44 protein-coding genes and 8 tRNA genes are annotated in these 57,044 nt (G+C 47.3%); 39 read left to right on the top strand and 13 right to left on the bottom strand.

Annotation, left to right across the window (positions count from 1 at the left end):
- Positions 1-644 precede the first annotated feature (644 nt).
- Both AEA42_RS19475 and AEA42_RS19470 read left to right on the top strand, forming a co-directional pair.
- Entirely contained in the window at positions 645-4,277 is a 3,633-nt protein-coding gene (locus tag AEA42_RS19475) for a PilC/PilY family type IV pilus protein (protein ID WP_231640421.1), read from the top strand.
- Between the two features lie 22 nt (positions 4,278-4,299).
- Positions 4,300-4,635, top strand: coding sequence for a TapY2 family type IVa secretion system protein (locus AEA42_RS19470; protein ID WP_055648589.1), 336 nt, complete (start codon positions 4,300-4,302; stop codon positions 4,633-4,635).
- 155 nt (positions 4,636-4,790) lie between these two features.
- Here AEA42_RS19470 and AEA42_RS19465 read toward each other — a convergent pair whose 3' ends face one another.
- Together AEA42_RS19465 and AEA42_RS19460 are read right to left on the bottom strand one after the other, a co-directional pair.
- Positions 4,791-5,456: a DsbA family protein gene (locus AEA42_RS19465; protein ID WP_055648588.1), complete on the bottom strand. Its 666-nt coding sequence runs from the start codon at positions 5,454-5,456 to the stop codon at positions 4,791-4,793.
- Between the two features lie 113 nt (positions 5,457-5,569).
- Positions 5,570-6,469, bottom strand: a complete 900-nt coding sequence (locus AEA42_RS19460; protein ID WP_055648587.1) for an MBL fold metallo-hydrolase — start codon at positions 6,467-6,469, stop codon at positions 5,570-5,572.
- A 190-nt stretch (positions 6,470-6,659) separates the two neighbouring features.
- Between AEA42_RS19460 and AEA42_RS19455 the strand changes: the two genes are divergently transcribed.
- Positions 6,660-7,598, top strand: coding sequence for a LysR family transcriptional regulator (locus tag AEA42_RS19455; protein WP_055648586.1), 939 nt, complete (start codon positions 6,660-6,662; stop codon positions 7,596-7,598).
- A 121-nt stretch (positions 7,599-7,719) separates the two neighbouring features.
- On the opposite strand, the gene ettA is transcribed toward AEA42_RS19455, so the two are convergent.
- Positions 7,720-9,387: an energy-dependent translational throttle protein EttA gene (gene ettA, locus AEA42_RS19450; protein ID WP_047534771.1), complete on the bottom strand. Its 1,668-nt coding sequence runs from the start codon at positions 9,385-9,387 to the stop codon at positions 7,720-7,722.
- Positions 9,388-9,577: 190 nt separating this feature from the next.
- Here ettA and glyA point away from each other — a divergent pair, with 190 nt between their 5' ends.
- The 9 genes from glyA to AEA42_RS19405 all read left to right on the top strand — a co-directional run bounded on the left by glyA (position 9,578) and on the right by AEA42_RS19405 (position 17,133).
- Complete coding sequence (gene glyA / locus AEA42_RS19445; protein ID WP_055648585.1) at positions 9,578-10,831, top strand: serine hydroxymethyltransferase; 1,254 nt, start codon at positions 9,578-9,580, stop codon at positions 10,829-10,831.
- A 196-nt stretch (positions 10,832-11,027) separates the two neighbouring features.
- Positions 11,028-11,477, top strand: coding sequence for a transcriptional regulator NrdR (gene nrdR / locus AEA42_RS19440; protein WP_011073317.1), 450 nt, complete (start codon positions 11,028-11,030; stop codon positions 11,475-11,477).
- A 111-nt stretch (positions 11,478-11,588) separates the two neighbouring features.
- Positions 11,589-12,734, top strand: coding sequence for a bifunctional diaminohydroxyphosphoribosylaminopyrimidine deaminase/5-amino-6-(5-phosphoribosylamino)uracil reductase RibD (gene ribD / locus AEA42_RS19435; RefSeq protein WP_055648584.1), 1,146 nt, complete (start codon positions 11,589-11,591; stop codon positions 12,732-12,734).
- Between the two features lie 7 nt (positions 12,735-12,741).
- The gene (locus tag AEA42_RS19430; protein WP_011716201.1) at positions 12,742-13,398 is read left to right on the top strand and encodes a riboflavin synthase; all 657 of its coding nucleotides are present in this window, start codon (positions 12,742-12,744) and stop codon (positions 13,396-13,398) included.
- 67 nt (positions 13,399-13,465) lie between these two features.
- Positions 13,466-14,569: a bifunctional 3,4-dihydroxy-2-butanone-4-phosphate synthase/GTP cyclohydrolase II gene (gene ribBA / locus AEA42_RS19425; RefSeq protein ID WP_047534781.1), complete on the top strand. Its 1,104-nt coding sequence runs from the start codon at positions 13,466-13,468 to the stop codon at positions 14,567-14,569.
- A 139-nt stretch (positions 14,570-14,708) separates the two neighbouring features.
- Entirely contained in the window at positions 14,709-15,185 is a 477-nt protein-coding gene (gene ribE / locus AEA42_RS19420) for a 6,7-dimethyl-8-ribityllumazine synthase (RefSeq protein WP_011073313.1), read from the top strand.
- Between the two features lie 14 nt (positions 15,186-15,199).
- Entirely contained in the window at positions 15,200-15,604 is a 405-nt protein-coding gene (nusB, locus tag AEA42_RS19415; protein ID WP_011073312.1) for a transcription antitermination factor NusB, read from the top strand.
- Between the two features lie 78 nt (positions 15,605-15,682).
- Positions 15,683-16,639, top strand: a complete 957-nt coding sequence (gene thiL, locus AEA42_RS19410; protein ID WP_055648583.1) for a thiamine-phosphate kinase — start codon at positions 15,683-15,685, stop codon at positions 16,637-16,639.
- Positions 16,639-17,133, top strand: a complete 495-nt coding sequence (locus tag AEA42_RS19405) for a phosphatidylglycerophosphatase A (protein WP_037426249.1) — start codon at positions 16,639-16,641, stop codon at positions 17,131-17,133. The genes thiL and AEA42_RS19405 overlap by 1 nt, the downstream gene beginning before the upstream one ends.
- 116 nt (positions 17,134-17,249) lie before the next feature.
- Here AEA42_RS19405 and recN read toward each other — a convergent pair whose 3' ends face one another.
- Both recN and AEA42_RS19395 read right to left on the bottom strand, forming a co-directional pair.
- On the bottom strand, positions 17,250-18,908 hold the full coding sequence (gene recN / locus AEA42_RS19400; protein ID WP_037421122.1) for a DNA repair protein RecN: 1,659 nt from the start codon (positions 18,906-18,908) through the stop codon (positions 17,250-17,252).
- A gap of 129 nt (positions 18,909-19,037) precedes the next feature.
- Entirely contained in the window at positions 19,038-20,000 is a 963-nt protein-coding gene (locus AEA42_RS19395) for an AEC family transporter (RefSeq protein ID WP_037426245.1), read from the bottom strand.
- 252 nt (positions 20,001-20,252) lie between these two features.
- On the opposite strand from AEA42_RS19395, the gene lldR reads away from it, so the two are divergent.
- Positions 20,253-21,152 carry a LysR family transcriptional regulator LldR gene (gene lldR / locus AEA42_RS19390; protein WP_055648582.1) on the top strand — a complete coding sequence of 300 codons (900 nt, stop codon included), beginning with the start codon at positions 20,253-20,255 and terminating at the stop codon, positions 21,150-21,152.
- A gap of 2 nt (positions 21,153-21,154) precedes the next feature.
- Here the strand turns inward: lldR and AEA42_RS19385 are convergent, their stop codons facing one another.
- From AEA42_RS19385 to barA, 3 genes are all read right to left on the bottom strand, one after another.
- Positions 21,155-21,388, bottom strand: coding sequence for a DUF3319 domain-containing protein (locus AEA42_RS19385; RefSeq protein WP_037421131.1), 234 nt, complete (start codon positions 21,386-21,388; stop codon positions 21,155-21,157).
- A gap of 142 nt (positions 21,389-21,530) precedes the next feature.
- Entirely contained in the window at positions 21,531-22,130 is a 600-nt protein-coding gene (locus AEA42_RS19380) for a YjaG family protein (RefSeq protein WP_055648581.1), read from the bottom strand.
- Positions 22,105-24,912, bottom strand: coding sequence for a two-component sensor histidine kinase BarA (gene barA / locus AEA42_RS19375; RefSeq protein WP_055648580.1), 2,808 nt, complete (start codon positions 24,910-24,912; stop codon positions 22,105-22,107). The genes AEA42_RS19380 and barA overlap by 26 nt, the downstream gene beginning before the upstream one ends.
- A 101-nt stretch (positions 24,913-25,013) precedes the next feature.
- Between barA and rlmD the strand changes: the two genes are divergently transcribed.
- Positions 25,014-26,363 (top strand): 23S rRNA (uracil(1939)-C(5))-methyltransferase RlmD, encoded by a 1,350-nt coding sequence (rlmD, locus tag AEA42_RS19370; protein WP_055648579.1) that lies wholly within the window; start codon positions 25,014-25,016, stop codon positions 26,361-26,363.
- A gap of 190 nt (positions 26,364-26,553) precedes the next feature.
- Positions 26,554-28,761, top strand: a complete 2,208-nt coding sequence (gene relA, locus AEA42_RS19365) for a GTP diphosphokinase (protein WP_037421144.1) — start codon at positions 26,554-26,556, stop codon at positions 28,759-28,761.
- A 407-nt stretch (positions 28,762-29,168) separates the two neighbouring features.
- On the opposite strand, the gene AEA42_RS19355 is transcribed toward relA, so the two are convergent.
- The gene (locus tag AEA42_RS19355; protein WP_011073503.1) at positions 29,169-29,435 is read right to left on the bottom strand and encodes a hypothetical protein; all 267 of its coding nucleotides are present in this window, start codon (positions 29,433-29,435) and stop codon (positions 29,169-29,171) included.
- A 972-nt stretch (positions 29,436-30,407) separates the two neighbouring features.
- On the opposite strand from AEA42_RS19355, the gene mazG reads away from it, so the two are divergent.
- The 11 genes from mazG to rpoS all read left to right on the top strand — a co-directional run bounded on the left by mazG (position 30,408) and on the right by rpoS (position 40,860).
- The gene (gene mazG, locus AEA42_RS19350; RefSeq protein WP_037426227.1) at positions 30,408-31,349 is read left to right on the top strand and encodes a nucleoside triphosphate pyrophosphohydrolase; all 942 of its coding nucleotides are present in this window, start codon (positions 30,408-30,410) and stop codon (positions 31,347-31,349) included.
- 116 nt (positions 31,350-31,465) lie between these two features.
- On the top strand, positions 31,466-33,106 hold the full coding sequence (locus AEA42_RS19345) for a CTP synthase (protein ID WP_055648578.1): 1,641 nt from the start codon (positions 31,466-31,468) through the stop codon (positions 33,104-33,106).
- Positions 33,107-33,319: 213 nt separating this feature from the next.
- On the top strand, positions 33,320-34,615 hold the full coding sequence (gene eno / locus AEA42_RS19340) for a phosphopyruvate hydratase (RefSeq protein WP_011621904.1): 1,296 nt from the start codon (positions 33,320-33,322) through the stop codon (positions 34,613-34,615).
- 100 nt (positions 34,616-34,715) lie between these two features.
- Positions 34,716-35,015 carry a cell division protein FtsB gene (ftsB, locus tag AEA42_RS19335; protein ID WP_086023979.1) on the top strand — a complete coding sequence of 100 codons (300 nt, stop codon included), beginning with the start codon at positions 34,716-34,718 and terminating at the stop codon, positions 35,013-35,015.
- Positions 35,016-35,025: 10 nt separating this feature from the next.
- Entirely contained in the window at positions 35,026-35,775 is a 750-nt protein-coding gene (gene ispD / locus AEA42_RS19330; protein WP_037426221.1) for a 2-C-methyl-D-erythritol 4-phosphate cytidylyltransferase, read from the top strand.
- A 51-nt stretch (positions 35,776-35,826) separates the two neighbouring features.
- Positions 35,827-36,306, top strand: a complete 480-nt coding sequence (ispF, locus tag AEA42_RS19325; protein ID WP_055648577.1) for a 2-C-methyl-D-erythritol 2,4-cyclodiphosphate synthase — start codon at positions 35,827-35,829, stop codon at positions 36,304-36,306.
- A 29-nt stretch (positions 36,307-36,335) separates the two neighbouring features.
- Positions 36,336-37,463, top strand: coding sequence for a tRNA pseudouridine(13) synthase TruD (locus tag AEA42_RS19320; protein WP_055648576.1), 1,128 nt, complete (start codon positions 36,336-36,338; stop codon positions 37,461-37,463).
- Complete coding sequence (surE, locus tag AEA42_RS19315) at positions 37,460-38,209, top strand: 5'/3'-nucleotidase SurE (protein WP_037426213.1); 750 nt, start codon at positions 37,460-37,462, stop codon at positions 38,207-38,209. The genes AEA42_RS19320 and surE overlap by 4 nt, the downstream gene beginning before the upstream one ends.
- Positions 38,206-38,841, top strand: a complete 636-nt coding sequence (locus AEA42_RS19310) for a protein-L-isoaspartate(D-aspartate) O-methyltransferase (RefSeq protein ID WP_055648575.1) — start codon at positions 38,206-38,208, stop codon at positions 38,839-38,841. Before surE ends, AEA42_RS19310 begins: the two co-directional genes overlap by 4 nt.
- 59 nt (positions 38,842-38,900) lie before the next feature.
- Entirely contained in the window at positions 38,901-39,797 is an 897-nt protein-coding gene (locus AEA42_RS19305; protein WP_055648574.1) for a peptidoglycan DD-metalloendopeptidase family protein, read from the top strand.
- An 82-nt stretch (positions 39,798-39,879) separates the two neighbouring features.
- The gene (gene rpoS, locus AEA42_RS19300) at positions 39,880-40,860 is read left to right on the top strand and encodes an RNA polymerase sigma factor RpoS (RefSeq protein WP_037421178.1); all 981 of its coding nucleotides are present in this window, start codon (positions 39,880-39,882) and stop codon (positions 40,858-40,860) included.
- 82 nt (positions 40,861-40,942) lie between these two features.
- Here the strand turns inward: rpoS and mutS are convergent, their stop codons facing one another.
- Complete coding sequence (gene mutS / locus AEA42_RS19295; RefSeq protein WP_055648573.1) at positions 40,943-43,513, bottom strand: DNA mismatch repair protein MutS; 2,571 nt, start codon at positions 43,511-43,513, stop codon at positions 40,943-40,945.
- Between the two features lie 382 nt (positions 43,514-43,895).
- Between mutS and recA the strand changes: the two genes are divergently transcribed.
- From recA to AEA42_RS19230, 13 genes are all read left to right on the top strand, one after another.
- Entirely contained in the window at positions 43,896-44,969 is a 1,074-nt protein-coding gene (recA, locus tag AEA42_RS19290) for a recombinase RecA (protein ID WP_037420979.1), read from the top strand.
- A gap of 74 nt (positions 44,970-45,043) precedes the next feature.
- Entirely contained in the window at positions 45,044-45,454 is a 411-nt protein-coding gene (locus AEA42_RS19285) for a regulatory protein RecX (RefSeq protein WP_055648572.1), read from the top strand.
- A gap of 554 nt (positions 45,455-46,008) precedes the next feature.
- Complete coding sequence (alaS, locus tag AEA42_RS19280; RefSeq protein ID WP_055648571.1) at positions 46,009-48,633, top strand: alanine--tRNA ligase; 2,625 nt, start codon at positions 46,009-46,011, stop codon at positions 48,631-48,633.
- Positions 48,634-48,642: 9 nt separating this feature from the next.
- Complete coding sequence (locus AEA42_RS19275) at positions 48,643-49,899, top strand: aspartate kinase (protein ID WP_037420970.1); 1,257 nt, start codon at positions 48,643-48,645, stop codon at positions 49,897-49,899.
- Positions 49,900-50,017: 118 nt separating this feature from the next.
- The gene (gene csrA / locus AEA42_RS19270; RefSeq protein WP_006082602.1) at positions 50,018-50,215 is read left to right on the top strand and encodes a carbon storage regulator CsrA; all 198 of its coding nucleotides are present in this window, start codon (positions 50,018-50,020) and stop codon (positions 50,213-50,215) included.
- Between the two features lie 203 nt (positions 50,216-50,418).
- Positions 50,419-50,510: transfer RNA gene (locus AEA42_RS19265), tRNA-Ser, on the top strand.
- Positions 50,511-50,530: 20 nt separating this feature from the next.
- A tRNA-Arg gene (locus AEA42_RS19260) sits at positions 50,531-50,607 on the top strand.
- Positions 50,608-50,637: 30 nt separating this feature from the next.
- Positions 50,638-50,714 (top strand) — tRNA-Arg (locus AEA42_RS19255).
- Between the two features lie 82 nt (positions 50,715-50,796).
- Positions 50,797-50,873: transfer RNA gene (locus AEA42_RS19250), tRNA-Arg, on the top strand.
- A gap of 43 nt (positions 50,874-50,916) precedes the next feature.
- Positions 50,917-50,993 (top strand) — tRNA-Arg (locus tag AEA42_RS19245).
- 43 nt (positions 50,994-51,036) lie between these two features.
- A tRNA-Arg gene (locus tag AEA42_RS19240) sits at positions 51,037-51,113 on the top strand.
- Between the two features lie 36 nt (positions 51,114-51,149).
- Positions 51,150-51,241 (top strand) — tRNA-Ser (locus AEA42_RS19235).
- 94 nt (positions 51,242-51,335) lie between these two features.
- A tRNA-Arg gene (locus AEA42_RS19230) sits at positions 51,336-51,412 on the top strand.
- Between the two features lie 395 nt (positions 51,413-51,807).
- On the opposite strand, the gene AEA42_RS19225 is transcribed toward AEA42_RS19230, so the two are convergent.
- The 3 genes from AEA42_RS19225 to AEA42_RS19215 form a co-directional block, all read right to left on the bottom strand.
- Positions 51,808-53,127, bottom strand: a complete 1,320-nt coding sequence (locus AEA42_RS19225; protein WP_055648570.1) for an IS4 family transposase — start codon at positions 53,125-53,127, stop codon at positions 51,808-51,810.
- Between the two features lie 118 nt (positions 53,128-53,245).
- A complete protein-coding gene (locus AEA42_RS19220; protein WP_055648569.1) occupies positions 53,246-56,122 on the bottom strand; it encodes a valine--tRNA ligase in 2,877 nt (958 codons plus the stop codon).
- 15 nt (positions 56,123-56,137) lie between these two features.
- Positions 56,138-56,602, bottom strand: a complete 465-nt coding sequence (locus AEA42_RS19215) for a DNA polymerase III subunit chi (RefSeq protein WP_037420941.1) — start codon at positions 56,600-56,602, stop codon at positions 56,138-56,140.
- Positions 56,603-57,044 lie beyond the last annotated feature (442 nt).

Raw genomic sequence — 57,044 nt, 5'->3', positions numbered from 1 at the left:
TCAATCAGTGCCTTAGAGGCCAGCATCAAGCTGTTTAATCGTTTTAGGTGAAGTTCTGGGCAGTATTGGTGTAAAGAATGTTGTAGGATATTGGCTTCGCGCATCTTGTTGTCCAAGTGTAGTTTTTGGCGAAACCATTTGATCATGCAACAAGATGCGCTTCCACCCTAATTTGATGATTTATTTGTAAATCATCAGGGGATTCTTCAGCGCTTTATCTCTATGTTTGTTGTTCAGCCTGTTTTGTTTTGGCAAGTTAAATTAATGGTATAGCATTTTTTAAATTTTTTGGCAGGTGTTCTCCTTTATTTCCTATAACGTTAATAGCGCATTCTCAATATCATAAGTGTCACTTTTTTTATTTTTTAGCTCATTACTATGATGGTGATATTTTTATTGGTTACATTTTTTATTTATTTGTTGTCAATTCGGTGTGCATAATGGTAATAATTGCTGGAAGTAGCCTAAGTTTATGATTTTACTGTTTTACGTTTGGTTAATTTACTGTTTATTGTGCGGTTAATTTGGCCTTTTTAAACAATTTAAATCCTAGTTTTGTAAATGCAGGTGCTTTATTATTCCTTAATAACAGATGCGCATACTGTATGAGTCAGTTTTTATTTAAATGTCAGAAAAGCTCGTTGATGAACTTTTCGCTTAATTACGTTTTATTGAAACATATTTGTCAATCTCGCCTTCAAAACGTCCGCCATACGTTAACTTCAATAGTCGCTTTTATTATTTCGAGCCTCGTTGTTGGCGTGGTGAGTTTATTTACTGCGTCAAGCATTGCTGATGATACAGAGCTTTATGTGTTCGAAGCGTCCGCCCGTAATGGCTCGCGCCCGCAGGTGCTGATCATTTTCGATAACTCCGGCAGTATGAGTAATCTTGCCTATGGGGTCGATGCTCCTTACGAGAATAAACGTAATGCTAACTATGCCCAGTCGGGAAAGCTATTTTATAGCCGAGGTTCTGCTGATAATGCTGAGTTACCTAATCCTGCCTCTCAGCGTGAAATGCGTCAGTTTAATGCCGCACTCAATGGCTGTGAAAGCTCGTGGGATTACCTCAATAGGTATGGCACCTTCACTGGTTTCTTTCGTGAGTATGGTTTTTCGGGGGGGACTGGTGCGTGGAAAGAATTTTCTGAGCTAAACGGTGGCTCGATAGCCGCTGTCGATTGTTTTGAAGATATCCAAGATGAAAGACTCGGTAATGCGGTTGGTGAGGCTAACGGTTTACCCGTTGATAGTTTAGGCTCAGCAGCTAGACCCGTTCGGTACACGGCAGTCAATATTCACTCATCCGAGAGTGCTAAGGCAAGCGCGAAGGCAAAGGCGCAGAAAACAGGTTTTGGCTCCGGCAAAGTGGTCACAGTTTATACCGAAGATTATTTAAAATGGCACCATGGTACTAAAAAGAAGGTCAATAAAACCCGTCTAGAGCTGGCACAAGATGCGATTGAAAGTGTGGTTTTAACTACGCCGGGTGTGGATTTTGGTTTAGCTATTTTTAATATGAATGGGCCACGTGATGGTGCGCGTGACGGTGGGCGGATTATCTCTGGGATTAAGACTATGTCCGCCCAAGCCAAAATTGATTTATTGAAAAGGGTCAATCTTATTAGTTATGCCCAAAATACACCGCTATGCGAAACGCTCTACGAAGCCTATCGTTATTTTGGTGGGCAGGAACAGTATTTTGGCGATGATGATAGCGATTATAATTACTACGATAATTGGGGGCGTTACCAAGGTACCTACAACGCCAGTTCTAATCCCTTTACTGACCCAGCTGCGCTTATTATTGGAAGTAATACGTACAATTCGCCGTTTAAGCCTTGCCAAAATGAAGCGTATATCGTCTATATCACCGACGGCGAGCCGACGCTTGATAACGCGGCCGATGGCATTATTGAGCGTTTAACCAATGGTGTGGGTAAGCATACTTCCAATCCGAAAAGTTATCTCAGTGCGCTTTCTGGCTGGATGCGAACTGAGGATGTGAATCCTAATTTAGCCGGAAAACAAACCGTTAGAACCTTTACCATTGGGTTTAGTGAAGGTGCAGCCAGTGCCGAGCACCTACTGAAGCAAACCGCCGATAATGGCGGTGGTAAGTATTTTGATGCCACCGATGCCAGTCAATTACGTTCTTCATTGCAAACGGCTTTAAATAATATCCTCGAAAAAAATGCCAGCTTTACTTCCCCCTCGGTAGCGAGCAATAACTTCAATCGTACTCAAACCTTTGATTCAGCATATTACTCTATGTTCTTGCCTAATAAGGGACCAAGATGGCTAGGGAATATTAAAAAGTTCAAGGTGACCAGTGACGGTGATGTTGTCGATAGCAAAGGCAAAAATGTGATAGGCGAAGATGGCAATATCAAAGCCGATGCTTGCTCCTATTGGACATCAGCTGAAGAATGCGGAAGCAGCGGTGATGGTAACGATGTTAAGCGTGGTGGGGTGCTAGCCGCGATGCAGCAGGCGACTAGTCGCACTTTATACAGTAATTTTGGCAGTGGATTGAGCGCTTTTACTCTGTCAAATGCAGCTCGAAAAGCTGGGGATAATGTGCGTTTAGCCACCTATATGGGGGTCGATGAAACAGAACTCACTGGGCTATTTGACTGGGCGAAGGGAATCGATGTTGATAACGATAAAAATCAGGACTTAAGTACTGCCAGTGGCGCAACCCCAAATTGGCGCGCCGATATAATGGGAGATGCTCTACATTCCAAGCCCTTAGCTCTCAATTTTGGTTCTGAAGCTAAACCCGATATCCGAATTCTTGTCGGGACGAACCATGGGTTCCTGCATATGTTTAAGGATGAAGGTGATAGCGTGTCTGAGACTTGGGGATTTATCCCCTATGAGCTACTGCCGAATTTTCGCGATCTCAAGGCTAACGCGCCGACGGGCGTACACTCGGTATACGGTATTGATGGCTCGCCAGTTGCCTACACCAAAATGCAGGGCAAACGGATTGAAAAGGCATGGGTATTTGTGGGAATGCGCCGAGGCGGCAATGCGTATTACGCCCTCGATGTGACCACACCTGATAACCCCAGTTTTATGTGGAAGATAGATGCCAGTTCACCCGGTATGGGCGAGTTAGGGCAATCTTGGTCGACGCCTGTGGTGACGACAATTCCAAGTGCGACTGGCGATAAGCCTGTATTGATTTTTGGTGGCGGATATTCCCCTTCAACTAAAGATGGCGCTGAGATTGGTACTGATGACAGCAGTGGCCGTGGCGTGTTTATTGTCGATGCGCAAACGGGGGCGTTAATCCATCAATTTGGCGGCAGTGGGGCTAACACGCCATTGCCAGGTATTGCCAACAGTATTCCAAGCAGTGTTGCTGTATTAGACGGCAATGGTGATGGTCATACCGATAGAATCTATGCCACAGATATCCAAGGTAATGTATGGCGGATGGATATGCCCTCCGCGAATGTGTCGACCTGGTCGGGATTTAAATTTGCCGCATTAGGGGATAAGAGTTCAGTGGCAGGAGATAGGCGATTCTTTTCTGGGCCTACAGTGGCCCAGACCTTGATCTCCAATACCTTTGAGCTGACTAAAGTCATTAATGGAACATCGACCAAAGTTGTCACATCACAGAATATTCCTTACGACGCAATTGTTGTCGGGAGTGGCCACAGGGCAAAGCCAAGTGATGTCTCCCGCTCGGATATGTTTTTTGCATTGCAAGATAGAAACATAGTCACTCAATCATTCCAAGGTAAATCAAATCAAAAGCCTGTGCCTAAAACGCTACAGTTAAGTGATTTATATGATGTCAGTTCGGCGGCGCCCAATGATCAGGCCAGTGAAATCGTTTTTAGTCAAAAACGAGGTTGGTACTATAACTTCTCTCGTAAAGGCGAAAAGAGCCTGTCATCTGCGACCATAGTGGGGGGGGAAGTGTACTTCAGCAGTTTTGTGCCTGGTAGTGATGGCTCAGTCAACCAATGTTTGAGTTCGGGTAAGGGCTATCTTTATAAAAAGAATTTGCACAGGGGCACTCGTGGTTACAAAACAGATTATTTGTATGCAGGTGAGTTGGTACTGGATACGCCGCAGTTAGTGATCCCGCCTGCCGAGCAGCCTAAGGACCCGAATGCTAAAGTACCAACGCCAGATATGTTTTTGATTGGTATCGGTAATGCGGTGCCAGATGAGGCGACATGTGAAAGTGGTAACCCTAAGTGTATTGGGGGCGGGCCAACAACGAACAAAATTTATTATTACATCAGTCAATGATGTAAAGAGTTAACGAGTCGAGATGAGTAATAGCCTTATGATGAAATACGGTACCCTTGGTTTGTTGCTGCTAGCGGGATTCCAATGGTCAGCGCTGGCGACAGAAACTGAGAAGCGACAGGATTACAAATGCTATTTAGAAACGAATCAAGGATTTAAATTGATACGTTTCTCGTGGTTTGAATCTAAGGTGAATGACTATTTACTCAGGTTGCCAGGTACACAATTACCGCGTTTACCTCGGGATAAGCCGATTCCGCTCTACGCGAAAGCGGTACTTGAATGTGTAAAAAGGAGTGAGCCTTTTACGCTAGAACAGGCAAAGCAAGCCGAGCTTGCGCCCGAGAATCAGGGTTAACTTGGCCTGTGGTATCAACATTGAAAATGCCGATGGGATAAATCCTATAGTGACTTATCCCATCGTTTAAGGGGGAAACCCCAGACTCAAAAAGCCAAGGTTTGAGTCTTCATACGTAAAATGTAAGACTGGCGCACTTTCAAGAAAGTGGCGTGTTAAGACACTTGTTCATTCAGATACTCAAGCCACTTGCTCGGATGACCGTAAAAACGGCTGTGATTGAGTAAACGCAGATTTCCCTCACTTGTCGTGAGTGCTACTGAAGGGAAACCTTGGGCACCCAGCTGATTCATCAGCGCCCGTGATGCCAAAATGTGCTGGTAAAACGCGTCTTCATTTTGGGCAAATTCCTTCGTAAAGGCAGCGCCATCTATTCCCATTTTTTCCGCTAAAAGATGTAGATTCTGTTCATCGCTGGCGCTTTTGCCATCGCGATAATGGGCGAGTTGCACTGCATGTAGGTAAGCTAGCTCATTGCCCCCTAAGGCTGCAACGGCAAGCATAGCTCTAATGGGGGGCGCAGAATCCAGTACAATGCTGGTATCACGTAATAAGCCTTCATAATAGTTTTCACCAAAGGCTTGTCCGGTTATCGCGGCAATCCGTTGATCATGGGGCATCACATAATCGCGCCATTGGTTATCAATCTGTTTGCGCCTTGGTCCTGTGAGCATGCCACCTGCGTGGAGTTTGATGGTAAATCCGGCAGCGGCTGCTGCATCAAACAGCGGTGCGGCTGCGTAACACCAACCGCACAAGGGATCGATAATGGCATGTAACACGGCCTTAGCTTTGGTGGTGGTATTGATAGTTGGGTTCATCGCAATTATTCCTACAAAAAACAGTCTTTTGTTCTGGCTTTTTGGCTTAAGGGCTAGCCTAAGCGCGAATGTCAGATTGAATGGGGCATGGAGATATCCATGCCCCTATTCCCTTACATTGGCCAGCGCATTTCACCCATGATGACTTTGGCACTGATCTCAAGCCCTGCATCTAAAGGAATTTGTGGGTAGAGCTTGAGCATCTTGGCGATTAAGTCCGCAGAATCTTTTGCTGTTTTGGCTGCCTTTTCAAAGGCATTAATATAATCGCGAGTAAAATCGATGGCGCGCTTATCAAATCTGGCATCACCGAGATAATGTCCAGGGATAACCTCTTTGGGAGATAAGGCTTCCATCTTTTCTAAATGGGTTAACCAGGCTTTACGCGACTCAACACTTTGGGTATCTGCCATCCAAACATGGGTGTTATCAAACACTTCAACGCCACCAGTGATGGTTTTAGCCGACGGTACCCACAGGAAGGTATGCTTAGGGTGAGCATCCTCTAGCCCTTCTATCAGCACTTGTTCACCGTCGATACTAAAGCGATTGGTGGTAACCACCTTAGGCAGCACTAATTGGCTCGGGGCATTGTCCTTTAAAATCGGTCCCCAGTAGGCGAGCTTGCCTTCCATCGAGGCTTTAATGTCATCGACTGTGGTTTGAGTGGCAACGATTTCGACCTCGGGGAAGTTTTGCTTAATCACATCCAATCCAAAGTAAAAGTCTGGATCGCTATGGCTGATATACACCAAGGTAAGCTTTTTACCGCTGGCTTTAATGGTATCCACTAAGGTCTGGGCATCATTTTTTTGAAATTGAGCATCGACCAGCATCATTTCATGCTCGCCGCTGATAAAGCTTGAAGACACCGCAAAAATACTGTTTTCGCCCGGATTAAAATGGCTCACTTGCAAAGGTGCTGCCTGAGCAGTAGCCATTCCCGCCACCAGCATGGTTGCAGCTAACTGGGGTTTTAAAGAGCTTAACTTTAGATTATTCAATAGTGTCATTTCTGTTCTCACTTATATTTTCAAATGGGCATTCGTTGATTTGCACTGTTGCAAAAGTGAGCTTAGTTTAGGTTGCAAAAAACGTTAGATAAACACGGAAAATTGCGCTTATTTGTTGCATAATTCGGATGAATTGGCGTTTAAAACCGATTATTTAGTGCAAAGCAATCAACATAAGGGCGGATAAACCATGGATAGACTCGAAGCGGCAAAGGTTTTTGTGACTATTGTTGAACGAGGCAGCATGATTGGCGCCGCCGAAGCGCTGGATATGTCTCGCTCTATGGTGACCCGCTATTTAAGCGAGATGGAAGAATGGTCAGGCGCACGCTTACTGCACCGTTCGACAAGACGTTTGAGTCTAACCAGTGCGGGCGAGCAAGTGCTCGATTATTGTCAGCGGTTATTGGAATTAGCGCAGGAAGTCCCCGCGGTCAGCCATGCCCAAAGTGCCCAACCGCGAGGATTGCTGCGGATCAGTTGCTCACAATTTATAGCGCATTTGCTCCTTCCCACGGTCGTTCGTCCCTACTTAGCCCAATATCCTCAGGCGAGTGTGAACTTTCATGTTAGCAGCCAAACTGTTGATTTAGTTGCCGAACGTATTGATCTTGCCATACGTATCACTAATGAGCTCGATCCTAGTCTAATCGCCAGACGTTTAGGGGAATGTGAGTCCGTGGTCTGCGCCGCACCGCGTTATCTTGCCACCCATTCACTTATTAGCCATCCCGAGGATTTAACTCGGCATAACTGTTTAACCTATTCCTACTTTGGCGATGTGATGTGGCGGTTTACCCAAATTATTCATCCTGATGGTATCGAGGCGGGGCAGCTTTTTAATATTCCCGTAAGAGGTAACTTAAGTGCCAATGATTCTATGGTGGTACTAAACGCCACCTTGGCCGGCGAGGGGATTGCTATGCAGCCCCTGTGGGCGGTTAAACCGCATCTCGACTCGGGGGCATTAGTGCCACTGCTGCGGGAGTTTAAACCTCAATCTTTGGGCGTATATGGGGTGTATCAATCCCGTAAACATATGCAGCCCGCCTTAAGAGTGATGATGGATATGCTAGTGGCCTACTTTGCTAGCATGAACCAGCATGAATATAGTGCCAGCCTGAAATAACGGAAAATCCTCACCCTAAATTCAATGCAATAAAAAGGAGCTTAACCCTTTCGAGTTAACCTCCTCAGATACACGCTTGCCTAGATTCTAGATTCTAGATTCTAGATTCTAGATTCTCGATCTATTTCGTCATGCGCTTGTATTTCAGGCGGTGTGGTTCAACCACATCGGCGCCATAGGTGTTCTTCAACCACGCTGAGTATTCGGTGTAGTTACCTTCGTAGAAGTTAACTTGGCCTTCGTCGCGGTAGTCCAGAATATGAGTCGCGATACGGTCTAAGAACCAACGGTCATGCGAGATCACCATAGCGCAACCAGGGAATTCGAGGATCGCTTCTTCCAGTGCGCGCAGGGTTTCAACGTCTAAGTCGTTGGTCGGTTCGTCGAGGAGCAGTACGTTACCGCCAGCCTGCAACAGTTTAGCTAAGTGAACACGGTTGCGCTCACCGCCCGACAGAGTGCCGATAATCTTTTGCTGATCTGCACCACGGAAGTTGAAGCGGCCCACATAGGCGCGGCTTGGAATTTCCATGTTGTTGATGCGCATGATGTCTTGACCACCAGAGATTTCTTGCCAAATGGTGTTTTTGTCATTCATCGAATCGCGGAACTGTTCAACCGACGCCAGTTGTACTGTTTCACCTATCTCAATGGTGCCGCTATCTGGCTGCTCGCTGCCTGACAGCATGCGGAACAGGGTCGATTTACCTGCACCGTTGGCACCGATAATACCGACGATCGCGCCCTTAGGAATCGAGAACGACAGGTTATCGATCAGCACGCGGTCACCGTAGGACTTGGTTAAGTTTTTAACCTCAATCACTTTGTCACCTAAACGTGGTCCGGGCGGAATAAACAGCTCGTTGGTTTCGTTACGTTTTTGGTAATCAGTGGTGTTCAGCTCTTCGAAGCGCGCCATACGGGCCTTGCCCTTAGACTGACGGCCTTTCGCGCCTTGGCGAACCCATTCTAATTCTTTTGCAATGGTCTTTTGACGCGCGCTTTCTGCGGCAGACTCCTGCTTCAAACGGGCATCTTTTTGTTCTAGCCATGAAGAGTAGTTACCTTCCCATGGGATACCCTCACCACGGTCAAGTTCTAAAATCCAACCAGCAGCATTGTCGAGGAAGTAACGGTCGTGGGTAATCGCCACAACGGTGCCCGAGTATTCCTGCAGGAAGTGTTCGAGCCAAGCGACTGATTCGGCGTCCAAGTGGTTGGTCGGTTCGTCGAGTAGCAGCATCTCTGGCTTTTCCAGCAGCAGACGGCAAATCGCCACACGGCGGCGCTCACCACCCGATAAGACTTCAATCTTTTCATCCCAATCAGGCAGACGTAGCGCGTTCGCCGCGCGCTCAAGGATGTTGTCTAGATTGTGAGCGTCCTGCGCCTGAATAATCGCTTCAAGTTCGCCTTGCTCTTTGGCAAGCGCGTCGAAGTCCGCATCGGGTTCTGCATAAGCGGCATAGACTTCGTCTAAGCGTTTGAGGGCATTTTTTGCTTCAGAAACCGCTTCTTCAATCGCTTCACGCACGGTTTGCGTTGGGTCGAGTTTGGGTTCCTGTGGCAGGTAACCAATCTTCAGCCCTGGCATTGGGCGCGCTTCACCCTCAATCTCGGTATCGATACCGGCCATAATGCGCAGTAGGGTGGATTTACCTGAACCGTTAAGACCTAACACACCGATCTTGGCGCCGGGGAAAAAGCTTAAGGAAATGTCTTTAAGGATCTGCTTCTTAGGCGGAACAACCTTGCCCACCCGCAACATGCTGTAAACAAACTGAGCCATTTTTCTGCATCTATAAGTGACTAATGATGCGGCTAATTCTACTCGATTGCGCGCCGAACTCAACTCGGCATTGAGGCGCATTCAAGCTAAAACTGTAGGATTTTCATGTTTCAGAGACTGGGATTGTCGGCTCGTTACGAGTAGAATACCGCGCAACCCTACCTACAAGAATTGGCAGCTGGAGTAAGCAATGCTGAAAAAAGATATGAATATCGCAGATTATGATCCGGAACTGTTCAACGCAATTCAGAACGAAACTCTGCGTCAAGAAGAGCATATTGAGCTGATTGCTTCTGAAAACTACACCAGTCCACGCGTGATGGAAGCGCAAGGTTCACAACTAACGAATAAGTACGCCGAAGGCTATCCAGGCAAGCGTTACTACGGCGGTTGTGAGTATGTGGACGTAGTTGAAACCTTAGCGATTGAGCGTGCAAAACAACTGTTTGGCGCGACTTACGCAAACGTACAACCTCACTCAGGTTCTCAAGCAAACAGCGCCGTTTACATGGCATTGTTAAAACCAGGCGATACCGTTTTAGGTATGAACCTCGCTCACGGTGGTCACTTGACCCACGGTTCACCTGTTAACTTCTCCGGTAGACTGTACAACATCATTCCTTACGGCATCGATGAATCAGGCAAAATTGACTACGACGAAATGGAACGTCTGGCGGTTGAACATAAGCCTAAGATGATGATCGGTGGTTTCTCTGCTTATTCAGGTATCGTTGACTGGGCAAGAATGCGCGAAATCGCAGACAAAATCGGTGCTTATCTGTTTGTCGACATGGCACACGTTGCGGGTCTTATCGCCGCTGGTGTGTATCCAAACCCAGTGCCACACGCGCACGTTGTGACCTCAACCACTCACAAGACCTTAGCCGGTCCTCGTGGCGGTATCATTCTGTCTGCTGCCGATGATGAAGAGTTATACAAAAAGCTGAACTCTGCGGTATTCCCAGGCGGTCAAGGCGGTCCTTTGATGCATGTTATCGCGGGTAAAGCGGTAGCCTTCAAAGAAGCTTTAGAGCCAGAGTTCAAAGCTTACCAACAACAAGTGGTTAAGAACGCTAAAGCTATGGTTGAAGTGTTCTTAGAGCGCGGTTACAAAATCGTTTCTGGCGGTACTGACAACCACTTAATGCTGGTGGACTTAATCGGTCGCGACCTGACGGGTAAAGAAGCCGATGCCGCTTTAGGTAGCGCGAACATCACAGTAAACAAAAACTCTGTGCCAAATGACCCACGTTCTCCATTCGTGACCTCTGGTGTACGTATTGGTACGCCTGCGATCACTCGCCGTGGCTTTAAAGAAGCTGAAGCGAAAGAGTTAACCAGTTGGATCTGTGACATCCTCGACGATGCTCACAATCCAGCGGTCATCGAGCGCGTAAAAGGCCAAGTATTGGCACTGTGCGCCCGTTTCCCTGTTTACGGTTAATTCGTTAATTTATCCGAATATATCGGCTAAGTTCACAACAGCTTAGGTCGTTAAGCTTAGGTGGTTAACCTCAGCCGATAAATAGGATAAAATCCCATGGCCGCATTAAGCGGCCATTTTTATTGCTAAAATCTTAGACTTAAACCTGCTCGGTTTAAGCAAGATAGGCTTTATTCCATTCACGGCAGGAGGCTCAATGCATTGTCCATTTTGCAGCGCGACAGATACTAAAGTGATCGATTCCCGATTAGTGGCGGAAGGCCATCAAGTGCGTCGTCGCCGAGAATGCACCGAATGCCACGAAAGATTTACCACCTTCGAAGGCGCCGAATTAGTCATGCCACGGGTGATTAAACGTGATGGCACGCGTCAACCCTTTGATGAAGAAAAGCTGCAAGCAGGTATGTTACGCGCGGTCGAAAAACGCCCCGTGTCCATGGATGAAATCGAGCAGGCCTTAAGTAAAATCAAGTCAACGCTGCGGGCGACTGGCGAGCGTGAAGTGCCATCCGAGATGATAGGCAACTTGATGATGGAACAGTTAATGAGCCTAGACAAGGTTGCCTATATTCGTTTTGCCTCGGTTTATCGCGCCTTTGAAGACGTCTCCGAATTTGGTGAGGCGATTGCGAAACTGCAAAAGTAACATGGGTTATCTTAAGTTAGTGCTTAGGTTCGTGCTTAGGTTCGTGCTTAGGTTAGTGCCTCGTTTTGCGCTGCATTCGGGCACGCTTCCTCAAGATTTCATAGGGTTTATATGAATTGGTCAGAACTCGATAACCAGATGATGAGCCGAGCCATACAACTGGCTCGCAAAGGATTTTATACCACTCGCCCCAATCCCAGTGTGGGCTGCGTTATCGTAAAAGATAATCAGATTGTCGGTGAAGGTTATCATCAAAAAGCCGGCGAGCCCCACGCCGAGGTGCATGCACTGCGCATGGCTGGCGAGCTTGCCCGTGGCGCGACCGCCTATGTCACCTTAGAGCCTTGCAGCCATTATGGTCGTACGCCGCCCTGCGCCTTGGCGCTGATCAATATCGGTGTAAAACGTGTGGTGGTGGCGGTTGAAGATCCCAATCCTCAGGTCGGTGGTCGCGGTATTCAAATGCTGCGCGATGCGGGCATTCAAGTGGATGTCGGTTTACATCGCGATGAGGCCTATGCTTTAAATCTTGGTTTTATGAAGCGCATGGAGTCGGGCCTACCTTGGGTGACGGTAAAGCTTGCCGCGAGTCTCGATGGTAAAACCGCATTATCCAATGGTGTCTCTAAGTGGATTACAGGCCCCGAAGCTCGCCGCGATGTGCAGCGTTTACGTTTGCGCGCCTGCGCCATAGTAACTGGGATTGAAACCGTACTGGCCGATGATCCATCCCTCAATGTGCGCTACTCAGAGCTTGGCAGTCTTAACTCACTATTGAGTGAGGCGCAAATTTTACAACCGCTACGGGTGATTTTAGACAGTCGCTGCCGCATGCCGATTAAGGCAGCTTTGCTTGCGATTGAATCGCCGATTTTATTAGTCTCAACTGAGCCATACTCGCCAGCCTTTATGGCGCAGTTGCCGTCCCATGTGACTTGTCTTCAATTACCGGCGATTGATGGTCGCATCTCGCTGCCCACACTCTTAAGCTATTTAGGCAAAAACTGTAATCAGGTGCTTATCGAAGCGGGCGCGACCTTAGCAGGTGCCTTTATCGGCGCGGGATTAGCCGATGAGTTAGTACTGTATCAAGCGATGAAAATTCTTGGCGCACAAGGACGTAATCTACTCGAATTACCCGATTATCAAATGATGGCCGATATTCCGACCCTCAAACTGGTCGATGAGCGTAAAGTGGGCGCGGATACGCGTTTCACCTTGCGGCTCACGTCCAATCCATCTTTAGCGAATAAGTGAGTTAACCATGTTTACTGGGATTATTGAGGCCGTTGGCACGCTGCGAAAGCTTGAACGTAAAGGCGATGATATTCGTTTGACGGTCGCCAGTGGCAAACTGGATTTAAGCGATGTGCGTTTAGGCGACAGTATCGCCACCAATGGTGTGTGTTTGACTGTGGTTCAGCAATTAGCCGATGGCTATGTGGCGGATGTGTCGGCTGAAACTGTCAGTCTCACAGGCTTTGCTAACTACAAAGTGGGTACTAAGGTTAATCTTGAAAAAGCCGTTACCCCGACAACTCGCCTCGGCGGGCACATGGTGAGCGGCCATGTGGATGGCATTGCCACCGTTGAGCAGCGTTTGGCGCGGGGCCAGGCGATTGAGTTTTGGTTAGCGGCGCCTACGGAGCTGGCTCGCTATATCGCCCATAAAGGTTCTATTACCATCGATGGCGTGAGCCTCACGGTAAACGAAGTCGATGGACACCGTTTCCGATTAACCATAGTGCCCCATACCGCGGGTGAAACCACGTTGGTGGATTTGAAAGCCGGCGATAAGGTGAATATTGAAGTGGATTTAATTGCCCGCTATTTAGAGCGTTTAATGCGCTTTGATACTAAAGAAACCCAAGGCGGTGGGGTGACCATGGAAATGTTAGCCCGTGCTGGCTTTGTGCGTTAGGGCACTGGCACTTAGCTCACTTAGGTATAGAATTTCATAACAACAGTAAAATCATAAAGGTCCTACAATGGCGCTGCACAGTATAGAAGAGATCATCGAGGATATTCGTCAAGGCAAAATGGTTATTTTGATGGATGACGAAGACAGAGAAAACGAAGGCGACCTGATTATGGCGGCCGAGTTGGTGACGCCAGAAGCGATTAACTTTATGGCGAAATACGGTCGTGGACTCATCTGCCAAACCATGACTAAAGCTCGTTGCCAGCAGCTAAATCTGCCCTTGATGGTAACCAATAACAATGCGCAGTTCTCGACTAACTTTACGGTATCGATTGAAGCTGCCGAAGGCGTAACCACCGGGATTTCGGCCCATGATCGCGCCGTAACGGTAAAAGCTGCCGTGGCTAAAGATGCCAAAGCGTCGGACTTAGTTCAGCCTGGGCATATCTTCCCATTAATGGCGCAGGACGGCGGCGTGTTAACCCGCGCTGGCCACACAGAAGCAGGTTGTGATTTAGCCCGTTTAGCGGGGCTTGAGCCGTCGGGCGTGATTGTTGAGATCCTCAATGAAGACGGCACCATGGCCCGCCGTCCTGATTTAGAGATTTTCTCTGAAAAACACGGCGTTAAAATCGGCACTATTGCGGCGCTGATTGAATACCGTAACACCAAAGAAACGACCGTTGTGCGTGAAGCAAAATGCAAACTGCCAACCCGTTTTGGTGAGTTCGATATGGTGACCTTTAGGGATACTATCGACAACCAATTGCACTTTGCCTTAGTGAAGGGCGAGGTGAAACCTGACTGTTTAGTGCGGGTGCATTTACAGAATACGTTTAACGATCTACTCCATTCTGAGCGCGATCAGCAACGCAGCTGGCCGCTCGAAAAAGCGATGGCGCGGATTTCTGCCGAAGGTGGTGTGTTAGTATTGCTTGGCAATCAAGAACATCCCAGTGAAATCCTCGCTAAAGTCAAAGCCTTTGAGGCGGAAGATCAAGGTCAGACGCCCGTGTCAGCCAAATGGCAAGGTACTTCACGCCGTGTCGGTGTAGGTTCACAAATTCTGGCCAGTTTAGGCGTGACCAAAATGCGACTCTTAAGCTCGCCTAAGCGTTACCATTCACTCTCAGGCTTTGGGCTTGAAGTGACCGAATACGTGGCGGAGTAACAGGCCGAGCTTGTTAGACGTTACACTAAGGTAAAATTAATCATTTGTATAATTTGCATAGGGCTGTGGGCGATTGACTGTGGTATTATGTCGCCACTTTTCGCCCAAGCCGGGTGCTTTAGCTAAATTAGGTAAGAAAATGAACGTAGTTCAAGGTAATATCGAAGCGAAGAATGCCAAAGTTGCGATTGTAATTTCGCGTTTTAACAGCTTTTTAGTTGAGAGCCTGCTTGAAGGTGCACTTGACACGCTGAAACGTTTTGGCCAAGTCAGTGATGAAAACATCACTGTCGTCCGTGTACCTGGTGCGGTTGAGTTACCACTGGCTGCACGTCGTGTTGCCGCAAGTGGTAAGTTTGACGGTATCATTGCACTTGGTGCTGTGATCCGTGGTGGTACCCCTCATTTTGATTTTGTTGCAGGCGAATGTAACAAAGGTCTAGCTCAAATCGCATTAGAGTTCGATCTGCCCGTTGCCTTCGGTGTATTGACGACAGATACCATTGAACAAGCTATTGAGCGTTCAGGTACTAAAGCGGGTAACAAGGGCGGCGAAGCTGCGCTAAGCTTGCTTGAAATGGTCAACGTTCTGCAACAGCTTGAACAACAGTTGTAATAGTAGGAAAAATAATGAAGCCTTCTGAGCGCCGCAAGGCCCGCCGTTTAGCCGTTCAAGCCATTTATTCATGGCAACTAAGCGGGAATAATATTGCCGATGTCGAGCATGAGTTTTTAACTGAACAGAGTCTCGATGGTGTAGACGTAGCTTATTTTCGTGAGCTATTTGCAGGCGTAGCAACTAAGAAAACCCAATTGGATGAGTTGATCATTCCACACTTAGATCGCCCCATTGATGAGGTGTCTCCAGTGGAGAAAGCCATAGTGCGCCTAGCGGCCTATGAGCTGACTTTCCGTAAAGATGTGCCATTTAAAGTTGCCATTAACGAGGCGATTGAACTGGCTAAAGCTTTCGGTGCGGATGAAAGCCATAAGTTTGTTAATGGATTACTCGACAAACTGGTTGCACGTAAGTAATAAGGACAAACGGTATCTTAGGATACCGTTTTTCATTGCTAACAAAGGTGGCCGATGTGAGTCGCGCCAAACTGTACAGTGAAAGAATTCCAGCTTATTGAATGTTATTTCAATCACCGCGGCCCAACACGCCGTGATGTCAAATTGAGTATTGGCGACGATTGCGCCCTTGTGCAGCCCGCCGAAAACAAGTCGATCGCCATTTCCTGCGATACCTTAGTCGAAAATGTTCACTTCTTCCCCGATATGCCACCTCAAGCCTTAGGTTACAAAGCCTTAGCGGTAAATCTTTCTGATTTAGCGGCAATGGGGGCCGAGCCTGCGTGGATGACGCTTGCACTCACTTTGCCAGAGGTTAACGAGACCTGGCTGAGTGGTTTTAGTGAAGGCCTGTTTGAAGCGGCAGAATATTATGGCATCGCCTTAATAGGTGGTGACACAACTCGCGGGCCTAGGGCAATTAATATCACAGTGCACGGGCAAGTCCCCCATGGTAAAGCCTTGACCCGTCATGGCGCTAAGGCCGGTGACTGGATTTATGTAACGGGTACGCTTGGTGATTCTGCGTTAGGGCTGGACTTGATCCGCGGCGTGCAACATGCGCGAGCGGAGCATAAAGAGTTTTTGATTAATCGCCATTATCGACCCACTCCTCGAGTATTGGCTGGGCAATCATTGCGCTCTTTGGCATCCAGTGCCATCGATTTATCCGATGGTTTTATCTCGGATATTGGGCATATCCTCAAGGCATCAAAGGTTGGCGCTGTAGTCGATGTGGGGGCGATTCCTTTGTCGCGCGCGATGCAAGATACCGTGAGCGAAGAACATGCATTAGGCTATGCGCTGACGGGGGGCGAGGATTATGAACTGCTCTTTACCGTGCCTGAGTCACAAAAAGGTGCGTTAGAAACCGCCCTCAGCCATGCTGGTACTAAGTTTGTCCGTGTTGGGCAAATCTGTGCGGGCAGTAAGCTTAAGTTGCAACTTAATGGTGAGCTATTTACGCCACCGTACCACGGTTTTGAGCATTTTTAATGAAGTTGTTATCCCAAGATCAGGCGCTGTCGCGCCTGTCCCTTAAAAATCCTATTCATTTTTTAGCCCTCGGTTTTGGCAGTGGTTTAGCGGCTAAGGCGCCAGGTACTTTTGGTACTTTGGCGGCAGTCCCGCTCTATTTATTATTGGCCCAGTTGCCCTTGTGTTGGTATTTAGCCGTGACCTTAGTGTGCGTACTCGCGGGGATTTATATCTGCGATAAGGCCGCTAAGGACATGGGCGTACATGACCATGGTGCGATTGTGTGGGATGAAGTTGCAGGCCTATTAATCACTATGATTGCCGCTCCTGCTGGTATTCTGTGGCTTGCTGTCGGTTTTGTGCTGTTTCGGCTATTCGATATCCTAAAACCTTGGCCGATACGTTGGCTCGACGCCAAAGTTGAAGGTGGTTTCGGCATTATGATAGACGATGTATTAGCAGGATTTTTTGCACTTATTTGTCTGCAAGTGATTGTCTTTATTAGCCAATAATATCTTTAGTTAACCCAAACTAAAGTTCGTTACCCTATAAATGCCAATGCCTTATCTGCTGTAGATAAGGCATTGGTTATAAAGCTTTATTTTCGTTGCAGTGGCTTACTGTATTTTTACTGTAATAGTTCTCGTGCATTGGCGAGAGTGTTAGAAGTAATTGTATCGCCACCAAGAAGTCTGGCTAATTCTTGGATACGTTGCTCCCTATCCAAAGGCATCATTGTGGTTTCTGTACTGCCCGCCTTGTTGAATTTATTCACAAACATATGTTGATGGCCATTACCAGCAACTTGAGGTAAATGGGTTACACAAAGTACTTGAGTCGATTCTCCTAGACTACGCAGCATTCGTCCAACCACAGCTGCGGTCGGGCCTGAAATTCCGACATCCACCTCGTCGAAAATCAGGGTAGGAGTGGCAACCTTTTTCGCGGTAATCACTTGGATGCCTAAACCGATACGCGACAATTCACCGCCAGAGGCTACCCGTGAAATCGGTTGTAAAGGCTGGCCTGGGTTGGTGGTGACCATAAACTCTATATTATCGCTGCCATTTACCGACATAATCTCGGGATTAAAATTCACTTCAATGGTGAACTTACCCTTGGGCATGTTGAGTTCGTGGATAGATTGAGTCACTAACTTATCCAGTTCTTTCGCATAACGGGCGCGGCTCTGGCTCAGTTTTTGTGCGTTCGCTAAGTAAGCGGTTTTACTCGCTTCAACTTGGAGTTGGATTTCCTCTAACTTAGTTTCATCGTCATCGAGGGTTGTGAGTTCCGCTTTGAGTGCCAAATGATGTTCGGCTAATTTGTCAGGGCTAACATGATGCTTACGGGCCAGTTGCATAGCCTTTGAGAGTCGTTCCTCTAAATAGGCAAAATGCGCGGGATCGAGTTCGAGTTTACTCAGGTAATGCTGTAATTCTCCCGCGCTCTCTTGTACTTGAATTAGGGCCTCATTCAACATAGTACTCACATTGGTTAATGCGGGATCATAGCTTTGCAAATTTTCAGCAAGGCTTACAGCCTTGTTAAGCAGTGACTCAATATTGCTCTCTTCGCCATCTGTGAGTAAATATAGGCTGGCTTGGCAGCTATCCACCAGTTCAGTGCCATTGGCGAGGCGTTTATGCTCTTGCTCAATGTCCTCAAATTCACCGACCTTGAGGTCGAATTCATCTAGCTCTTCAACTTGATATTGCACCAGCTGTTTTCGGGCAATACGTTCATGCTGTGAGGCTTCTAATTGCTTGAGTTCGGCTTCGATTTGTTTGCAGCGTTGATAGCTTGCTGCCACTGTGTCTATCAGTAGTCTGTGATTGGCGTAGCTGTCGAGCAAGGTGAGTTGATGCTCACTCTTTAGCATAGCATGGTGGGCGTGCTGCCCATGGATACCGACCAGCAATTGCCCGAGTAATTTCAGTTGAGTTAACGGCACAGGATTGCCATTAATGTAGGCGCGTGAGCGGCCATCACTGCCAATAGTTCGACGCAGAATACACTCATCATCAAGTTCGAGATCGTTATCTTCGAGCCAACGTTTGGCAAGGGGAACATCGTGTAGTGAAAATCGAGCACTGACTTCGGTTTTACTTGCACCAGGGCGAACACTACTGGCATCGGCACGATTACCTAGGCACAAACCTAAGGCGTCGATGGCGATGGATTTACCTGCGCCAGTTTCACCAGTAATGCTGGTCATACCGGGACGAAAATCCAGTTCGAGAAAACGGACGATAGCGAAATTATTAATGCTGAGTTGGCAAAGCATAATGAGTTCCTGTCGAATAACTTACCAAATCACTGTATTGATAAACAGTATATACTGATTTTATATACAGTAAAGTGGCTTTGGGTAAATATTCGACACATTGCAATAAGCTAGAGTTTAATCGCTTGTTTATGAATAGGTTTTAACAAGTTGCTCTAAAATAGGTAAGCTAAAAAAAGTCACTATAGTGCCAAATAATATCCCCTGCGCACTGGTTGAGGCTTGGGTGTTATAGCGCTGAGCAAGTAAATAGACGCTGGCCGCCGTAGGTAAGGCACTGAGGATTACACCCATCACTAAGTAATCTCCACTAACACCAACGCTTTTAAGCATGAAGAAAACCAATGCGGGTTGTAGGATTAATTTAAAGAGGTTGATAAGGCTAAGTTCGATAAGATTCGTCAGGCTAAATACCTTGCTATCTTTTTGGTAGCGCATGGCTTTGGCTAATACCATACCAACGGCAAATAAAGCGCAGGGGCTTGAGGTATTGCCAATTTGTTGGATCATCATGGCTACGCCAGAGGGCAGTGTTATCCCCAATGCCGAAATTGCAATGCCGATAAAGCAGCCGATAACGATGGGATTTTTAACCACAGCTAAACACATGATCACTACGGCGTGGTGTTGTCTGTGGGTATTTGTCGTAAGCTCCAGCGAGACCAAGGCCACGGCAAACATAAGCACGGACAATAAACTGGCTATGGCGGCGGCAACTAGGGCGCTTTGTTGTTCAGGAAATATAATCACCAGCAGCGGAATACCAATAAATGCGGTATTGCCAAAGGTGGCATTTAAGGCGCGCACGGCGGCAATTGCATGCTGTTTAGGATTGAAAAGTAAGGATATACCAACACAAATCAGATAAATCATCAGCATGGCGGCGCTATAGCCTGCAATAAATCCCCATTGCAGAATTTCTTGAATCGGTTGCTGCGCCAGTGCAATCAAGAGAATGGCAGGAAACGCAATATAGTAGACATATTGATTGAGCACTTGGTCGGTTTCTACTGGGAGAAAACGCAGTTTTTGTACAAGTGTGCCGAGCAGCATGATCCCGAAGACGGCAAACAGAGGGGTTAAAATGGTCATATCCCTCACTCATCCTTTTGTGTTTTTGCTTTCCCGCAAGAAGACGTTGTGGGTGCGCTAGCAGGGAATAATACCTAGGGTAATTGACGATAATCGGTGTTAGCGCAGTAAACTTATTGGCAAAATAGCATAGGATTAACCTTGGAAGCTATTGCGCTATGGTCGTAGAAATGAATAATTCTACGTTTAAAACACAATGAGTTAGTGCCTTATACCTGTGAGCGGCACTCACGCTAAACGATGGGATTGAACATGGCTGATGATGTTGGCGCTGAGCTGCAGTTAATTTATCTGTTTGTGCATTTGGTGAATGCGGGCAGTTTTTCTCAAGCCGCGAAAGTGCTCGATATGCCTATCGCCACCGTGAGCCGTAAGCTGGCCAAGCTTGAAGAAAAACTCGATAAGCAATTGTTTATGAGAAGTACCCGTAAGCTGAGGTTAACCGAGGAAGGTTTAGCGTTATTTCAGCGATATCAGAGTGCGATTGCGCAGTTCGATGAGCTCAGTGGCATTGGCAGCGATAAACCTGAAGGCACATTGCGGATAGCTGCGCCAATCTCAATTATTTCAATTATCTTTATTCACGCATTAAACGAGTTTGGCCGTTTATATCCCGATATTCGTTTACACATTTCCCAAAGCAATGAGTTAGTGGATTTAATTGATAAAGGGATTGATGTCGCGATTGTCGGTGGTGCACAGCCTGATTCTTCTTGGGTGTCGAGTACTTTAGGTGAGCTTGATTATCGTTTGTTTGCAACGCCGGAATATTTAGCCCTTGCCCCTGAATTAACCCATCCCGATGATCTTGAAAACCATCAGCTGATCAAAGTTTGGCCGCTGTTTAATTGGCATTTAAAGCATCCTAATGGCGAGTCTTTCTATTTTAATGGCCCAACAAAACTCACGCTCACGGATCTCCATGGCGCGATTCAAGCGACCTTAGACCATGGTGGTATTCTGTATGGGCCAGAATTATTCGTAAAACAACAGATTAAAGAAGGGCGTTTAAAAGTGCTCTTACCGGAATGGATTGGCGAACAACGTAGAATTTCGATTCTTTATCACCAGCGTAGTCAGCAACCGCTGAAAGTGAAGGTGTTTATCGAGTTTATGCAATCCAAAGCGCCCGAACTTTTTTCAATGGCTTAAGATTAACGTTTACGGGGTTTTAAAGTATTTTGGCTCATGGAGTTTTGCGTTTGCTTAGCATCTTGCAGGCTCGCGCGGGTGGCGGGCACAATCCCAAGCTCACGGTAATAATTCACTAAACGGCGTAATTCAAATAGAGAACCAATACGGTTTTGCCCGCCTATGGTGAGTTTCCAGGTATCGGTAAGGCCTTCGCTGTTGGTTAAAATAAAACCTTGATAAACAATTTTTTTCATATTGAATGGGTTATAGAGTTGACTCTATCCTCCGGTGATTCAAACCCGTCGCTGATGCTACCTAAGCAGTAAAAATGTTAGGTAACATCACCGGATTTTCAAGGCAACTGAAGAGATAAACCCTAGACCTTAAAAGGGTTTATTATGCGACGCTGATCCCGATATTCGATACACCCGCTTCGATAATCTCTTTGCGTAAACCCTTCACTAATTCGGCAGTAATCTTAGGGTTTTCTTCGATAATTTCCAGCAGGGTATTTTGTAGCGCGCGCTCTTCTTCCATCACTTCATGGGCGAAGACGTAGTCATCTAAGGCATCATCGGTTAACTCTACATCGCTGATAGTCTCGATATAGTTCGCCACAGTGCTTGAGGATAACTTGCTGATATTGGTTATATCTTCCTCAAGGTTGGTTTGAATCGCCCCAAGCAAAGTGGAAAGTGCAACCACGGCATCCATCGCTGGGTATACGCCATAGTTATCAAAATCGGCGGGTTCAGGGGTGTTATCTTCTAAGCGCTGTAGATGCACATCAATGTTGAATTTCAGCTTATTGTCGTACTGGGATTGCCAAAGAAGATCGAGCACTGTGCTTAATACCGCAGGATCGCCAAACTCGCAAACCTCTGAAAACAATTGATAGTTAGGTAACATTCGTTGGCAAAGGGCAATGGCAAAGAGTTTTTTCTGTGGTAGTTCTAGCGCCTTTAAACGCTTAAAGAAGCCCGTTTTTTTGGTCATCTGTTATTTCCGCTGATAGCTGTGATAGCACTTGTTTTGCCGCCGATTCTACCTTAGTTAGCTCATCAAGTAACTCTAGTATTTCCGGTTCGAGATCTTCGACACGAGCATCCCGTTTCAATGCCGATTCAATCTCTTGGCATAATCGCTGTGTGGTCGGTACTCCGCAATAGCAACTGGCTCCATGGAGTTTGTGGATAGTGGTGAGCATAGTCGCTTGATCGTTCTGACTCAGCGCCGTCTCAATTGCCGAGACAGTTTGTGGCAAGGAATCCAATAACATGCGCAACATATCTAAGGCTAAATCCGACTTATGGTTGGCTTGGGTTAAGCAAAGATCCCAGTTGAGGGTGTGTAAATCGAAGTGGGTGAACTTGGGCCGAGTTATCCAGCGGTTTATCTCCGCTTTGAGGGCGGCTTCATCGATGGGCTTAGGCAAGTAACCATCCATGCCGCTGCCTAAAATCAACTCACGTTCCTCGGCAATCGCGTGGGCGGTCACGGCAATAATGGGCGTGTTGCGGTTCATCGACCCTTGGCGGATTTGCTTAGTGGCGCTGATGCCGTCGGTGCCCGGCATCTGGATATCCATAAAGATAAGGTCAAAGGTGCGACTCTTGGCTTGTTTAACGGCTTCTTCACCGCTGTTAACGGCAATGACAGTCGTCACTAACTCGTTAAGCAGGGTATCAATCAGTTTTAAATTGGCAAAGTTATCATCCACCGCCAACACAGTAAGGGACTGGCGAGCAGCGGGGACGGTAATCGCCACGGGAGGTAAAATGTCATATTCCATTGGTGGATAGAGCATATTACGCGCCAATTGGTGTTCACTCACTGGCAGTGACAACACCACATCGGCATTGGGGCGAATAAACTGGCTTAGTACTTCCTGCTCTTGGCAATCGAACAGCACAATCAAGCAATCTGTCTTACTCTTAGCTTGATTTAAGGTACTGACCAATTGATTCGGATTGCTAAATCCATGGCAACTCAGCAGCACATAATCGAATTGATGCTCAGTGGTCGAGAGCGTCGTCAGCAAGCTTGGTATGTGTTGATGGTGCGTGACTTTTGTATCCCACTGTTTTAGCTGACGACTAATCACAGAATGGGTGAGTACTCTGGGTTCATAAAACAACACGGTTTTATCTTTAAGTTTTTCAAAGGGCAGCGAATCGCCAATCTGGAATTGACCTAGACCCAATGGCAGGGTGAACCAGAAGTTAGAGCCCTTATCCACCGAAGAGGTAAAGCCAATTTGGCCGCCCATTTGGTTGACGAGGCGCTTAGTGATGACCAGCCCCAGCCCTGTGCCTCCAAAGCGGCGAGAAATCGAGGAGTCCGCTTGACCAAAGGCTTGGAACAGGAAGTCCTGTTGGTTTTCATCAATCCCAATGCCGGTATCAATCACATCACAGCGAAGCACCACTTGATCATCTGTCTGGTTTTGTAACTCTAATTTGACTAACACACTGCCCGAATCGGTAAACTTGATGGCATTGCCCACTAAGTTATTGATAATTTGGCAAACACGCATCGCATCGCCGTTAACATTGTCGGGAACGTTGGGAGCAATATCGACCACTAACTCCAGTCCTTTTGCCTGCGCGCTGCCCGAGATTAAAGTGATTGTCTCACCTAAGGTTTCCCTTAGGCCGAATGGCATGTTTTCTAGCACCATTTTACCGGCTTCGAGTTTAGAGAAGTCGAGAATATCGTTGATAATCGCCAGTAGGTTAGTCGCGCTGCGCTCGATGGTATTAATGTAATCGACTTGGCTCGAGTGTAGCGGGGTTTTAACGAGCTGACGGGCAAATCCTATCACGCCGTTTAATGGTGTGCGCAGCTCGTGGGACATGTTCGCCAAGAATTCCGACTTAATGCGGCTGGCCTCCAGCGCGCGTTTTTTGGCTAAGTCGAGCTCGACGTTTTGGATCTCAATCTGCTCTAAGGTTTCCCGCAGATCCGAAGTTGCCTGATCGATATTTTGCTGCATCTCATCGTGATATTCCGATAGCGAGCCCGCCATGGCGTTAATACCGCGTTTAAGCAAATCTAGCTCACCGATAAGATTGCCTTCGAGCCGCGCATCCAGTTTACCCTCACGGATTTTGGCGACCACCCGCACCATTTCGGTAATCGGCTGGGTGACGTTTTTAACCAGACGAAAGGTAAACAACAGGTTCAATTGCACCCCAATCAACACGATAATAAAGGCGGCCACGGCGGCTCTGTGTTGCTCTAGCAAGGCGCGTTCTTTATTGATAATGACCGAAATATAGCCGAGTAACTCGCCATTATCGGTTTGGATATCAAAATTTGCAGGCTCGCCACCCGTAGGCTGAGCGGTTGCAAAGATAGGTGTGCGTAGAATAAGGCTGTCGCCTACATGTTCAATTTCGGTTTTATGCAGATTGGTTAGTGCCTCTTTGTAGCGCATGATCTCGAAATCTTTATGGTAGTGCGATGTAACAAAGAGTTGATTATGGATATCAAAAATCGCAATCGATTTAACCAGCGTGGATTTATTGAGTTGGGCTGCGGCAAGGAGTCTTTTCGTTGCTTCCCTATCATTACCGACCAGTCCCACTTCGCTGGCAATCGCTAAAGGCTCGATAATATTACTGCCCTGCTCAATCAGCGTATCTTCGAGTTCATAGAAGCGATTTATGGTAAAGTAGCTGCCCAGCAGAATACCGACTAAGATCGTCGGCGCAAGCGCAAGCACCAGAACCCAGGAACGTAAGCTGTATTTGGTCATGTTGTTGACAGGGTTCATAGCCGCAGCGCAGTTTCCTAAGTTCTAGGGACGATATAATTTTATAAGACTGCCAGAAAAAGGGCAGTCTTGACCAGTTTTTTATTGATTTAGAGGCCGAAATGGCACAATTTTTTAAAGCAAAACCAAATAGTTCCAAGCAATTGTCCGCGAAGCAATCCTTTAGCGTGCAACAGCTCGATCACCTTGGGGCAGGTATAGCACAACATCAGGGAAAAGTCGTATTTATCCCCGGCGCCTTGCCCAGTGAAACCGTGCAGGCGCAGCTGACCGAACAAAAGAAAAACTATGCCCGAGCCAAGCTGATTAAAGTCGAGACGCCAAGCGCTGAGCGAGTCACGCCGTTATGTCCACACTACCAAAGCTGTGGTGGCTGTGATTTGCAGCATATGTCATTAACGGGGCAGCGCGAGCATAAGTCGGCGGCCTTGATTGATATTATGGCCAAGTTTGCCGGCGCCGAAGGCAACTCCGTGCCCGCATTGACAGGCGAAGGCTGGCACTATCGCCGCCGCGCACGCCTTGCGACTCTATTTGATAAAAATACCAAGCAGTTGAGCTTAGGGTTTCGTGCATCGAGCAGCAACCAAGTCGTGCCTATTGATAGCTGTTTAGTCTTGGCTAAGCCCTTAGCGGATTTAATCGCCCCGTTTGCTAAGTTACTTAATCAACTTGCGGCCAAATCGAGTCTTGGGCACTTAGAATTGATTGACGCCGACAATGGTCATTTTGCGGTAATTCGAATCACTAAATCCTTAAACGATAAGGATATGGCAAAGCTTGCGCAGTTTGCCGAGCAGCATCAAATCCATATTTGTTTACAAGACAACAACGGCGAGTTCCATGGAGTAAATGGCACGCTGTTATTGCCCGTTTACCAGTTGCTCGATGATAAAGCTGATGCAACCCCTGTGAGCTTAACCTTTACCCCTGGCAACTTTGTGCAAGTCAATGCGCAAATTAACAAGGCCATGGTGGCGCAGGCGTTAGACTGGTTAGCACCGCAGCCGGGTGAGCGCATTCTCGATCTCTTCTGCGGTATGGGGAACTTCAGTTTGCCTTTAGCTAAACTGGGCGCCGAAGTGATTGGGGTTGAAGGGGTGCCAGAAATGGTTAGCCAAGCCCGTGAAAACGCGGCTGCAAATGGCTTAAGCAATTTAACCTTTTACCATGGCGACTTAAGTGCCGATTTATCCTGCGAGCCTTGGATGGGCAAGATTGATAAATTGCTACTCGACCCTGCGCGCGCGGGTGCATTTGAGAGTTTGCAATGGCTTAAGAAGATGAAGCCCCGCCAAGTGGTGTATGTGTCTTGTAATCCGGCGAGCTTAGCCCGCGACAGTGCGGTGTTGCTCGAACGTGGCTACAAGTTACAAAAGTTAGGCTTAATCGATATGTTCCCGCAGACACATCATATCGAAGCCATGGCGTTGTTTGAGCTTGCAAAATAAGGCTTATCGGTGGGGCAAGGTTTTCTCACTTGCCCGCGTTATTTGAGTGTAAAGTAAGCAAAGCGTTTGAATAACGTAAAAAATGTGAAGTTTCGTCTCGTTGGGTTTGACAAGTCCGTGCCAATGCTGAAGATAGGAGTGCCGAGGTGGTGCCACTTTTCTCTGAGCACGAATAAGGAAACAAATTAAGATGGTCTCTGTTCGCGAAGCGCACTTTAATGATCCCGATTTTCATCTTGAAGAGTGGGTGGCTCGCTATGTTAGTCATGTCGATGAGGCGCAAACCTTACTCGCCCTGATTGAGCAGGTCGATGCTTTACCCGCTAAGAGTCCTGCCGCGAAAAGAGAACTGCTCGAACGTGCCCGCGAGATGATTGAAATCCTCGCGCCGCTGAATATGGACATTGAGACGCTGCAAGCGGCCATCCTGTTTGTGGTGTTTGATGCCGGTTTATTAGATGAAGAAGCGATCAAAGAAAAGTTTGGTGAGCCGCTGGCGCGGTTAGTCGCCAGCGTGGTGACCATGGATGCCATTGGCGCGTTAAAAATCAATCCCAATAGCCGCTCAACCGAGCCGCAAATCGACAATATCCGCCGCATGTTGCTGGCGATGGTCGAAGACGTGCGCGCCGTGGTGATAAAACTGGCCGAGCGTGTTTGTTTGCTGCGCGCCGTGAAAAATGCCGACGAAGAAACCCGCGTCTTGCTGGCCCGTGAAATTGCCGATATCTATGCGCCGCTCGCTAACCGTTTGGGGATTGGTCAGTTAAAGTGGGAATTAGAAGATATTTCCTTCCGTTATCTGCATCCAGATACCTACAAGGACATTGCCAAACAGCTTGATGGTAAGCGGTTAGACCGCGAAGTCTATATCGAAAAATTTGTCGAGCAGTTGCAGCAGCGCCTCGATGAGGATCATATCCGCGCTAAGGTGTATGGTCGTCCAAAACATATCTACAGCATCTGGCGCAAGATGAAGGGCAAACACCTCAAGTTTGATGAGTTGTTTGACGTGCGCGCCGTGCGGATTGTCACCGAACGTTTGCAGGACTGCTACGGCGCCTTAGGGGTCGTGCACACGCTATGGCACCATATTCCACGCGAGTTCGACGACTACGTGGCCAACCCTAAACCTAACGGTTATCAATCCATCCATACGGTTGTGGTGGGGCCTGAGGGGAAAACCGTTGAAATTCAAATTCGTACCCAAGATATGCATGAAGATGCAGAGCTTGGGGTTGCCGCGCACTGGAAATATAAAGAAGGTAATCACTCCGGTAAGCAAAGCGGTTACGAAGAAAAAATCAATTGGCTGCGAAAAATTCTGCAATGGCAGGAGGACGTGGTCGAAAGCGGCAACTTGGTCGAAGAAGTCCGCAGCCAAGTGTTTGAAGACCGAGTCTATGTGTTTACCCCAAGCGGTGAAGTGGTTGACTTGCCACTTGGCTCAACCGTGCTCGACTTTGCCTATTATATTCACTCGCAGGTCGGCCATAAGTGTATCGGTGCTAAGGTCGATGGCCGCATTGTGCCGTTTACTTATCAGGTTGAAACGGGTGAGCGTATCGAGATCATTACCTCGAAGCACCCTAATCCTAAGCGCGATTGGCTCAATCCAAACTTAGGTTATATCCGCACCTCGCGGGCGCGCTCGAAAATTCAGCATTGGTTTAAGCAGCAAGACCGCGATAAAAACATTATCGCCGGTAAAGAAATGCTCGAAGCCGAGCTGGCGCGAGTGAGCCTTAAAATCAAAGATGCAGCCATTGCCGTTGAGCGCTTTAATATGGCGAGTATGGACGACTTACTTGCGGCAATTGGCGGCGGTGATGTGCGGTTACATCAAGTCGTTAACCATATCCAAAGTAAGTTGCGCCTCGATGAGGCTAGCGAAGAAGATGCAGTTGAAGAATTAGTTAAGAAGAGCCAACCCAAATCTGGTACCAACAGCCGTGGGCAGGTGGAAGTGAATGGCGTGGGTAACTTACTTAGTCATATCGCCCGTTGCTGCCAGCCCGTGCCAGGGGATGAGATTTTAGGCTTTATCACCAAAGGGCGTGGTATTTCGGTGCATCGCTCCGACTGTGAGCAGGTGAAAGAGTTGATGCGCGTTCACCCAGAGCGTGGCGTCGATGTGGTTTGGGGCGAAAATTACTCCGGCGGTTATCGTATGCGTCTGCGCGTATTAGCCCATGATCGCAGCGGCTTATTGCGGGATCTCACCTCAGTACTCGCCGCCGAAAAGTCCAATGTACTTGCCATGAGCTCGTCATCGGATATTAAGAATCAAACGGCAGCCATTGAGCTGGAATTAGAGCTTTATAATCTCGATGGCTTATCGCGGGTGTTATCTAAGCTCTCCCAAGTTGATAGCGTGATAGAAGCAAGACGGCTTTAAGGTTAGCAATACCTTTCGAAGCGATTAGCCTCGAAATTAGCAATATGGAAAACTTTGATAAGAGATATAGATTGGGGGGGCGGAGGCTGTTCACCATTCTGAGCAATGGCATTTGCTCCCCGACGCGCAGCGAGTCCGTCCTTGGATGCTCGACCGCCCCATCCGTGGGGCGGACGGTCGTCTCGCAAATCACCATTGCTCAGCTTCCTAGCATCGTTGTTGGCTGTAGGTTTTAAAGAGACACACAGCATGCTTTGGGACATTCCCGAGTTAAATCCTTAACTCTAACTAGTTTGTTTCGGATTAAAAATTCTATGGAGATAACGCCGCCAGCATGAGCAGCTTTGTCTTGGGGGCGAAGTCGGAGGAAAAAAGACGTCGCCATGCCTAGCCTTGGTAACCATACTTTACTTGAAGAACTCATTGATCCAAGCGACATGGCTTTTGTTGACATTTTTTAGAGGAGCCAAAGAGTTAAAATCTAGCTCCCAACGTTTAAATAATACGAACAACTGGTTTATTGTACTCTGCGATACTGGCTCATTTAGCTCAATTATTAAATCCAAGCCGCGGCCAGTTACCGACTGATAATTTGGCAGAGAGTAAATCCACTCAAAAAACTTATCTTCATCTTCCTGACACCAGAAACTTGGCCCTTTTACTGTAATCTGCACGCATTTTCCTTGTATGGCTAACGTCTTAGTATTTATGCGCTGCGCTGTTTGCAGGGCATAAATCGCTTGTTGGACTTGGCCGCTGCCACATCCATTTCAAGTGATATCAATGATGCTATAGGAATTAACTTTTTTGCGGTAGCGATTTTTATATACAGTTTGATGGTAATTACTTGATATCGTTTTACCTTTTTCCATTCTTTCACGCTTATTTTTTGCAGATGAATCGCTATCTAACGACTCAAAACTCCAAGGAATACACCTCCCCTCGGAGTTGCCGCGGGCGAATAGACAAATTGCGTGAGTCTCGCCACGGATGGCGAGCTAGCTTTCGCAGGTGCAGGGACGCATCCTTCGGAAGCGATAGCAAATTTGTCAATGAGCACAAGGGGCTTTCAACTCCGTTGGGGCGTCTTGGAGCATCCAAGGAGGATAGGACGAGCAGTCCTCCTTGGTCGGGTGTGGGGGGAAGCCCCACGACTTTGATTTTGATTAAAGTATTCAAACTACGAAAAAGATGGGATACATAACTTCTAAGTCGAACCATCAACTTTTCTATAGGCAAAGCTTTACTTGGTCTATTTCCCTTTTGAACTGCAAAACACACTTTGGGGCAAAAAGCTTTTAGCCAGATGAACAGTTCGATGGTCGTAAAGATTGTCATTGTTGCAACTGTGACCGTTGGCGACATGGATGTCGCCGTCGAGCCTATAGGGACATATTCACGGCGTGTCACTGGGGAAACAATGACAATTCATCCTACACACCTGACGACATACTTATCTAGTTTTAGGGCATATCCTCTTCGTTAAAGCCTAATATCAGACTCAAAATAGCACTTTGAGCTTGGCTACTTTATCATTAGCGCTTTATTGCCCTTATTACAGCCTTAGTTGCGACTCAGCTTGAGTGTATTCCTGTTTACGCATCCGGCGCATTGGCCTGTGTCGACTCTCTTGAAAGGATATCAGCATGACTTCCCATATCACGCCTTCTTCTACTACTGAGCTTTCAGCAACAGAGCTATCCACAAAAGAACTCTCTTCAAAAGTGCCATCACCAAACAAGCTTCCCGCAGCAGCAGTTTCAGCAACCGATGTCGCTCCACTATTGAAGATTATGGAGAAGCTGCGCGATCCGCAAACGGGTTGTCCTTGGGATAAGGCGCAGACATTTCAAACCATAGTGCCTTTTACCCTCGAAGAGGCCTATGAGGTGGCCGATACGATTGAACGTTTAGCCTTAGACGAATTGCCCGATGAACTGGGGGATTTATTATTCCAAGTGGTATTTTATTGCCAGCTAGGTAAAGAGCAGGGCAGGTTCGATTTCAGCACTGTCGTCAATAAAATCACCGACAAACTCACCCGCCGTCATCCCCACGTGTTTGGCGAAGCCACGTTTGAGGCCGATGCTAGTAGTCAGCAAATGAAGGTCAATTGGGAAGCAATCAAAGCCAGCGAGCGTGAGCAAAAGGCATTAGCGGCTGGGGTGACTTCACCAAGCGAGGTTTCTGTGCTGGATGATATTCCGCGCGCACAGCCAGCGTTATCCCGTTCTATCAAAATTCAACAGCGGGTCGCGCGCGTTGGGTTCGATTGGCCTGAGCTTGAGCCCGTTGTCGCAAAAATCCATGAGGAAATTGAGGAAGTGCTGGCGGAGGTGAACCAGCCAACGCTCGACCAAGCCAAAGTTCAGGCCGAAATGGGTGACTTATTATTTGCAGTGGTGAATTTGGCGCGTCATTTAAAGGTGGACCCAGAACAAGCGCTGCGCCAAGCCAATGTTAAATTTGAACGCCGTTTTAAAGGTGTAGAGGCATTTGCAAGACAAAATAATAAAGCATTAGAAGAACATAGCTTAGAAGAGTTAGATGCCTACTGGGATAAGGTTAAACAGGGCGAGCCAAGATAAAGGGCAAATTATCCTGATTGGTGTTTGTCGAATGGCAACACCTTTGGTATACTACTGCCCCGTCCTAGTGCTTTCTTACAAGCACGTATTTTCAAACTCATTTTCTCAGGTTCAGCATGACTACAAGGTATATCTTCGTTACTGGTGGTGTGGTTTCATCACTAGGTAAAGGCATTGCAGCCGCTTCATTAGCCGCAATTTTAGAGGCCCGTGGTCTCAATGTAACCATCATGAAACTGGACCCATACATTAACGTTGATCCAGGTACCATGAGCCCAACGCAACATGGTGAAGTGTTTGTGACTGAGGACGGCGCAGAAACAGACCTCGACCTAGGCCACTATGAGCGTTTCATCCGCACTAAGATGAATCGTCGCAACAACTTCACCACAGGCCGTATTTACGAAGAAGTATTACGTAAAGAACGTCGCGGTGACTATTTAGGCGCGACAATTCAGGTGATCCCGCACATCACTAACGCGATCAAAGAAAAAGTATTAGCTGGTGGCGAAGGTCACGATGTGGCTATCGTTGAAATCGGCGGTACTGTGGGTGATATTGAATCACTGCCATTCCTTGAGTCTATTCGCCAATTAGGCGTTGAACTGGGCCGCGATCGTACCCTGTTTATGCATTTAACCTTAGTGCCATTCTTAGGCGCTGCGGGCGAAGTGAAAACGAAACCGACTCAACACTCTGTAAAAGAGTTGCGTTCTATCGGTATTGCACCAGACGTATTGATCTGCCGTGGCGACCGTGCGATTCCTGCCAACGAGCGTGCGAAGATTTCGTTATTCTGTAACGTTGAAGAACGTGCGGTTATTTCATTAAAAGACGTCGACAGCATCTACAAGATCCCTGCGCTGCTGCGCTCACAGGGTTTAGATGACTTAGTGGTTAAGCGTTTTGGCTTAGAATGCCGCGAAGCTGACTTGTCTGAGTGGGAAAACGTCATTTACCAAGAAGCCAATCCAAACGGCGAAGTCGTGATTGGTATGGTGGGTAAATACATCGAACTGCCAGACGCCTATAAATCAGTCAACGAAGCGTTAAAACACGCAGGCCTGAAAAACCGCGTATCTGTGACTATCAAGTATATCGACTCACAAACCGTTGAAGCCAAAGGCGATGAAGTCTTACAAGGTTTAGACGGTATCTTAGTCCCAGGGGGCTTCGGTGAGCGCGGTGTGGAAGGTAAGATTCTGGCGGCTAAATTTGCCCGTGAAAACAACCTGCCATACTTTGGTATCTGTTTAGGTATGCAAGTGGCACTGATTGAATTTGCCCGTAACGTTGCTGGCATGGCCGATGCTCACTCAACCGAATTCAATAAAGCAACGCCATTCCCAGTGGTTGGCTTAATCACTGAATGGGTTGACGAAGAAGGTAATGTTGAACAACGCCATGAAGCCTCTGATTTAGGTGGCACTATGCGTTTAGGTGCGCAGTTATGTCACCTGCTGGAAGGCTCAAAAGCGGCGCAAGCGTACAAAGGTAACACTTGTGTTGAGCGTCACCGTCACCGTTACGAAGTGAACAACAAGTACAGAGAACGTTTAGAGCAAGCGGGTCTGGTATTTAGTGGTTTATCTTCTGACCGTAAACTGGTTGAGATGATTGAGCTCAAAGATCATCCTTGGTTTGTAGCGGGTCAATTCCACCCTGAATTTACTTCGACCCCACGCGATGGTCATCCATTGTTCGAAGGTTTCGTTGCTGCCGCGAGTGCACATCAAAAACGTGATCTGAAGAAATAAATTTTAAGGCCGGACCCGCGACAGTGGGCCCGGCCTTTTGTTACACTCAGGCCGCGTAAACATGAGTCAAAACTCATACCCATGTGTATAAACGACATGCGTCTAGACGGAAATAGTAAACGGAATTTAAAGATTTTGGTCGTACTCTACATCTGTTAATTCCCATTGGTATTGGTTTTTTCTTTTCTCTTTTAAACTTAAATCGAGGGTAATATGGCTAAGATTATTAACGTGATTGGTCGCGAGATTATGGATTCTCGTGGTAACCCAACAGTTGAAGCCGAAGTGCATTTAGAAGGTGGTTTTATCGGTATGGCGGCTGCGCCATCTGGTGCTTCTACTGGTAGCCGCGAAGCGCTGGAACTGCGTGATGGCGACAAGAGCCGTTACTTAGGTAAAGGTGTATTGACTGCTGTGGCTAACGTAAACGGCCCTATCCGTGCAGCGTTAATCGGTAAAGATGCGACTGCACAAGCAGAACTCGATCAAATCATGATCGACTTAGACGGCACTGAAAACAAAGACAAGTTAGGCGCTAACGCGATTCTGGCTGTGTCTTTAGCGGCGGCTAAAGCGGCTGCAGCATTCAAAGGCATGCCTCTATACGCTCACATCGCTGAATTAAACGGCACACCTGGCCAATACGCTATGCCAGTGCCTATGATGAACATCCTTAACGGTGGTGAGCACGCTGATAACAACGTTGATATCCAAGAGTTCATGGTTCAACCTGTTGGCGCGAAAAACTTCCGCGAAGCTTTACGTATGGGCGCTGAGATTTTCCACACCCTGAAAAAAGTACTGCACGGTAAAGGTTTAAGCACTTCTGTGGGTGACGAAGGTGGTTTCGCACCTAACCTGTCTTCTAACGCAGATGCATTAGCGGTAATCAAAGAAGCTGTTGAATTAGCGGGTTACAAGCTGGGTACCGACGTGACTCTGGCATTAGACTGCGCGGCTTCTGAGTTTTACAAAGACGGCAAATATGACCTGTCTGGCGAAGGCAAAGTATTCGATTCAAACGGTTTCTCTGACTTCCTGAAATCACTGACTGAGCAATATCCAATCGTCTCTATTGAAGACGGTCTGGACGAGTCAGATTGGGATGGTTGGGCATATCAAACTAAGATCATGGGCGACAAGATCCAATTAGTGGGCGACGATTTATTCGTCACTAACACTAAGATTTTAACCCGTGGTATCGAGAATGGCATTGCTAACTCAATCCTGATCAAGTTCAACCAAATCGGTTCATTAACTGAAACCTTAGCGGCTATCCGTATGGCAAAAGCGGCGGGTTACACTGCGGTTATTTCACACCGTAGCGGTGAAACTGAAGACGCTACTATCGCTGATTTAGCGGTAGGTACAGCGGCTGGCCAAATCAAGACCGGTTCATTGTGTCGCTCTGACCGTGTGGCTAAATACAACCAATTGCTGCGTATCGAAGAGCAATTAGGTGAAAAAGCACCGTATCGCGGTTTGAAGGAAATCAAAGGTCAGGCGTAATTTAGCCGACCGATGTAAAAAGGCCACCACTTGGTGGCCTTTTTTGTTGTACTATCTGCAGTATCTTTTTTTAATCCAAGACATTGACGCTAATTCCTCCATGAAATTTTTTGTCATTGCACTCATAGTGCTACTCGGTTTACTGCAATACCGGCTGTGGTCGGGCGATAACAGTCTGCCCGAATACTTTGTTCTGCAAAAACAGATTGCTGCTCAGCAAGATGGTAATGCAAAACTCAATGAGCGTAACCAAGTGCTTAAAGAAGAAATTATCGATCTTAAGAGTGGTACCGAAGCGATTGAAGAGCGGGCGCGTAACGAGCTTGGCATGGTGAAAGAAGGCGAGACCTTCTATCGCGTGGTGGGCGGTGACCGTGCAGTATCGAGTCCCTCGCAGTAACGGAGCACAAATGGATATCGTCTTAGAAGCCGCGCCACAGACTGAAACAGAAGTCGCTATTCAGCTGGATCCTTTTTCACCTAATGTGGTTGCGATTGTGCCAGCCGCAGGGATTGGCAGCCGCATGGGCGCGGGTAAACCCAAGCAATATTTAACTTTGTTGGGGCAAAGCATTCTGGCTCATACCTTAGACAAGTTATTGTCCCATCCGCAAATTAACCAAGTGATTGTCGCGCTGCATCCTGAGGATACCGAGTTTGCCGCGTTGCCCCAGGCCAAGCATCCCAAGCTGGTGACTGTTATTGGCGGCTCTGAGCGCGCCGACTCAGTGCTGGCGGCACTCGATAAGGCGCCCGACAATGGTTGGGCTTTAGTACACGATGCGGCTAGACCCTGCTTAACGGCGCAAGACATAGATAAATTGCTGGCTTCGCGGGTGCACTTTCCCCAAGGTGCCATTTTGGCGATGCCAGTCCGCGATACCATGAAGCGCGCCAATAGCTTAGGTGAAATCAGCTCGACCGTTTGCCGCGATAATCTCTGGCATGCCTTGACGCCGCAGTTATTCCCAACCTCCTTGTTGCGATTGCATTTAAAAGCCGCGCTTGCCGCAGGGGCCGTTGTGACCGATGAAGCCTCGGCGATGGAATGGGCGGGAATTTCCCCTGGATTAGTCGCTGGGCGGGCGGATAACATTAAAGTTACCCATCCCGATGATTTGGAGTTAGCAGAACTTTTTTTACTGCGTGCTAAGGCTTGAAGGCAAGCTGAGTGAATTGCGCAATTGATTAAATACGTTAGGAAATAAGTCATGAAAATCCGTATCGGCCATGGTTTTGATGTTCATAAATTTGGTGAACCGCGCCCGTTAATTTTATGCGGGGTCGAAGTACCCTACGAAACGGGGCTGGTGGCTCATTCCGATGGTGATGTGGTGCTGCATGCCATCTCTGATGCCATTTTAGGGGCGATGGCCCTTGGGGATATAGGTAAACATTTCCCTGATACCGATGCCGCTTATAAGGGCGCCGATAGTCGCGTTTTGCTGCGTCATTGTTATGCCTTAGCGCGGGCGAAGGGATTTGAGCTGGGTAATCTGGATGTCACTATTATTGCCCAGACGCCTAAAATGGCGCCGCATATCGAGGATATGCGCCACGTGCTGGCAGCCGATCTTAATGCTGATATTGCAGATATCAACGTCAAGGCCACTACCACAGAAAAACTCGGATTTACCGGCCGTAAAGAAGGCATCGCGGTCGAAGCCGTCGTATTACTCAGCCGCCAATAGTCTGTAACTTTAAGAGATAAGAAAGACCCATGAGCGAACTACATTACCTGTACGGCAAACCGACGGGCACCGCAGATTTAAGAACCGTTAACAGCGACTTTATCGTCAAAGAGATTTTGCCTTTTAGCCCGTCGGGCGAGGGCGAACATCATTTAGTCCACATTCGTAAGGATGGATTGAACACGGTACAAGTGGCTGAAATGCTGGCGAAGTTCGCTAAGGTTCATCCCAAAGAAGTGACCTATGCAGGACAAAAAGATAAAAATGCCATCACAGAACAGTGGTTTGGCATTCGTATCCCAGGTAAAGAAACCCCTGCGTGGCGCGAGCTAAACAGCGAACGTTTAACCATATTATCCAGTAGTCGCCACAGCAAAAAATTACGTATTGGCGCGCTCTTGGGCAACCGTTTTATCCTTACCCTGCGCAATATCACAAACGTGGAAGACATTATCAGCCGCATCGAGAAAGTCAGCCAAATCGGTGTGCCCAATTATTTTGGTGAGCAGCGTTTCGGTCACGATGGTAAAAACCTGGTGCTTGGTCGGCAAATGCTAGCGGGCAAAAAGGTGAAAGACCGTAATAAGCGCAGCATGTATCTGTCTGCGGTGCGCTCCAACCTATTCAATACCGTTGTCTCCTATCGTTTAGCCAATTATGGCACTAAACCCTTAGCGGGGGATTGTGTGATGCTGGCGGGCAGCAAAAGCTTTTTCGTTACGCCTGAATGGGATTTAGTGGTATTAAAGCGTTTGATTGAGAAGGATATTCAACTTTCTGCGCCACTCTGGGGCCGCGGAAAAATGCTGCCGCAGGGCGAAGCCGCTGAGGTTGAAACCCAAGCCATGGCTGAGCTGGGCGACGATTGCTACGGCCTTGAGCACGCAGGTCTTGAGCAGGAGCGCCGCCCATTGCTACTGGAACCTCAAGGACTTAAATACGAGCAAACCGCGGATGGATTGGTACTCGAGTTTATTTTACCTGCGGGTAGCTTTGCGACATCGCTGTTAAGAGAGCTGGTTGATTATCAAGATGTCAAAGAGCTGCAATGGCAAGCAACAGTTACGCCGGATGCGAATGCTCCTGAGGCAAATACTGCAACTGAAAGCGATGTTGCAGAGGTCAATCTAATCGACAATGGCGAGTCCACTTTATGATCCGCATCCTTGTCAGCAATGATGATGGGGTGAATGCGCCGGGAATAAAAGCCTTAACGGAGGCGCTTGCCGAAATCGCCACTGTGATGACGGTCGCACCTGATCGTAATTGTTCCGGTGCAAGTAACTCTTTAACCTTGACTAATCCATTAAGAATTAATAGGTTAGATAATGGTTATATTTCGGTGTACGGTACACCAACAGATTGCGTCCACTTAGCCATACGGGAGCTCTGTGATGGTGAGCCTGATATGGTGGTATCGGGCATCAATGCTGGCGCGAATATGGGGGATGATACTTTATATTCGGGCACGGTCGCGGCGGCAATGGAAGGGCGTTTTTTAGGCTTCCCCGCAGTAGCGATTTCGCTTAATGGCAAAGCCTTTAAGCATTATCACACTGCCGCCGTTTACGCGCGGCGAATCGTGCAGGGGCTATTAGCGCACCCGATTGCCAGTGATCAGATCCTCAATATCAATGTGCCGGATTTACCGTTGGATGAGATTAAAGGCATAAGAGTGACGCGCCTTGGAGCGCGGCATAAAGCTGAAGGCATTGTGCGTACGCAAGATCCCGCAGGACGAGAAATTTTTTGGCTCGGCCCACCGGGTGTTGAACAAGATGCGAGTGAAGGTACCGATTTTCATGCCATTGCTCATGGTTATGTGTCGATCACTCCGTTAACCGTAGACTTGACCGCGTATAAACAATTATCGATATTGCAAAATTGGGTAGATAAAATATGACTCGAGTTGCCTTAACATCGGCGGTGAATTTAGCGAAAAAGCTTCAGGATGCGGGGATCCGTAATCCAGCCGTGCTTAAGGCAATATCCTATACCCCACGCGAATTGTTTCTTGATAATGCGTTAGCCCATAAAGCCTATGAGAATACAGCTTTACCTATTGGCCAAGGACAAACCATTTCTCAGCCTTATATCGTCGCGCGAATGACTGAGTTACTGCTTCAACATAAACCCCATAAGGTGCTTGAAGTAGGAACGGGCTCAGGTTATCAAGCGGCGATTCTCGCCCAATTAGTACCAGAGCTTTGCACTGTGGAACGTATAAAGACGTTACAAATCCAAGCAAGGCAAAGATTAAAGCGGCTCGATCTGCATAATGTTTCCTTTAAGTATGGCGATGGTTGGCAGGGCTGGCAGAATCGTAGTCCCTATAATGGCATTATGGTCACCGCAGCTGCCGCAAAGGTTCCTGAAGCGTTATTATCCCAGTTAGCCGAAGGCGGTGTATTAATTATCCCCGTGGGTGAAGAAACGCAGCAATTGATGCGGATTACGCGTCACTTGGATAGTTTTAGTTCTGAAGTGATAGAGACAGTCAAATTTGTTCCTTTAGTAAATGGTGAGCTTGCATAGCGCGTTTATCGATTTATAAATTACTAAAACAGTAAGATAGCCCCAAAAAGGAGTTTTTATTGTTGAATGCGGGTTTACTTTTAAACCTCAGTTTACTGTTGTTGCTTGCGGGCTGTAGCTTTCAGGCGAGTCGCCCCGCACCTGTCGAAAGTCTTTCCCACAATTATTCAAAGCACAACAAAGGCAATATTAAATCCAATTCATATAAAGTTAAGAAAGGCGACACTCTTTACTCTATTTCTTGGGCTGCAGGCAAAGATTACGCCGAAATTGCTAAAATTAATCAATTAGATAAATCGTATACCATCTATCCTGGTCAGGTTTTGTATTTAACATATGACCATAATCAAAATAGTAAACCTTCTACGACTTTAGGTGGAATTAATTCGGTAAATAAAGGTGGATATCAGCATAATCAAAATAAAAAACAATCAGTTAGTGATGATTTTCCTCAGAATTCTGTATCTAGTGAAACACCGAAAAAAACACTTGATCAGAAAGCAAAGCCTGCGTATTCTGCAACAAGTTCCCAACAAAATATTAACCCTTCAATAATTGCTCCGACATCGACACTACCCGATAGTGTAAGCCAGTGGCAATGGCCTGTAAGAGGTAAATTGATAGGAACATACTCTGCCAATGAGCAGGGAAATAAAGGTATTAAGATCGCAGGAAAACGTGGAGATATCATCAAAGCTGCAGCAGATGGGCGGGTGGTATACGCAGGTAGTGCGCTTAGGGGGTATGGTAATTTAGTCATTATTAAGCATAGTGACGATTACCTTAGTGCTTATGCTCATGCGGATCAGATCTTAGTCGACGAAAAGCAACATGTCCTCGCTGGACAGACGATTGCTAAAATGGGTAGTACAGGTACTAATCAAGTAATGTTACGTTTTGACATTCGTTACCATGGTCAGTCTGTTAACCCACTCAACTACTTACCTAAGCAATGATTGTTTAGGGCCTTGTTTTGGCATGGAGGATAATAAATTGCAGTAATACAAGCAGTTAAATTAGGTTTGGGAGAATTCGATCATGAGCCGCATAAATAGCACTGCCGTAGAAGAACTAGTAGATTTTTCCGTTGATGCCGCAGAGTTTGATCTCGATAAAGAGGATATCGCCGCTGATTTAGTTCAAGAACTAGGACTCGAACAACAGGTTCAAGATGACCTGCAAAAAAATCTTGATGCCACACAACTCTATTTAGGTGAAATAGGGTTTTCCCCACTGCTTAGTGCAGAAGAAGAAGTTTACTTTTCCCGTAAAGCCTTAAAAGGCTGCGAAAAATCCCGTAACCGCATGATCGAAAGCAACCTGCGACTCGTGGTTAAAATTGCCCGTCGTTACAATAATCGTGGTCTTGCGCTGCTGGATTTAATCGAAGAGGGTAATCTTGGTTTGATACGTGCTGTCGAGAAATTCGACCCAGAAAGAGGTTTCCGTTTCTCAACCTATGCGACTTGGTGGATCAGACAAACCATCGAACGTGCAATCATGAACCAAACTCGCACAATTCGCTTGCCTATCCATGTAGTAAAAGAGCTTAACGTATATTTACGTACAGCTCGGGAATTAGCGCAAAAACTTGACCATGAACCTACGGCAGAAGAAATTGCCGAGAAACTACAAGTATCCAGTGTTGACGTCAGCCGTATGCTGAAGCTTAACGAGAAGATCACTTCTGTCGATATTCCCTTAGGTGGCGATAACGACAAGGCGTTACTCGATGTGCTTGCTGATGACGATAACGTAGGTCCAGACTTTAAAGTACAAGACGAAGACATCTCTAACTCAGTTGTGAAGTGGTTAAATGAACTTAATACCAAGCAAAGAGAAGTGTTAGCGCGACGCTTTGGGTTATTGGGTTACGAGCCATCAACTCTTGAAGATGTTGGCGCTGAAATTGGTCTCACTCGTGAACGTGTGCGCCAAATCCAAGTGGAAGCCTTAAAACGCATGCGCGATTTGTTGGGGGCGCAAGGGCTATCTGTAGAGGCTTTATTTAGAAACTAATGCTTAAGGTTGTTTAATCAACCCATAAAAAACGCCCATTTTGTGGGCGTTTTTATTATTAAGTTACGATGAACAAAGCTATTTAACTCAAGCGTTTAAGCTCATAGAGTAAATCCAGTGCCTGTTTTGGGGTCAGGTTATCGGGATTGATGGCTTTTAACTTGCTTACGGCCGGATTTTCCACTGGCTCCGGCAGGGCTAACAAGGTTTGAATCGGTGCCTTTGTGCCCTCTACTTGATGGTCGCGACTCTCAAGCTGATGTAGTTTATGTTTTGCCGCCTTAATCACCCGAGCTGGTACACCAGCAAGGGCCGCAACTTGTAAACCGTAACTCTTACTGGCAGCACCTTCTTGCACCGCATGCATAAAGGCGATGGTATCTTCGTGCTCAATCGCATCGAGGTGCACGTTATAGACGCCAACCATGAGTTCCGGTAACTGTGTTAGCTCGAAATAATGGGTCGCAAATAGCGTCATTGCGCCGACTTGCTGTGCTAAATACTCAGCCGCAGACCAGGCTAATGACAGGCCATCGTAGGTTGATGTGCCGCGACCAATTTCATCCATCAAGACTAAACTCTGCGCAGTGGCATTATGGAGAATATTGGCCGTTTCAGTCATTTCCACCATAAAGGTTGAACGGCCTGAAGCGAGATCGTCTGAGGCACCAATACGGGTAAAAATTCGATCTATAGGGCCAATAATGGCACGATCTGCGGGTACAAAGCTGCCAATGTGTGCCATTAGGGTGATCAGTGCAACTTGACGCATATAGGTCGATTTACCGCCCATGTTTGGACCTGTAACAATCAACATCCGGCGTTGATTGTGCAGAGTGACAGGGTTGGCGATAAAAGGCGTTTGACTCACACGCTCAACCACAGGGTGACGACCCGCTTCAATTTTTACCCCGATTTCGCTGCTCAGTTCTGGGCAGGTATATCCTAAGGTTTCGGCACGTTCGGCAAAGTTACTGAGCACATCGAGTTCGGCTGCTGCTCTGGCAAAGGCTTGTAGCTCATGCAATTTGGGGAAGATTAAATCAAACAATTCGTCCCACAGTTGTTTTTCAAGAGCGAGCGCCTTACCTTGGCTCGACAGCACTTTTTCTTCATATTCCTTAAGCTCGGGCGTGATATAACGCTCCATATTCTTAAGGGTTTGACGGCGTTGGTAATTTAATGGCACTTGCTGTGATTGCAGACGGCTGACTTCAATATAGTAACCATGGACTCGGTTGTAGCCTACCTTCAGCGTGGCAATGCCAGTGCGTTCTTTTTCCCGCGCTTCGAGTTGTACTAGATAATCGCTGGCACCTTCACTTAAGCCACGCCATTCATCTAACTCGGCATTGTAGCCTTCACGGATCACGCCGCCATCACGGATAAGCATGGGCGGGTTATCGACAATGGCGCGCTCAAGCAGTTGTTGCTCTTCGGGAAACTCACCTAAGAGCTGGCCTAGCTTCACCGTATGGGGGGCACTTAACTGTGCTAATGATTGCTGCAATTGAGGCAATAGGTTTAATGCTTGGCGTAGTCGGGCAAAATCCCGTGGACGAGCGGTACGAAGCGCCAGTCTTGCCATGATACGTTCGATATCTCCTAGAGCTTTAAGCTGCTCATGCAATGACTCATGGGCCGCGGTCGCGAGCAACTCATTGACCGCCGTTTGGCGAGCAAAAATCTGTGCATGGTCCCTCAACGGCTGATGGATCCAGCGTTGTAACATACGGCTGCCCATGGCTGTGGCAGTATTGTCGAGCACAGCTGCTAGGGTGTTATCCCGACCACCACTCAAATTTTGTGTCAGCTCGAGGTTGCGGCGCGTTGCCGCATCCAAGACAATCGTATCGGTTTGATTAAAACGGGTAATAGCATTGATATGGGGCAGGGCGGTGCGCTGGGTGTCTTTTACGTACTGCATCAAGCAGCCTGCCGCTTGCAGCGATAGGCGAGCATCGGTTATGCCGAAACCGTGTAAATCCTTAGTGCCAAACTGGGCCAACAGCAGTTTGATACTGGTATCGTAATCAAATTCCCACTCAGGGCGGCGACGTTTGCCTTTAAAATGATGCAATAACTCCAGTGCACCAAAATCTTCGCTATAAAGAATTTCGACCGGATTCGTACGTTGCAACTCGGCTTCGAGGGACTCCTTCGTCTCTAATTCGGCAATCACGAAACGGCCAGAAGACACATCTAGAGTCGCATAGCCAAAGCCCACTTTGCCTTGATAAACCGCGGCCAACAGATTGTCTTGCCGCTCCTGCAATAGCGCTTCATCGGTTAAGGTTCCTGGGGTGACAATGCGTACGACTTTACGCTCAACCGGACCTTTTGAGGTGGCAGGATCGCCAATTTGTTCACAAATCGCAACCGATTGGCCAATTTGAACCAATTTTGCGAGATAGCCTTCAACTGCATGGTAAGGGATACCCGCCATCGGGATCGGGTCGCCACCACTTTTGCCTCGGGCCGTAAGGGAAATGCCCAATAATTCAGAGGCTCGTTTGGCGTCATCATAGAAGAGTTCATAGAAGTCACCCATACGATAAAACAGCAGCATGTCGTGATGCTCTGCTTTCATGGTCAAATATTGACGCATCATCGGGGTATGTTTTTCTAAATCATCGGTATCTATAGGATTCATTAAATCGTTATCGTCCGCTATGCCGGCCCTGAAATAGGGAATAAAGTCATACAGTAATGGGAGATAAAATCAGTTGATTTGCACTATTACTGTCTAAAATCAATTGGCGCCAATCTTAGCAACAATTTACAGAAAATTGATCCTCAAAGCGTGGATATTCACTGATATCTTGATAAATCTGCAGGATGGGTGGGTAAAAGCTTGTCTAAATGGGAAAATTTTCTGACTGAAAAATAATTCATTCACAGGTATTGATACTGTATGATTGTACAGTATACTAGTCAGCAGATTACGACAAAGAGCCTCGCTTTTTGATCACCCGCTTTATTAAATTGAATATCACTTTTGACAGTACTGATGCTGTCTAGATGAGGGAACAGGAATGAAGGTCGATCCAAACAAAGAGAAAGCACTTGCTGCGGTATTGAGCCAAATTGAGAAGCAATTTGGTAAAGGCTCCATCATGAAGCTGGGCGAAGACCGCTCTATGGATGTCGAGACCATTTCTACTGGCTCACTTTCCCTTGACGTCGCCTTAGGGGCTGGCGGTTTACCAATGGGCCGTATTGTTGAGATTTATGGTCCTGAATCATCAGGTAAGACAACCCTGACATTAGAAGTGATTGCCGCTGCTCAGCGCGAAGGTAAAACCTGTGCCTTTATCGATGCTGAGCACGCTCTCGATCCTATCTACGCGAAAAAGTTAGGCGTAGATATTGATAACTTATTGTGTTCACAACCCGATACCGGTGAACAAGCTCTTGAGATCTGTGATGCGTTAACCCGTTCTGGCGCGGTAGATGTGATCATCGTTGACTCGGTCGCGGCATTAACACCCAAGGCAGAAATTGAGGGCGAAATCGGTGACTCACATATGGGCTTAGCAGCGCGTATGATGAGCCAAGCGATGCGTAAGTTAGCGGGTAACCTCAAGCAATCGAATACACTGTTAATCTTCATCAACCAAATTCGTATGAAGATTGGTGTGATGTTTGGTAACCCAGAAACCACAACGGGTGGTAATGCTCTGAAATTCTATGCTTCTGTTCGTTTAGATATTCGCCGTACTGGTGCTATCAAAGAAGGCGACGAAGTGGTTGGTAACGAGACTCGTGTCAAAGTCGTTAAAAACAAAGTGGCTGCACCATTTAAGCAAGCTGAGTTTCAAATCCTTTACGGTCAAGGTATCAACCGTACTGGCGAGTTAGTCGATTTAGGGGTAGCCCATAAACTGATTGAGAAAGCTGGTGCTTGGTATAGCTACAAGGGCGATAAAATTGGTCAAGGCCGTGCCAATGCGGGTAAATATTTGACTGAAAACCCAGCCATTGCCGCTGAAATCGATAAGACATTGCGTGAGTTATTATTGAGTAACCCAAGTGCACTGGCATCATCAGCATCCGATGATGATAATATCGAGGGGAATATTGATTTAGAAACAGGCGAAGTATTCTGAGCCAGTCTGCCCGTCAAATTGCGGTCGCGCTGTTAGCGCGCCGCGATTATTCCCGCCAAGAAATCCGCACAAAACTGCTCGAAAAAGGCTTTGAGGTCGCTGATATCGATCCTGTGCTTGATGATTGTGAAGCGTCAGGATTTATCAATGATAAGCGCTATGCCGAGCTTCTCGTTCGAAGCCACATTGCCCGTGGTCATGGACCAATACGCATTCGTCAAGCTATTGCTCAAAAGGGGCTGACTAAAGATTGTATCGAAGCTGCCTTATCTGCAAATGAGCATGATTGGTTTGAGTTGGCAAAAGCGAAAGCCATCAAAAAGTATACGGTCCCTAAAGTGTTTGAAGTAAAAGGCTCACTATCCCGCGAGCAAATTGCAAAAGAAAAAGCCAAACGAGTACGGTTTTTACTGAGCCAAGGCTTTAATTACGAACAAGTCACCTATGCCTTAGATTATGATCCTTTGGAAGATAATGATGACTAGGGCGTGTAGACGTTTCGAGATTACATTTTGTTCGTTCTGGCAAGTTCGTGCTCGCGAAACGAGGAATGATGTGTAGTTTACTCAAATGACGAGCGGCTCTTATGACAGAAAGTAAGAGCAAGGGCTTGCCAGACGAACCCTTAGGGTAGCATTTGGCTGGCTTTTCTGCCGCGTTATCGTCCGTTTATGTAGAATAACTACACTGCACGGACTTTGCCTTGCATAAAAGCCAGTCAAACTGCTGCAAAAATAACCCTGAAACGTCAACACGACCTAATGTAATCATATAAACTTGCCCTGGTAAGTTTGTGCTTATCATTCTTAACTCAGTTCATCTCCCTCACAGAATTAGTCCTTTTTCACCACTTTCACCTTGGGTTGTTGTGATAAGCCCTGTATTAGATGAAAACTCATCGAAAATATTAGACTCCGAAGCGCGATATCGCTATTCAAGGCTGGTCGTCTTTCTTCAGTCTGCTTATAATGCTGGGCAAATAGAAATACGGCTACCTTATGGTGTAGCTGGTCATGCTTACCCAATTCAGGACGATTTCATGTATCAAACGACAGCAGCGCTTAGAAGTGCTTTCCTCGAATTTTTCCGCAGCAATGGTCACCAAGTTGTGGACAGTAGTTCTCTTGTACCAGGCAATGATCCCACGCTTTTATTTACCAACGCCGGTATGAACCAGTTCAAGGACGTGTTTCTTGGCATGGACAAACGTAGCTATACACGTGCGACCACTGCCCAACGCTGCGTCCGTGCGGGTGGTAAACACAACGATTTAGATAACGTTGGTTACACCGCGCGTCACCATACTTTCTTCGAAATGCTGGGTAATTTCAGCTTTGGTGATTACTTCAAAGAAGATGCGATTCGTTTTGGTTGGACCTTCCTGACTGAAGTATTGAAGCTACCAAAGGATCGTCTGTGTGTAACTGTTTATCAAACAGATGATGAAGCCTTTGAAATTTGGAATAAAAAGATTGGCGTTGCTGCTGAGAATATCATCCGTATCGGTGATAACAAGGGCGCGCCATATGCTTCAGATAACTTCTGGCAAATGGGCGATACTGGTCCTTGTGGCCCTTGTACCGAAATTTTCTATGATCACGGCGACCACATTTGGGGTGGACGTCCTGGTAGCCCAGAGGAAGATGGCGATCGTTTCATCGAAATTTGGAACATCGTATTCATGCAATACAATCGTCAAGCCTCTGGTGAGATGTTGCCGCTGCCAAAACCTTCAGTCGATACTGGTATGGGGATTGAGCGTATCGCTGCGATTATGCAGGGGGTTCATTCAAACTACGAAATCGATATTTTCCGCGCCTTGATCGCCAAAGCAGCCGAAATCATCGGCGTGACAGACTTATCTAACAAGTCACTGCGCGTGATTGCCGACCATATTCGTTCATGCGCCTTCTTAGTTGCAGATGGTGTGATGCCATCGAACGAAGGTCGTGGTTATGTACTGCGCCGTATTATTCGCCGTGCCGTGCGTCATGGTAACAAGTTAGGGGCAACTGAAGCCTTCTTCTACAAGTTAGTTCCGACGCTAATCGAAGTGATGGGCGATGCCGCTAAAGGTTTAGCCGATACTCAAGTGATTGTTGAAAAAGCCCTTAAAGCTGAAGAAGAACAGTTTGCCCGTACGCTTGAGCGTGGTTTAGGCATTCTGGATAGCGCGTTAAACGAATTGCAGGGCGACACCTTAGACGGTGAAACAGTCTTCAAACTGTACGATACCTATGGCTTCCCAGTGGATTTAACCGCTGACGTATGCCGTGAGCGCAACATTATCGTCGACGAAGCGGGCTTTGAAGCGGCTATGGCTGAACAACGTAGCCGTGCTCAAGCCGCGGGTAACTTCGGCGCCGATTACAACGCAGCACTTAAGATCGATGCTGAAACCGCATTCTGTGGTTACTCAGAACTTACTGGCAATGCTAAAGTCACCGCGCTTTACCTGAACGGCGAGTCAGTTCCTGCAATCAATGCGGGTGATGATGCCGTAGTGGTGCTCGATGTAACGCCTTTTTATGCTGAATCGGGCGGCCAAGTCGGTGACAAGGGCGTATTAGTGGCTCAAGGTATTGAGTTTGCTGTTAGCGATACGCAAAAGTTTGGCCAAGCTTCAGGCCACAAAGGGACCTTAATGGCTGGTAGCTTAAGCGTTGGTCAAATACTTGAAGCGAAAGTGGATAAAAAGCTACGTCACCGCACTCAGTTAAACCACTCTGTGACTCACTTATTACATGCTGCGCTGCGTCAAGTGTTGGGTACTCACGTTACTCAAAAAGGTTCGTTAGTTGACCCAGAGCGTTTACGTTTCGACTTCTCTCATTTCGAAGCAGTCAAACCTGCTGAGCTGAAACAGGTTGAAGAGTTAGTTAACACCCAAATTCGCCGCAACCATGAGCTGAAAGTCGCTGAAATGGCGATTGATGAAGCCAAAGAAAAAGGCGCTATGGCACTCTTCGGTGAGAAGTACGATGCTCAGGTGCGTGTTGTCACCATGGGCGATTTCTCTATCGAACTGTGTGGCGGTACCCATGTTGGCCGCACCGGTGACATTGGTCTGTTCAAAATTACCTCTGAAGGCGGTATTGCTGCGGGCGTTCGCCGTATCGAAGCGGTAACCGGCGCGGCAGCGATGGCCTATGTGGCACAGCAACAGGCACAACTTGAAGAAGCGGCAGCACTACTGAAAGGCGATACTCAATCCGTTGTGACCAAGCTTAAAGCCCAGCTGGATAAAATGAAGCAGCTTGAAAAAGACATGCAGCAACTGAAAGATAAGTTAGCTGCGGCAGCCAGTGCGGATTTAGCGGGTGATGCGGTTGTGGTTAATGGCGTTAACGTGCTGATTAAGAAGCTGGAAGGCGTTGAGGCGGGTGCACTGCGCGGCCTGCAAGATGAGTTAAAGCAAAAGCTGAAATCTGCCGTTATCCTGCTCGGTGTTGCTCAGGAAGGCAAAGTAAACCTTATCGCGGGTGTGAGCAATGACTTAGTTAGTAAAGTCAAAGCTGGTGAACTGGTTGCTATGGTTGCTGCACAAGTGGGCGGTAAAGGTGGTGGTCGTCCAGATATGGCTCAAGCGGGTGGTAGCCAACCAGAAAATCTGGATGCGGCTCTATCTCAAGTATTACCTTGGATTACTGAGCGTTTAGCTTAAGAGGTTGCTGTGCTCGAAAAACGAAAGCTTAGTGGTAGCAAGCTTTTTGTGAAGAAGTTTGGCGGCACTTCGGTGGGTTCGATTGAACGCATCGAAGTAGTTGCTGAGCAGATTGCAAAGTCCGCTCACAGTGGTGAGCTGCAAGTATTGGTCCTTTCTGCTATGGCAGGTGAGACAAATAGGCTATTTGCGCTTGCGGCGCAAATCGATCCCCGCGCAAGTGCGCGGGAACTCGATATGCTTGTCTCTACGGGTGAGCAAATCAGTATTGCGTTAATGGCGATGGCGTTGCAACGCCGTGGTATCAAAGCAAGATCCCTGACTGGCGATCAAGTGCAAATCCATACAAATAGCCAATTTGGTCGGGCGAGTATTGAAAGTGTTGATACGGAGTACTTAACCTCCTTGCTGGAACAAGGCATCGTGCCTATTGTGGCTGGATTTCAAGGGATCGATCCTAATGGCGATGTCACCACTTTAGGTCGTGGTGGTTCGGATACGACGGCTGTGGCGCTAGCGGCGGCGCTAAGAGCCGATGAGTGTCAAATATTTACCGATGTACCAGGCGTTTTTACGACAGACCCTAATATCGACAGCAGTGCTAGACGTCTCGATGTGATTGGCTTTGATGTCATGCTCGAAATGGCTAAGCTCGGTGCTAAGGTGCTTCATCCTGACTCGGTCGAATATGCGCAACGGTTTAAAGTACCGCTGCGGGTGTTGTCGAGTTTTGAAGCTGGTCAGGGCACATTAATTCAATTTGGTGATGAGTCTGAGCTTGCGATGCCCGCATCCGTACAAGGAATTGCGATCAATAAGGCCTTAGCAACCTTGACCATTGAAGGGTTATTTACCAGCAGTGAGCGTTATCAAGCCTTATTAGCCTGTTTGGCTCGACTTGAGATAGACGTTGAGTTTATTACTCCTTTGAAATTGAATGAAACGTCACCAGCGGAGTCTGTCAGCTTTATGTTGGCCGAGACGAAAGTGGATGTTTTATTGCATGAGCTTGAAGTTTTAAGTGAAAGTCTTGATCTAGGCCAATTGAATGTTGAGCGTCAACGTGCAAAAGTGTCCTTAGTTGGCAAAGGTTTACAGGCAAAAGTTGGATTATTGACTAAGATGTTAGATGTATTGGGTAACGAAACAATCCATGCTAAGTTACTTTCGACATCGGAGAGTAAATTGTCAACTGTGATCGATGAAAGGGACTTACACAAGGCAGTTCGAGCGTTGCATCACGCATTCGAGCTAAATAAGGTGTAATTAAATAACTGTTTGAGTATTGAATACTATTAATTTGTACTCAGCTGACCCTATAATAAGCCCATCTACCGGATGAGTGCCGTGTGTAAGCTGAATTAAGACATAAAGGAGCTATCGAATGCTGATTTTGACTCGTCGTGTTGGCGAAACACTGATGATTGGTGATGAAGTCACAGTTACAGTGCTAGGGGTAAAAGGCAATCAAGTGCGTATCGGTGTGAATGCACCGAAAGAGGTTTCTGTTCACCGTGAAGAAATCTATCAACGCATTCAATCTGAAAAATCAGGTACGCCTTCAGAAGGCGGTAACTTTTAATACGAAGCTTATGCGAGTATTAGTCAGATAAAAAAGTCAGTTTTTAAACTGACTTTTTTATTTTTGAAACCGAAAGATTGGCGTAAATCAACACATTGGCTTGATATAACCGCAATGTGATTAAAAACAGTTCAAATGGAATCGGTTTCAGAAAAAGGGTTTGACTTATTTTCGTCAAACAGTAATATGTGCGCCAAGAAAACGGAGAGGTGGCCGAGTGGCCGAAGGCGCTCCCCTGCTAAGGGAGTATGGGCTTTATCTCCCATCGAGGGTTCGAATCCCTCCTTCTCCGCCATTTCTTACAAATAAAAAACTGCGCGTGTAGCTCAGCTGGATAGAGTACCTGGCTACGAACCAGGCGGTCGGAGGTTCGAATCCTTCCACGCGCACCATTTTTTATTGAAGCAAGATAGATACAAGTCGCGCATGTAGCTCAGCTGGATAGAGTACCTGGCTACGAACCAGGCGGTCGGAGGTTCGACTCCTTCCATGCGCACCATTTCTGCATCAGTTATGTTTAACTCATCAGGTTTGAATTTCAGAAGAAATTTTGTAATTAGTGCTTCAAGTAAGTGTTTTAAGCGCGTGTAGCTCAGCTGGATAGAGTACCTGGCTACGAACCAGGCGGTCGGAGGTTCGAATCCTTCCACGCGCACCATATTCAATCTTAATGCGAATGTGTTGAGATAACTGTTAAAACTGCGCATGTAGCTCAGCTGGATAGAGTACCTGGCTACGAACCAGGCGGTCGGAGGTTCGACTCCTTCCATGCGCACCAATTAGCTGACAGAGCAATTGCTTTGTTAGCAAAACGCAAAAATGCGCGTGTAGCTCAGCTGGATAGAGTACCTGGCTACGAACCAGGCGGTCGGAGGTTCGAATCCTTCCACGCGCACCATTTTAGTAAGCAATAGCTTACAAATGCAGACTTTGCGGAGAGGTGGCCGAGTGGCCGAAGGCGCTCCCCTGCTAAGGGAGTATGGGCTTTATCTCCCATCGAGGGTTCGAATCCCTCCTTCTCCGCCATTCTATTCCTAGTGAATAGATTTAATTTGCGAGACTTAAGTGCTTCTTCTAGACTAAAGTCTGTCGGTAAGGTAGCAACTTACCCAGTATTTAAGCGCGTGTAGCTCAGCTGGATAGAGTACCTGGCTACGAACCAGGCGGTCGGAGGTTCGAATCCTTCCACGCGCACCATCTACTTAGTTAGATTTAGATAAGCCTTGCAAGCAATTGCAGGGCTTTTTTTATGGGATTTTTCTGGATTATATTGCTTCAATCCTTATCTCTTGTTGAGCTTTACGCATTGATAGCCCGTCTTTTACGCCACGTTATGCTTGTTGAAATGCCAACGCCTTAAGCGATGATGTTTATCGCTCTGGCTTGCTATTTTACGTGTGATAAAGAGATAGCAATGGGCTAGCAATATCTGCCGTAAAAGAGAGAAGGGGAGATAAGCATGGAACAAGGGATCGATGAGCTTCTTTGGGTCTTAGGGGGGCGAGTTCTGAGAGAGGTTTGAAGAGTGTTAACGCGATTTAGGATGGAACAGGGGAAATAAAAAGGGCTGTAAAATACATAATGCCACTCGCTTAAGAGCGAGTGGCATTTTTACTTGGATATTTCACCGTTTTCTTTAGCACCACACGCGGGTAGCTGGGCCGCTTCCTCTTCGGGGGGAAAATCAACCTTTTGCCATTTTCCCTCTGTCGTTTTAAGTGCTGTGGGATCGCTCCAGGACTCCCTCTGTCGCTCCAACCAAACTCATCCTGGATTAAAAACAGGGCATTAATGAAACTTATTCTCTGTGGCTCAACTTTATGCTGCACTGCCATGGCAGCCATCTCTAGCCGCACAATATTGTAGGTCGTCAAGATACCCCATAATTCTTGATACACCCCATCCTTCTTCTTACTGCGCAGGACGGGTTTGTTTTCCAATTGATATTGCTTCAGCTCACCATAACCCCTCTCTATCTCCCATCGCTGCCAATACACCTTGAGCAAATCGTTCACTGGATAAGTGTCGGGACATAGGCAGGACGTGATAAACCCTTTGATATCACCTTTGGGTGATGGAATAAGGATAAGGCGGGCTTGCCAGCTCTCCCCCAGATAAGGCGCTTGTTGTTTAGCTTGGGGTGATATCGGCATCTCAACCAGATGGTCATACTCTGAGAATGACTCGATAATTCTATAGCGGGTCTTAGACTTTATCGGAGTTAACCAATAGGTGTTAGTCCCGCTTCCTTGCCAGCTGATGAGCAATTCGGCAGACATAAACCCACGGTCAAACAACGTGAGCGAATGCTCGGGAGCTGAGCCAACCAATTGCTGTGCGTAGTGAATTTCACTGTGGGTAACAGGCCCGAAAGCCGCATCAGAAAGTAAGTGGCTACGAGTAGACATTAAGGTGACAGCCAGCACAGAGGGAAAAGAAGCCGTGCTTTGTGCAAAGCCAAAGTGATGGTTTTCTTCAGTGTTATGCGTCTTAAAATACGTCCCATCAACACTGAGCAATTTCAATCCCGCTATCTCATCAAATTCACACTGTGTTTCCCACTGTGCAGCGGTTGTTTTGAACAGATAACGCATGGGCTCTGAACCCAACTTTTCTTTGGCTTTGATGATGCTACTAGTCGCCAGTGGCGGGAGCTCCCCCTTGGCGTCGGGAAACGCCAGTGAGAGCGTATCACAGACTTGCTGAATCGAGCGGTTACGCATCAAACCAATACCTAGAACCAACCAAACAGCTTGCTCTGCAGGGAAACGACGGGTTCGAAGTGATGCCCTGCCAGTTTGTTGCACAGCCTCAGCCACCCAATCCATGGGAACATGTTTGGCGAATACATCAATATCCTGCGATTGGCAAAATTCAGCAGTAACAAGTAGCTCTTTAGAAAATTCAGACATAAAAAAATCAGCCGCAACTTAAGTTGCGGCTGATTATGAAGCCCTTGAAAGATCATTCAACTACTTAAAACGATCGGCATTATGTAAAATACAGCCCTTTTTAGCGTAGATGCCGTGATTAGGCTTCTAACTTAGCAAACTCGGCTTTTTGCTCTTTTAGTTTGTCCATATCGCGGCTCAGATCGGCCATCTTGGCGCGCTCTTTATCGATAACTGCTGGCGGTGCTTTCGCCACGAAGCCTTCATTGGATAATTTACCTTCGATACGGGCAATCTCTTGAGTCAGCTTTTCAAGCTGTTTGTCGATACGAGCCATTTCGGCTGCTACATCCACCAGACCTGCCATCGGAATTAATAATTCCATTTCGCCAATCAGACCTGTGGTCGACATTGGCGCCGTTTCACCTTCACCAAGAATTGTCATACTTTCTAAGCGTGCAAGCGTTGTGAAGAAGGCTTGGTTAGCTTCAACACGGGCTTTGTCTTGGGCACTCACGCCACGCAGTAGGGCATTTAATGGCTTAGAAGGCGCTATATTGAGCTCTGCACGGATATTACGAACCGCAACAATGACTTGCTTAACCCATTCGAGATCGGCCATCGCGGTCGCATCTACTTTGGCAGCATCATAGCTTGGGAATGGTGCCAGCATGATGGTGTCGCCTTGGGCGCCTGTCAGTGGTTTAACGCGTTGCCAGATGGTTTCAGTGATGTATGGCATCATCGGGTGCATCAGACGTTGCATCGCTTCTAACACATTGACCAGTGTATGGCGGGTGCCACGCATTTGCGCTTCATTGCCGTTTTGCAGCACTGGCTTAGTTAACTCTAAGTACCAATCGCAGAACTGGTTCCAAGTGAACTCATACAGTGTGTTAGCAGCGAGGTCGAAGCGATAGTTTGCCATGTGGTCGTCATAGGTTTTTACGGTTTGGTTGAATAAACCGATGATCCAGCGATCCGCCAGCGACAATTCCATCTCGCCGCCTTGGTAGTCCGGAGAGTTCGGGCCGCAATCTTGGCCTTCGGTATTCATCAATACGTAACGTGACGCGTTCCAAAGCTTGTTACAGAAGCTGCGGTAACCGTCCAAACGCTTCATGTCCCAGTTGATATCACGGCCAGTTGAGGCCATTGCCGCTAGGGTAAAGCGCAGGGCATCAGTACCGTGGGCTTCGATACCATTTTCAAATTCTTTACGGGTGATCTTTTCGATCTTGGCGGCTAGTTGAGGTTGCATCATGTTGCCGGTGCGTTTTTCAACGAGGGCTTCTAGATCGATACCGTCGATCATATCCAATGGGTCAAGTACGTTGCCCTTAGATTTTGACATCTTGTTACCCGCTTCATCGCGGATAAGGCCGGTCACATAAACGGTTTTAAATGGCACCTGTGGCTTACCGTCTTCATCTTTGATGAAGTGCATGGTCATCATGATCATACGGGCAACCCAGAAGAAGATGATGTCAAAACCCGTTACCAACACATCGGTAGGGTGGAAGGTTTTTAAATCTTCAACATTGTCAGGCCAGCCTAAGGTCGAGAATGTCCACAGGGCAGAGCTGAACCAAGTATCCAGTACGTCTTCATCTTGGCGCAGGGCGATAGCATCATCGATATTGTGCTTAGCACGCACTTCAGCTTCGGTGCGGCCCACATAAACTTTACCGTTCGCATCGTACCAAGCGGGGATGCGGTGACCCCACCATAATTGGCGAGAGATACACCAATCTTGAATGTCGCGCATCCAAGAGAAGTACATGTTTTCGTACTGCTGCGGCACAAACTTAATATCGCCATTTTCAACGGCTTCGATGGCAGTTTTCGCCATAGGCGCAACGGCAACGTACCATTGGTCGGTCAGCATCGGCTCAATAACTACGCCTGAGCGGTCACCGTAGGGCACTTTTAGGCTGTGTGGCGCGATTTTTTCGAGCAGACCTAAGGTTTCAAACTCTGCCACGATTGCATCACGGGCTTTGAAACGATCTAAACCTGCGAAACGCTCAGGTAGGCTGCCATCTAAGGTGGTGTTGATGGTGCCATCGGTATTGACGACTTCGGCTGATGCGCGAATGGCCGCATCTAAGGTCAACACGTTGAACATGGGCAGCTTATGGCGCTTACCAACTTCATAGTCATTAAAGTCGTGGGCAGGGGTGATTTTCACGCAACCTGTACCAAAAGCCATGTCCACATAGTCATCGGCAACGATTGGGATGCGACGATTAACGATAGGCAGCAGAATAAATTTGCCGATCAGTGCTTGATAACGCTCATCGTCTGGATGAACTGCAACCGCGCTATCGCCTAACATAGTTTCTGGACGCGTGGTGGCGACTTCGAGGTAATCTTTACCGTCAGCAGTCAGTTCGCCATCGGCTAATGGATAACGCAGATGCCACATGTGGCCTTGCTTTTCTTTGTTTTCCACTTCGAGATCAGAAATCGCGGTATGCAGCTTGGGATCCCAGTTTACTAAGCGTTTACCACGGTAAATCAAATCATCTTCATAGAGACGGACAAACACTTCTTGAACGGCTTTAGACAAGCCTTCGTCCATGGTAAAACGCTCACGGTCCCAATCCACAGAGGCGCCCATACGACGTAGCTGCTTAGTGATGGTGCCGCCCGATTGCGCTTTCCATTCCCAGACTTTTTCCATAAAAGCATCGCGGCCAAGATCATGGCGGCTCTTGTCTTCTTCGGCTTCAAGCTTACGCTCAACCAGCATTTGAGTCGCAATACCCGCATGGTCAGTACCGACTTGCCACAGGGTGTTTTTACCCTTCATACGTTGGTAGCGGATCAGGGTATCCATGATGGTATCTTGGAAAGCGTGACCCATGTGCAGACTGCCCGTCACATTGGGCGGTGGGATCATGATGCAATAGTTGCCCTGTGAGGCATCGCCGTGGGGCTTAAAGTAACCTTGCTCTTCCCAGTTTTGGTAAAGAGTCTGCTCAATGGACTGAGGATCGTATGTTTTTTCCATGGGAACGTATCTGTCTCAAGCTAAATTAAGTGGATGTGTTGCTAAATTTTGGGTTGTTAATTCAATCCCTAAGCCACGATATTGGCGGTAGCGTTCACGTGCTATCGCCTTATGTTGGTCGTCATTAGCTACAAAATCGAAGATTTGACCAAAGTTTACCGCAAATGGCGGTACTTGGTCTGCAAGATTAATCAGAAGTTGACGACTTTTGTTAGGTCCAAGTCGATCAAAACCGATTTCAACGGGGGAACCCGTGGTTGGGCCTTCACCTTTGAGGTTATGGGGGACAAATGCACTGGGTTCAAACTGCCATAGTAACTCGTCGATTTCGAAGGCGATGTTCTTGTCCTGACAGTGAATATAGACCTGCTGCTGGTTTATAAATCCCTGTTGGGCCAAGCGGCAAGCCAATTGATACATGTCACTAAAGGCCGTGTTCACGCCCATCGGCGGCAGTAGATAAAACAGCGCTTGAGTCATGATTTCAATGCCTTGCTTTGAGTTATGGACGAACGGGTAAGTCTACACTAAAACTCGAGCTGGGTTAACGCTTCGCTCTGGGGTTTTTAGCGGTAGATTAAGCTACGGGGGACAGGTGTTTCACTTAAACAGTTACTGTGCGAAATGTTCACTAATTTGAGAACAAGCTTAATACTAAGTGCTTATATAAATGGTTGAACGACTATGGAGTATAAAAGCAAAGCGCACCCGAAGGTGCGCTGGTTGAAAGACTGGTCAAACAAACTATTCCTCCTAGGTTATTGAGCATTGTTATTAAAGGATTCATTGACGCTTTGGTAGTGTTCATAATTCTGTGTCATTTCAGTAAAATATTCAAAAACAGGAATGACACATGACCCAACCTTTTAACTTCGAACAAGCCCTTAAAGATCTGCAATCAGGTAAAAGCCTCACAGGTAAA

Origin of the sequence: Shewanella sp. Sh95 (genome assembly GCF_001308045.1) — a bacterium.
In the GTDB taxonomy this organism is placed as follows: domain Bacteria; phylum Pseudomonadota; class Gammaproteobacteria; order Enterobacterales; family Shewanellaceae; genus Shewanella; species Shewanella xiamenensis.
The sequence above is the reverse complement of the archived record's forward strand: the minus strand, read 5'-3'. Positions and strand labels throughout refer to the sequence as shown.

Excerpts from the sequence above, each read along its gene's own strand:
- AEA42_RS19475 (WP_231640421.1), top strand. The coding sequence starts at position 645 with ATGAACTTTTCGCTTAATTACGTTTTATTGAAACATATTTGTCAATCT.
- AEA42_RS19470 (WP_055648589.1), top strand. The coding sequence starts at position 4,300 with ATGAGTAATAGCCTTATGATGAAATACGGTACCCTTGGTTTGTTGCTG.
- AEA42_RS19465 (WP_055648588.1), bottom strand. The coding sequence starts at position 5,456 with ATGAACCCAACTATCAATACCACCACCAAAGCTAAGGCCGTGTTACAT.
- AEA42_RS19460 (WP_055648587.1), bottom strand. The coding sequence starts at position 6,469 with ATGACACTATTGAATAATCTAAAGTTAAGCTCTTTAAAACCCCAGTTA.
- AEA42_RS19455 (WP_055648586.1), top strand. The coding sequence starts at position 6,660 with ATGGATAGACTCGAAGCGGCAAAGGTTTTTGTGACTATTGTTGAACGA.
- ettA (WP_047534771.1), bottom strand. The coding sequence starts at position 9,387 with ATGGCTCAGTTTGTTTACAGCATGTTGCGGGTGGGCAAGGTTGTTCCG.
- glyA (WP_055648585.1), top strand. The coding sequence starts at position 9,578 with ATGCTGAAAAAAGATATGAATATCGCAGATTATGATCCGGAACTGTTC.
- nrdR (WP_011073317.1), top strand. The coding sequence starts at position 11,028 with ATGCATTGTCCATTTTGCAGCGCGACAGATACTAAAGTGATCGATTCC.
- ribD (WP_055648584.1), top strand. The coding sequence starts at position 11,589 with ATGAATTGGTCAGAACTCGATAACCAGATGATGAGCCGAGCCATACAA.
- AEA42_RS19430 (WP_011716201.1), top strand. The coding sequence starts at position 12,742 with ATGTTTACTGGGATTATTGAGGCCGTTGGCACGCTGCGAAAGCTTGAA.
- ribBA (WP_047534781.1), top strand. The coding sequence starts at position 13,466 with ATGGCGCTGCACAGTATAGAAGAGATCATCGAGGATATTCGTCAAGGC.
- ribE (WP_011073313.1), top strand. The coding sequence starts at position 14,709 with ATGAACGTAGTTCAAGGTAATATCGAAGCGAAGAATGCCAAAGTTGCG.
- nusB (WP_011073312.1), top strand. The coding sequence starts at position 15,200 with ATGAAGCCTTCTGAGCGCCGCAAGGCCCGCCGTTTAGCCGTTCAAGCC.
- AEA42_RS19405 (WP_037426249.1), top strand. The coding sequence starts at position 16,639 with ATGAAGTTGTTATCCCAAGATCAGGCGCTGTCGCGCCTGTCCCTTAAA.
- recN (WP_037421122.1), bottom strand. The coding sequence starts at position 18,908 with ATGCTTTGCCAACTCAGCATTAATAATTTCGCTATCGTCCGTTTTCTC.
- AEA42_RS19395 (WP_037426245.1), bottom strand. The coding sequence starts at position 20,000 with ATGACCATTTTAACCCCTCTGTTTGCCGTCTTCGGGATCATGCTGCTC.
- lldR (WP_055648582.1), top strand. The coding sequence starts at position 20,253 with ATGGCTGATGATGTTGGCGCTGAGCTGCAGTTAATTTATCTGTTTGTG.
- AEA42_RS19385 (WP_037421131.1), bottom strand. The coding sequence starts at position 21,388 with ATGAAAAAAATTGTTTATCAAGGTTTTATTTTAACCAACAGCGAAGGC.
- AEA42_RS19380 (WP_055648581.1), bottom strand. The coding sequence starts at position 22,130 with ATGACCAAAAAAACGGGCTTCTTTAAGCGTTTAAAGGCGCTAGAACTA.
- barA (WP_055648580.1), bottom strand. The coding sequence starts at position 24,912 with ATGAACCCTGTCAACAACATGACCAAATACAGCTTACGTTCCTGGGTT.
- rlmD (WP_055648579.1), top strand. The coding sequence starts at position 25,014 with ATGGCACAATTTTTTAAAGCAAAACCAAATAGTTCCAAGCAATTGTCC.
- relA (WP_037421144.1), top strand. The coding sequence starts at position 26,554 with ATGGTCTCTGTTCGCGAAGCGCACTTTAATGATCCCGATTTTCATCTT.
- mazG (WP_037426227.1), top strand. The coding sequence starts at position 30,408 with ATGACTTCCCATATCACGCCTTCTTCTACTACTGAGCTTTCAGCAACA.
- AEA42_RS19345 (WP_055648578.1), top strand. The coding sequence starts at position 31,466 with ATGACTACAAGGTATATCTTCGTTACTGGTGGTGTGGTTTCATCACTA.
- eno (WP_011621904.1), top strand. The coding sequence starts at position 33,320 with ATGGCTAAGATTATTAACGTGATTGGTCGCGAGATTATGGATTCTCGT.
- ftsB (WP_086023979.1), top strand. The coding sequence starts at position 34,716 with ATGAAATTTTTTGTCATTGCACTCATAGTGCTACTCGGTTTACTGCAA.
- ispD (WP_037426221.1), top strand. The coding sequence starts at position 35,026 with ATGGATATCGTCTTAGAAGCCGCGCCACAGACTGAAACAGAAGTCGCT.
- ispF (WP_055648577.1), top strand. The coding sequence starts at position 35,827 with ATGAAAATCCGTATCGGCCATGGTTTTGATGTTCATAAATTTGGTGAA.
- AEA42_RS19320 (WP_055648576.1), top strand. The coding sequence starts at position 36,336 with ATGAGCGAACTACATTACCTGTACGGCAAACCGACGGGCACCGCAGAT.
- surE (WP_037426213.1), top strand. The coding sequence starts at position 37,460 with ATGATCCGCATCCTTGTCAGCAATGATGATGGGGTGAATGCGCCGGGA.
- AEA42_RS19310 (WP_055648575.1), top strand. The coding sequence starts at position 38,206 with ATGACTCGAGTTGCCTTAACATCGGCGGTGAATTTAGCGAAAAAGCTT.
- rpoS (WP_037421178.1), top strand. The coding sequence starts at position 39,880 with ATGAGCCGCATAAATAGCACTGCCGTAGAAGAACTAGTAGATTTTTCC.
- mutS (WP_055648573.1), bottom strand. The coding sequence starts at position 43,513 with ATGAATCCTATAGATACCGATGATTTAGAAAAACATACCCCGATGATG.
- recA (WP_037420979.1), top strand. The coding sequence starts at position 43,896 with ATGAAGGTCGATCCAAACAAAGAGAAAGCACTTGCTGCGGTATTGAGC.
- alaS (WP_055648571.1), top strand. The coding sequence starts at position 46,009 with ATGTATCAAACGACAGCAGCGCTTAGAAGTGCTTTCCTCGAATTTTTC.
- csrA (WP_006082602.1), top strand. The coding sequence starts at position 50,018 with ATGCTGATTTTGACTCGTCGTGTTGGCGAAACACTGATGATTGGTGAT.
- AEA42_RS19225 (WP_055648570.1), bottom strand. The coding sequence starts at position 53,127 with ATGTCTGAATTTTCTAAAGAGCTACTTGTTACTGCTGAATTTTGCCAA.
- AEA42_RS19220 (WP_055648569.1), bottom strand. The coding sequence starts at position 56,122 with ATGGAAAAAACATACGATCCTCAGTCCATTGAGCAGACTCTTTACCAA.
- AEA42_RS19215 (WP_037420941.1), bottom strand. The coding sequence starts at position 56,602 with ATGACTCAAGCGCTGTTTTATCTACTGCCGCCGATGGGCGTGAACACG.